The sequence below is a fragment of the Providencia alcalifaciens DSM 30120 genome (genome assembly GCF_000173415.1).
Classification (GTDB): Bacteria; Pseudomonadota; Gammaproteobacteria; order Enterobacterales; family Enterobacteriaceae; genus Providencia; species Providencia alcalifaciens.
The window spans coordinates 1-57671 of sequence record NZ_ABXW01000019.1 but is presented as its reverse complement, the minus strand read 5'-3'; the positions used below and the strand labels follow the sequence as shown (position 1 = coordinate 57671).

Below are 57671 nucleotides of genomic sequence, written 5' to 3'. Positions count from 1 at the left end.
AAAACCGCCAAAGGCATTGGAATTTCAGCCAACCACGTAAAACATGTGGTTATGTCAATAAAAATTGCCTATATTCGAAAAATAATGATGAATATTTGAATTTCAGCCATCACGATTTCGACAAGAACACAACCAATGAGAAATATTCCACTTAATACTATTGATCACGTTCCACGCGATGTTTTAGCACTCGGTACCGACTACCTACCCAATGTGCTATTGAATTCCCACAAGCATCGACGCGCACAGTTTCTATATGGTGCCACTGGATTAATTGAGGTGAGCACTGAGGATGGTGAATGGGTGATCCCTCCCGATAGCGGCGTGTGGATCCCTCAAAATACCGCTCATGAAACGCGTATGCTAAATGTCAGCACCCGCAGTTTATATATCGAGCCTGCTGCCGCGCCCCGTAACAGTAATAAGTGTGAAGTCCTACGCGTCACACCGCTATTGCGTCAATTGCTACTTGAAGCGGTTGATGTTCCACTGGAGTATGACCTCACTGGGCGCGATGGCGTGCTTATACAGTTGATTCTCCATGAAGTGGCTCGGGCGGAACCCTTACCATTTTTCGCACCAATTCCTCGTGATGAAAGCCTCGCGACCTTATGCAAAGCGTTTTTAAAATCACCGCAAATAACCTCACTACCCCAAGATTGGGCAGCAAAATTACATAAAAGTGAGCGCTCGTTTAGCCGATTTTTTGGGGCGCAAACAGGCTTGTCGTTCTCTGACTGGCGACAACAAGCCTGTTTACTCAATGCAATTAGCCGGATCTCAGCGGGTAAGTCGATCACGGAAGTGGCATTCGATCTGGGCTATAGCAATGTAGGATCCTTCTCGACTATGTTCAAAAAATGGTTAGGACAATCTCCCTCAAGCTTTATTCAACGTATTGAGCAATAGCGCTAATCCAGTGTGGCGATTAGCCACGCGGATCCTTGATAATCACCAGCTTGCGCATTTTCTCCCTGCAGGTGACTACTAATTTCAAACTCTTTCATACTGTGAATTTCGGCTTTGATTTCTTTACCAGATTGCCCGGTTTCAAGATCGGTGATCACCAATTCGCTGTAGATCGTATCGTTATCCCCATTCGTCATAGGTAAACGCTTTTGTGGATCGTCATCTTGTGTGTAATCCAAACGTAAACGCACTTTTGTGGAGGATTGAAAGAGACAATGGTAAGTGACTTGACCGCTAGCACGGTTGTCATATTGCAGGCTGTTTAATTGCCCATGGCGTAAATTCAATACACTTTTTTCTCCACTGCTGGTACTGGTAGAACACTTTGCACCAATATTAATTTGCGATGCAGCTAGTCGTAGGGGAACTGAAGATTCATTGAGTGACCAACTATCATAAGGCGGTGCCACTTTTGGGTTCGTAAATGCCCGTACATAGCCTGCTAAGGGCATTTCACTAATCACTAGCTGCCCATCAATAATCTGCTCTTTAATATAAAACGTCATCGTGATAGGAAAATGGTTATCAAACCTTGGAACATCAAATACAGTCTCCTCACTCGCCATTGAACAAACTCCAGAGCTGCGGTTGGTCCATTCCATCATGTCAGCTTCTACTGTCATGACTAAGTTGGCATTTAGCCGATAAGCTTTGAGTCCTCCGAGAGAAAACCCCGTTTCAGGCACATACATAAATAGCCGATGAAAAGCATTTGAAGGCAAAATTTGTGTACTGGTACTTCCCCAACGTCGCCCAATACACTTAACCAAACCTTTAGGTTCAGCACGGTTGCTATCGATGACAAAGGGTTCACCAACTTGGTAGTAGTTTTGACCATCAGAGCCGACGTCAGGGTGATCCGCCAGTGTACTGTTGTTATTCACCCGTATGGTATAACCGCCATTGGGATCAATGATTTGTGCGGCATAATCCGCTTTCGCCATCATTGACAATATAAGCCCACCAACCAAACAACATGCCCATGCTATGAGCCTAATCTTCAACATATTGGTTTTCCCACTAGTTATAAGTGACTGAAATCATCATTGCAGATGTGAATCTCCCTGCAGGGAGCTGGTTTAATGGTCGTGTATTCACCAACTGTGCTTGTAGGTCAATCCGGTGTTCGGTCGTACTTATGGGCTGAGGGGTGAGCGCCTGTAATTGATTTAATTCTAAAGGAATCGCTTGCCCATCAGTGACATCAAGAAAATGGATCCCCAGCCCTTTCGCACTGGTTGACAAAATATGTCTACCGAGATACTCCTCAGTTCCGTAGCCTTTCGGGTTGAGTAACACTGACAGCGTTTTTCTCCCTGAGCATCCACTGATATACACGGGAAAATCTTTGGTTAACGAAACCTCAGGAGCGCCATTGATTTCAACCACACCAAAATTAATTTGCAGAGGAGAGCTGCCATCTTCACTACGAACATGACAAGCCGGATCCACCATCGTCGCAGCGACATTCACTAAAACATCCCCATAAACTATTGGTGAAATGAGTAACAGCAAACCACACCAATAGTTTTTTACTTTATTGATTTGTTTCACTATTCATACTCCACGGAAAAAGTAACCCAACCAGAAAAATTCCCTGCATTGACGTAACCAAATGGGGGCTTACGCGCCACAACGCCAAATAATAGAGACTGCTCATCTTTCACCACTGATACATGCCCCACATCAATGGGTTCATCCCAAATAATCGGTTTACCTGCGCTGTCCACTAGACCGAGCACCACATCGCTATCACCTTGAGTAATAAGGTAACTATGCCCATCAATATCCACTAACTGCGTTCCATGCCACGTCATTTTGATTAACTTCCCCATGTCTGATTGCTGGCAATGGTCAATTTCAATGGAGAACGGTGTTATTTCGCTCACGTCTCCTTGATTGAGAGACTGCATGCGTAACGCCTCAAGCTGAATCTCTTTTTTCACTGAACCCGCACTGACTTTGCAAGACAAATGAACCAATTCACCGCTAAACTCCACATCCAAAAACTGGGCATATCCTCGTCCAGAAAGGCTCCAAAAAAGCGGCGCAAGTAACCACCAAAATAGTGTTAGCTTATTCATAGCTCACCTCCAATCTCAGTAAATGAGCTGGATCGATGGTATTCGGTAGCTGCACTGTATTATTCCCATTCACCAAGTTAACAGAGGAATGAACCACTCTTTTCCCTGTCGCAGCATCCACCACTAACAACATTGCGGGTGTTTTTGCTCCACTGTCGCTTTCACTGAATGCTGAGCCAGCACCGCATTGAGTCAATACGGGCTTCTCCTTTACTGCTAAGCTGCATGGCGCATTAAATAACGTGGCATTAACCAAAAACCACCCCATGTGGGGGGATTCATAATGTGATTCAGTGGGTGGCACACTGCCTAAAAATTTATCGCCTAGCGCCCCCGTCGTCATTGCCATGGTGATAATTGCGCATCCTAGCCGGATCATTTTCATCCGATTTTCCCCCTCAATGTCTTCGTAAAATTACTGTTCTCCAGAGACGGTACAGGTGTCTCCTTTGCAACGAAATGCCAATGTTGGCTTACCACCATAGTCATTGATGTAGGTCAGATACGGTGTTGTGAGTGAATGCGTGGTGATATCAAAAGTGGATTTTGGTGCCACCATGACGACTTCGAATGAGCTCTCTTCCGACTGTTTTTTACTATTACCAATGCCAATCACCGTTAAATTAAAGGGGGTGGTGTTATTCAAACGGTAGCCTTTCGCCGTTTTCAGTAAAGTGATGTTATGAGCCCATTTCGTCTGGGACATCTCTAGAATTTTTTCAGGGCGATAGAACAATTTCACCCGTGACTGGAGCGCAATTTGCAGAGTATTTTCTTCGGTAGATTTTGGTGGAACTTCCCGCAGATTAAAATAGAAAACCGATTCTCTATCATCAGGTAGCTGGCTCAATAAAGGTGTTTTACTCAAGCGTACCAAACTGTGGCTATTGGCTTCCACACGTTGTAATGGTGGAGTCGCAAGAATAGCGCCCTGGGTAAGTTTCTTGCCTTGTAAATCTTCAATCCAACTTTGCGCTAAATACGCCTCCTCAGGGTTATCATTGGAAATACGCACATTAATCGATTTTTCATTTCCCGGAAAAACAATGCGCGTTCGATCCAGTGTCACTGCACCGTAGGAAGCCTGTGACATAACCATTAGCAAGCTTATCAATGCAGCATAAATTGATTTAAAATTAAACATAATCAACCTCATAAGATAGGTACGATGAAATATTCCGTTATTTTTCACATGGCAATAACAGCATTGACGACGTGGTGTTTAACGAGTCAGGCAAAGTTAACTGGCACTGTTTTTGGCTGTGCCAATAGACCCATAAAGGCTCTTTTCTTACGACGCCAGCCAGCCACGTCACGCCATCCTCCCCCACAATTCCTAACTCTTGATTTGCCTCATTACGTACACTGGCACCAAAAGGTGGATTTTTGCCATTTTGTAACGTAATCACTGAGAACAATTTTTCGCCTTTCATAACAGGGAAGCTGCGATAGCCAATAGCACCTTTCGTCAATGTGATATCGCTGGTTGCATTCAATGCTTCAATGTCATCGGGTAATTTGCTGGTGTTGATGGAAGCCGTAGATTTACGGTAACTGTTCATATTTGGGAGCACCGCTAAGCCAAAACGGTTCGTTTTCGTCACCCCTTGATTCAGAGGAACACCACTTATGTCCGAGGTTTCGACCATAAGACGTGTATCCCCATGCGCAGAACGGTGTAACGCAATTCCTTTACCCGTTACCGTTATCCCACTCTTAATGGAGGCGCCAACACTACGATATTGATGCGGTACATAGCTGCCATTAACCGAGACGTTGGCATCTGAGAGGTCACGAGAATAAAAACCACTAAAACTCGTTTGGCTATCCATATCTTGACCATGGTTATATCCCATCGTCAGGCTATAGTTATCCCGCTCCCCATAACCGCTATACCCCACATTATGGTTATATTGGTTCTGTTTATTTGAGCGAGAATACAGCTCGGAGAACGTGAGGCTATGCCCACTGTATAGCGGGATGGTCAAATACAGGTTAATCGCATCATCTTCATAGCCATTACTTCGCTCGGTTCGCGTCGCAGAAAGTGCAATATTGCCGTTGTATTGAGAAAGAGATGGAAAACTGAGGCTGGTATTGGCATATAAACCATATTGAGTTTGAGGATCATCCTGCCAATAAGTGCTGTACTGATAATTTAATGACAGATTAAAATCATCAAAATATTTATTTAAATAAACTTGGTAGTTTTCCTTGGTTGCGCGAGGTGTCTGCCCCGTTCGATCCTCATCCATATACTGCATTAACGTGCGATATTCTTTGTCTGCAAAACGATAACCTGCAAAGGTAATATCTGTTCGTAAATCATCGAATGACTTTGCATAATTAAAACGATAAGAGCGCCCTTGTAAGTGCCCCTTGTCATCATCAGAATAATCAGCAAAGGATTGCGTAATATCTACAGCAACAGCCCCGAAAGAAAACAGATCTCGACCAATCCCTAATGCCGCGCTTTGATAATACGCATTAAGCTGAGTACCACCATAAAGCGACCACGCATTTGATACACCGTATGACAATTCACCACTAATGACGGGATCTCCCGTTAAATGTCGATTGTCATAACGTGTTTTCCCCACCGCAGCTTTATAATTTATCCGTCCAGGACGCGTTAAATAAGGTAATGAAGCCGTACTAAGGCTAAATTTGTTCTCTTCCCCATTTTCTTCACGCACCGTCACATCTAACACACCACGGATCCCACTATCTAAGGTTTGAATACGAAATGGACCCGGTGGTACTGAAGTTTCTGAAATAATTCGGTCCTGACTACGCACAATAACAATGGCATTCGTTTTTGCGACCCCGATAATTTCAGGCGCATACCCCACCAGTTTTGGCGGCAACATGCGATCATCACTTTCAACGGCAATCCCCGTATACTGCCAAGAATCAAATACATCCGAATAAAAATTGTTCTCCCCTAAGGTGAGCAGTGCCGCGGAGTCCTTCAATGAACGAAATGCATATAACCGACTAAAATCAAAATTATGTTTCTCTTGCGAATAGACTCCACCATGCTGTTCTTGATAAGTCCCGCTAAAGTCTCCACGTAAACGCCAAGCACCAATATTGATCCCAGATGTCCCATTGCCAGATAAATAAATACGCTTATCCCCTTCGGTTTCTTTTGTTGCAGACACATTCGCGCTGTAATCCACAAACGCACCATTGATCCCTTCTTCCCAATACTTAGGCGGGATCCAATAAGGATCTCGATACTCCATCCACATCTGTGGGATCGTCATTTTCAGAGACATTGTGGGTAAATCGACTTTAGTTTGAACGCCCGAAAGTGCAGAAAAATTCAAACATTGGTCATCGCGAAACAGTGTGACTTTTTCCTCTGCTGATTTTTTGAGTCCCATTAATCCCAGCAACTGAGGTGCAAGACACACTTGTTGAGATAACGTTTTCTGTGTATTTTTCTCATCAAAAACAGCGATATCTCGAGGTTCCCCTAAGCGTTGACCATTCACAAAGACGGTCAAGATATAGTCACCTGGTGGAACATATCCAGCGACCGAGAATTGGCTCATATCAATGTTACTAATATCTTCAGCATCTAATACATCCGTATTAAATTCAGCAGCATGCGCATTTCCGATCCCCATACTTAACGCTAATAAAATCGCCAGTCTTAGTTTGCTATGTTTGAACATCATGCCCTATACCACCCCAAATGCGACGAGTGTGCCCCTCTCGAAAGGAATTTCGAGATTATGTTTATTTGCAATTTATTGATAATCGATGAAAAAGCGGATTAATCCTTGATAGTTACCCGCTTGAATCGGTTCTCCTGTCAGCTCCAAACGTAAAAAGTACTGTAAAAAGAGCGTTTTCTCTGATTTATCATGCAGTAACACATTGTCTGACAAAGAATAATATTGACCCGGCACCAATGCATTTAAACGATTATCCAGTACCGAAACCCCAAGACCTCGCGAAGCTCCTTGCAAGACAAACCCATTAATGTGTTCCGCGGTTTGTCCCATAAAGCGAATAGACCACGTTTTAACATCAAGCGAAGAATAAAGACTTCCACAATCTCTTAACTCAAGAATGAAAGGTTGGTTATGCTGTTCACGTTGCAATTTAGTCCCGAGCATCGTGATAGCTAGCGGCGAGAAATCAATCGTTTGGAACCTATTTTGCATCACAACCGAACACGGTGTCGCAATCACAATACCTTTGAGAGTTGCGCTTCCATTAAGCTCAATTTTTTTCTTGCTTTCAGCCCCTGAAATGACTGGGTATACCAGAATACTGACCATTATCAATTGTGCTAATTGGCGAGTGACCCATCGATAAACAATCACAGTTTCCTCCCTCAACTCAGTCGTAATACCGCCAGCGAATGCCAGCGGTAGACTCAGATGTTTACTGGTAAGTAATGCGGAAGTTAGTTACGGCACTAAATTTACCTTCAGCGACATCTTTATTCGTATCAATGGCTTTAGCTAATGCTTTGAACGTTAAAGTGTTATCACCCTTCTTATTGATAATACGGGAAAAAATATCTTTGGCTTTACCAAACTCAAAACCATCAATACCAATCCCCACGTTATTTGCATTGCCAGCAGACGTTGAGAGCAAGGTATTACCCGCATCCGCGTAATTTTGCCCTGTAAAAACCAGTTCCATGCTTTTCACTACCGCAGGTGTTCCTGCGGCATCTTTGGTGTAATCTGAAAAATCACATCCCGTTAATTCAATATTAAAATCCACCTCCGCATTGCGACCATTCTCTAAGCCTCGACGAGAAAGCTGACCAAAATCAATGGTTTGTTTCAAAGAAGACTGAGCAATATTGCAGGGCGAAGTCACAACTGTACCGATAAAATTCACCGTACCGGTATTCTCCGCCATAACACCAAAAGAAGTCGCCGATGCTGCCAGCAGCGTCATGGTTGCTAACTGATTAAGTTTCATAGAATGACTTTCCTTTCGTTTAAAGATGAGAGAAATGCAAAACACCATTAAATAATTAATGGAGAGAACAACATGTTAAATATCATTATTGGGTATTAAAGCTCATGTAATGCCCTGAACTTCAATTTATCGTAATATGAATATTTTGATTTTTTATCTTGAAATAAAAAATTATCTTGTAGTTTTATTTCTGCTACTTCATCTGAATAATTGGCTATAACTTTAAAAAAAAAGTCAGACCAATCTTTGCCTAATTTATTTAATATGGCATCAAGAGTTTCAATGCTCACACTCGTAATACCACGTTCATATCGGGATATTTGTTGTTGACTAATATGGAGCATCCGACCTAATTCCTCACCAGTCAGTGAACAATTAAGCCTAGCCTCCCTAATAAATGAACCAACCTCTTCACGTAGTCGATATTTGTTTTTCATAATATTAAAACCAAATTTAAATAGCTTTAATTTCATTTACTCAAAGGTAGCCATATCATTGAGCAAATAGTTAAATAAAAAATGGATATATCCAAAGTGCAGGAAATTAATTGATTAAAATATAGATACAAGAAATAAATCTGTAAATACGTTTATATCGATCGAAATTATATTATTTAATAGTTAATACCTATCAAATTAATTTTATTGATCACCTTCAACCTAGAAAAAATTAAACATACCAATATTTATCAAAAAGTTACATAATTACATATGCATTATATAATTATGTAATAATTTAAATATCTAATAATTAAACATACTAAAAGCTGTAAAAAAACATCAATTATCTTTAATAAAAATAAACTATTTTCATTTTTGAAAATGACACTAAAAAAACGCCCAAAAAAGAACTTTCGTTTTAATTAAAAATATCAAAATTAAAAATACAATATTTAATTAAAAATAAAAAACAACCTAAAATTACACATTATATGCGTTACATAAATTCAACCCATAAGATTTAAAATATAATTTAAAAAAGAGCACTAAAAGGAAATCGAAACCTATCAATCAATAATAAAACCTATTTTATCCATATCATGCTAAAACTATACAAATGATGCATTTTTCATTTTTAAATATTAACTGAAATAAATTAATCCGTTAGGATAATGAAAAAAGGAGCCAATAATGCAAACTCAATTTTATAGCTACCAACCACAACAAGGTCATGGTCTTCCCCACGACCCTATTCCCTCATTGATCGCTCCTCGCCCTATAGGTTGGATTTCCACATGTGATAAGCAAGGTAGAACGAATCTTGCACCTTATAGTTTTTTCAATATCTTTAATTATTCTCCGCCTATTTTGGTCTTTTCCAGTGTTGGAAAAAAAGATTCTGTCACTAACGCAATAGAAACGGGAGAGTTTGTTTATAATCTTGCGACCCTCGAATTAGCTCAGCAGATCAACCTAAGCAGCGCCATGCTACCTCATGGAGAAAGTGAATTTGACCTCACGCAGCTTTCTACTTTGCCATCCACACTGGTGACTCCTCCACGCATCGCCCAAACGCCTGTTTCCATGGAGTGTGTGGTCACTGAATATCAGCAATTAAAGCGTGCAGATGGTAGCCTACTGGATACGTGGATGGTCATGGGAGAAGTCGTGATGGTGCATATCGATGAAGCTACCTTAGAGCAAGGCTTATATAACAGTGCCCGCCAAAAACCTCTGATGCGGGCGGGGGGACCGGCTGATTATTACTGGATTGAAGAGCAACAAAAACTCGAAATGTATCGCCCTAAATAATCAATAGAGGCTAAGACCAGCACATATTACGCTGGTCTTAAAACCCATTATTTGGGTACGCAGGTATACACCCAAGCAGGTGGGAAATTTCGATATACCCGCTCTTTTGTAAATGAAAAATAACGAGAAAATAACCGCTCGCAACCTTGTGTATACTGAAATAGCACCAGCCTACCGTGATTCTTGAGCAAGCTTTGGCGTACCTTTTTCAAGATTCGCATACTGGTTTTTTTATGTAGAGACAAGAAAGGGAGCCCTGAAATAATCAGATCATAATCGCCACGTAAATATTCAGCTGAGCAGGGTTTAACTGTTACTCTGGGATCTTCAATCTGATTTAAAATAGCAATAAAATCACGATTAATTTCATAGAGCTCCAAACTCGATTTCTCAGGAATTTCATTTGCAATGTAACGCGTCATTACACCATTACCCGCACCGATCTCTGCAATTTTTATGCAATTTCTCCAATCTATATTGCTAACTATTGCATAGCATAACCAGCGAGATGATGGCATCACTGTTCCCATCGAGGCGGGTGATGCAATAAAATTTTTAATATAGAGTTGGTAATGATTTTTTTGAGAAAAAAACGATGCAATCATGCTTCCTCCTGAACTCGGAATACCTTTTCTATTTTCCTAAGTTGCCGTTCCACACTCGCTGCAAAATTTCGCATTTAGGCTGACGATACTGCGGCATTGTGGGCAGATTATTCCTTCCGCGTTTTGGCGGTCACCGTATTGATAACCCTCCCCCAGTTTCGCACCATACCCGTGCTTATCTTGGTAATTGTGTTTATCACCGTTATTGTGCTTAGAATCGCTACCATGCCTTGAATTATTTTGATATTGGCCACCGTGTTTAGCGCCGCCGCGATGTTTACTGAGATTAAATAACCAGCTGAAAATTGACATAAAAGATATCCTCTACTGTTATTCTTCACTCGAGTATAAACCTTAGAGCTAACTTCAAACACAACAGCAAAACTCAATAATTACAATAAAAAACCATTGATTACGTAAACTGAATTTCGCTGTTCTATACCAACAAAAATAGACTCAGCAGCCATGATTGAGCTTTACGATTTCAGCAATGATGTGCCATAGGAATTATCAATCACGCATAACCACTTGCCTTCAATCAGTTTAAAAACGTAGGTGGCTTCTCGCGCCGTATTAAATTCGGTGCCATCCTGCATTTGTGCACTTAAAAGAGTCTCAGCGAGCACTAAGGCGCAGTCTTCACCAAAAATGACTTTCACCGCACCTTGGGAAACTTGCAGAGTATGATTAAAAAATTCTGCAATAGTAGAAAAGGCTTTCTGGAGGTTCTCTTTTCCATGGACATGCAAGCCATCTTTCACCACTAATGCGCCATTTTCAGAATAGAAATTCATTAAATAACTGAAATTTTCTTCTGTGATTGCACGATCTGCGCTGGCAATTAAGGCTTCAAGATCTTGGGTATGTTTTTGAGTATTATCGAGAAGATTCATTGATAGTTCCTTGTGGAAAGTTAACCAGACAAGGACAAAAAACCCGCCTTATCTGGCGGGTTGAGGATGTCACAGACTCCCACCAGTTAAGTGATGGTCATCATAATCATTAAATGAGCGGCATGCTGCGACATAGTTTTTTCCTCAATAGAATTAGAAAATACATTATCAGTAATAAAATATATTTCAATGATGATGTAAAAACGGCTTAAGTATCTTAAGCCGTTAGAGTCAACATTTCATGAATCAGTGTTTTGAACTTTTATGGTGATTTAATGTTTCTTCTTTTAAATCAAGTTCATCACGTAAGCGATGATACACTCGTTCGTTGATGTTTTTTCCTTTACGCATTTGGTATAAGGCTTCACGCTTCGCCTTAAGAGCGGAATTAGACATCGAGCGTTCCATTTCGATCATACGGTGTAAGTCAAAGACATCCGATTCAGTTTCATCGGAGTTATCTAAACGACGACCATAGATTTCGAGCAACTGAGCACCGACTTCGGTACGCATCGCAATCTCATCCACATCCTCGGAAGGGTGATTCATTAACTCACGAATATGTGCCATTGCCGCTTCGTTTAGCGCCAAACGAGCACGAATTTCGTCGTTATCGTAGGGTAAATCTTGGACTAACCCTTTGGTTAAAATAGGTAAAGCAATACTCGCAATTAACAGGGAACATAAAATGACTCCCATCGCGAGAAAGATTGCCACATCACGGTTAGGGAATAACGAACCATCTGGCATCAACAGTGGTAAGGTCAAAATACCCGCTAATGTAATTGCACCGCGCACACCCGCTGTTGCCATCACCGCCATCATACGAATACGCACTTCATCCGCTTGTTTTCCACGACGTCGATGATGAAACACCGTCAATGTCATTGATATCCATACCCAAGCAAAACGCAATGCACCTAATGCAATGGTAATCACTGCCACATACACAAATAGCATCCAAGGGTGGCTAGCACCTGCTGCTTCAGCGACCTGTGGCATATTCGTCCACATTCCCGGTAACTGCTCACCCAGTAGGATAAAGATCATGCCGTTAAGACCCGCCTGCACTGTATCCCAAACTGCCTTACTTTGCATACGTGTTGCGGCTTGCATACGCCCAGCAATTTTTTCATAGTGCATCGCAATACCTGCAACGACCGCGGCAAGTATCCCAGAAACATGCAAATGCTCAGCAAGTAAATAGGCTGTAAATGGCATTAATAAGCTAATCATGATTTGGATGGCAGGTTCTTCACCAGTACGCTTAACCAAGAATTGGTTTAACCAACCTATAGCCCATGCCACTAATAAACCAATCGCAATACCGCCAAATGCCACCAGTACAAATTGCCCTGCGGCAGAAGTTAGAGAAAACTCACCTGTCAGTGCCGCGACAACCGCAAAGCTAAAGCATACTAAGCCTGTTGCATCGTTGAGTAAGGACTCCCCTTCTAAAATGTGCGCCATACGCGAAGGTAATGGTGAATTCACTGTCATTGCGGATACAGATACAGGGTCAGTCGGCGAAAGAATCGCCGCCAGCGCAAATGCAACCGCCAGAGAAATCGTTGGAATCAACCAATGAATAAAGAAGCCCATTCCAATCACTGTGACAACAACCAGACCGATCGCCAGAGATATAATTGGTTTAATTTCTTGAAATAACGCCTCTTTTGGAATGCGCCAGCCATCAAGAAACAGTAATGGAGGAATAAATAAAAATAGAAACAGATGAGGTTCAAATTCCACTGTAAACCCATAAAACGATAAGGCAGCACCTAACGCGATTTGGATAATAGGTAATGGAATAATGTCTTTAAGTAATCGTGAAACGAACACGCTCACGACGACTGCAAGTAAAAAAACGAGTACAAGTGTCACTACCGACATTGAGTGCTCCATAATGGTTTATCTTAGTTATCTGATTTGCAGTAAATAGATAAATCAAATCAATGTAAAGTGACAATTTATGCTCTAGAAAAAAAATAAAATAAATCAAAAACTACGATAGCAATCATTGTGTTACAGAATATTACTTAATTTCCAACACATTACATTTATGATGAATATGTTAGTGTTTTATAAGGGTTTAATAATTTTTCGGTCTATAAAATCCTCATACTCATCAAAAACAGATGAATCCTAGTATTTCGATGGAGTTTATCTATTTGATTTCTGGGCTATGTCTATCAATTAATTCTTGTAAAACTTGTTTGAGCATTTTGCTTTTACGAGCGCCTAATGGTGCTAAAACCTGCCTTTCATGCTCTTCTGCGGCAACCAATAATCCTTCCACTAACTCCACTCCACTCGAAGTTACACTGACTAATGTCACGCGTCGGTCACTCCCTGAATGATTATTATGGCGGATTACATGCCCTTGCTGCTCCAATCGCTGTAAAACCCGCGTAATAGTCGGTTGCTTGCTGACTGTTTTTTGCGATAACTCGGTGATCCCCATCGAACCATTATTCGCCAATGTAGAAAGCACCCGCCATTCCAACACGGATAACCCGTTAGCTTCCACAACCGCATGAAATTCAGAAGAAACCAACATCCATGCCTGCCCCAGCAGAGCGGGCAGGTAATTATCAACGAAGACTTTCGATTTAGGCATCAATTCCTCTTTTTTAGCTTCTGGTTTTATCACGTTAGAAGCTAGCAGAGTAGCAGAAGGAAACCGAACTCTTAACATAATTTAACTAAAATCTGCCACTAAGCAGTGAGCCAAAGCCATCAACTCGAGTATCTAATCCCAATTTTTTTAGCATCATATATGTCGTTGCCACGGATGATGACAAGACAGGCAAGCCCACTCTATTTTCTATCAATTGAATTGAAGGCAGCGAAGGCATCTGTACACAAGCTGATGCCACAATGGCGTCCACATTAGTGTTCAGTTTTTTGGTAATTTCAACAGGGGCTAATGGATTTTGTCTACCAACTTCAAGGTTATCAGGTATTTCTAGAGAGATACTGTCCACCACCTCAATACCTTCATGTTCGATGTAATCGATAACCAGCTGTGTTAATGGTTTCATGTATGGGGTCAGAATTGACACTTTTTTGGCACCCATTGCATGTAAACCATCAACTAAAGCCCCTGCACTTGTCACGACCGGCGCTGGATGCCCGTTATCTATCGTGCATTGATGAAGACGTTTTTGCGAAATGCGGTGATAGCCTTTACCCATGCTCATAATGGCAACTAAGCAGGCATACCCCAATACATCTACATCAGCATCGGACAACTCAATAGCACAGCGATCACTGTCAGAATCCATTTTAGCTAATTCGTCTTTGGTCACTTTTTGCATACGCATACGGCTAGAGTGAAATGTAAAGCGTTCGGCAAACATGGCTTCACGGGCACGTAAAATAGCCGGAATTTCAGTTTCCATGGTGGTATTAGACGAAGGCACAATCTGCCCAATACGAAATGTACGCGCTAAGCTCATAGTCCTTTCTCCAAAGAAGAGTCATCCGATTCAGCAAATTGATTAAGTTCATCAATATCTTGCCCACTATGATGGAAACGGGCAGCCGTTAAAGGACGTCGATTAACCTGTAAATCAAAGATATCAAAGCGATTATAATGCCCAGTAATATCATGCATCTGACGAGGTTGAATGCAGCGATTCAAATCAATTTCACCATAAACAATACCTTCTTTATCAATCAAAGGTTCCCCAATAACGCGCCCATCGGGACCGATAATGCCGGAAAATGCACTATTTGGGCGAGCCAGTAATTCACGAGACTCAGGATGGGATGTTGCCATGGCGTCAACGATTTCTTCAGAGACCGTTGAACAAGAAATGATAGTAAATACCTTACCTTCAAAGCAGTGCGCTGAAGCTCGTAAGCGAATGGCATCAGCCATATCGTAATCTTTCGGTGCAACTGGCAGAGCAATATAGCTGGCAATGTGTACCAGCTCACCCTGAGCTAATAATGAGAAACGCGCCAATGTATTGGTATTTTCCCCACATGCCAGTGCGCCTAGAGGACCAATGCTCGTTTGGTGCACTTTTAGAGAAGATGCATCACCGTTCGCCCACGTCAGCTTTTCCGCCCATGTCGGCACTAATTTACGGTGCCGCCCTAAAATTTTGCCTTCATCAGAAATAGTCACCAGCGTGTTATACAGCGTCGCTATGCCGTTCGGATTACGTTCATTCACCCCAACAACAACATTGATATGGTGACGAGCTGCCGCTTGCGCAATTTTTTTAATTTCGGGTCCCGGTACTTCAATCGCTGACTTACACAGTTTTTCAAACCATGGGCTGCCATCAATCGGATTCATCACCCAGCTCCAATACGGGTAGCCAGAAACAAACACTTCAGGGAATGCGACTAATTTAGCGCCATTATCAGCCGCCTCTTCAATAAGCCGACACACTTTGTCCACAGTGGCATCAGTATCAAGAAATACAGGGGCGGCCTGCACTGCCGCCGCCTTAAATTGAGGTAGATTCAACATGTAGTTATCCCCCTTAAGTTATACTGCAACCACTGGATGACGTAACTCACCGATTTTTTCTACATAAGCTTCAATCACATCGCCTGGCCACACCCACTCTTGAGGAGAACGTCCGGCTCCCACCCCTTCAGGCGTTCCTGTCGCGATAATATCCCCGGGTTCTAACGTAATGCCCTTGCTGATGTCTGCAATCAATGCATTCACGTTAAACAACATATGACGCGTATTGGAGTCTTGCTTAGTCACACCATTGACTTTCAGACTCAGATTCAATGAATGTGGATCAGGGATTTCATCCGCAGTGACGATACAAGGACCAAATGGCGCATAGGTGTCTTGTCCTTTCGAGTAAATCCATTGACCAGCTCGACGGCAATCACGAGCGCTCATGTCGATCATCAAGCTATAACCGAACACATAATCCAGGGCATCTTCTTGCGCTACGCCTTTAGCGCGAGTTCCCATAATGACCGCCAATTCGACCTCCCAGTCTAACTGCTGAGTAATTTGGGCATTATGTTCAATGGCATCACCCGGTCCAATCACGGTTGTCGGCGGCTTAGAAAAAATCACAGGTTCTTTTGGTAATTCTTTAGATGTATCCAACATACGGCTAGACTCTGCAACATGCTCAACATAGTTCAAGCCAATACCAAAAATGTTTTTTCTTGGGCGCGGAATTGGCGCTAATATTTTCACATTTTGTACAGGCCACGCCGTTCCTGCTGGGAATTGCCCTTGATAACCATTTAATAACGCCGTTCCCGCACGCACGCCTTGAGGGCCTAAATCAATAAATTCCAGCATGTTATCAGGAAGATATTGACCATTTTCCTCTGCCAATCTCGCTAAATCCACAACTTGCTCATCCACAATCGCGCCTAAGCGAGCTGCTGCGGTAACATCTGAACGGTAAGTAATAAGACGCATAATTTTTCTCCTTGAGTCAGGTCTCAAGACCTCACTGAAATCTTCACGTAATAGTTAGGATCAATAATTAGATCAAATAGTTAACCAATCACTTTTTGGTGACCGTCATTTTCCACCAAAGCCTCTTCATAATAGAGACCAAGGGAGTGCATCACTGGCAAGTCGCTAAAACAGAACAGACAAGCATCTTCACTTTGGGATGTATTAATATGTTCGTGGAACATCCATGACGGTACACAGAAAATGTCGCGCTCTTGCCAATCAAAACGCTGCCCGTTAATAATCGAGTAACCTGACCCTTTCGCCACTTGGTAAATAAAGCTACCCGTATGACGATGAGCTTTACCAACAAAGCCAGGACGTAATAACTGCATGCTTGCCCCAATGGTTGGCATGACAGGACCGCCAGTTAATGGGTTGGTGTAATTCATTAAGACATCATCAAACGGTGATCCTTCCGTCACTTTTGCGGCTCGCTGTAACGCTTCGTAAGTGGGCCCCCACTGGTATTTAAACAATGGCGAATAAGGCTTATCCCATCCCACATGGTGCGGACGTAATGCCGTTGCCCCCCACATCCCAACGGGATAATCAACTGGGCGGGTTTGTGCTTGATGTAAATCTGGGTGAACTTTATAAAAACCAGCCTCCATGGCATTGACGAGTGGAATATCTAATCCGTCCTGCCAAATACACGGTAGCCCACCTTCTTCAACACCATGCTCATGCCAAGTACCATTTGGCGTCAGCACAAAGTCATTGGCTTCTAAAATCATTTTTTGCCCTTCCACGATGGTGTAAGCTCCACGCCCTTCCATAATGAAACGCAAGGCAGATGATGAATGCGCATGAGCGGAAGCCGCTTCTCCGGGATGCATCACCTGTAAACCTGAATACAACCATCCAACCGCAGCAGCAACATCTTGGCGACCTGGGTTATTTAAATAAATCACGCGACGACCCGCCTTTTCTGGCGTCACTAAATCCACTGAACGTAAAACATGCTCGCGTAAATCTTGGTAACGCCATAGCACTGGCACTGACTGAGATTTTGGCTGCCATGGCTCAATTTTATTGGCAACAGTCCAGAGCGCACCTGTTTTTAATTCATCTAACTGCTTGTAATACGCCAACAATTCCGGTGTATCTGCTACATCTGCGCGTCCTGCGATATTCTCTCTGTATTGTTCATGGGACTGAGTAGTCATGGTTTTTCCCCCTTTCGCATTGACGCCATTAGCGGTTTTTCGATTGTTGGACTAATTGTTGGCGACCATATTCATAAGGTGCTGGCCAAGTTACGCTGTTCCACCCAAAGCGCGCACATTCATGTAATAACCACGCAGGATCAGAAAGCAGCGGGCGAGATAATGCACAGAGATCGGCTCGCCCTGATGCGATAATGCTATTAACTTGATCTGCATCGGTGATTGCCCCAACGGCAATCACCGGAACCGATCCTTCATTACGAATTCGATCCGCCATTGGCGTTTGATACATACGCCCATAAACAGGCTGCTGAAGAGGGGAAACCTCACCGGATGAGCAATCGATAATATCGGCTCCAGCTTGATGCAGAGCCTGTCCAATCAGCACTGCTTCATCAACTGTCGTTCCGCCTTCCACCCAATCTGTCGCAGATATTCGCACCGAGAGCGGTTTGTCTTCAGGCCACACTTTCCTCACCGCGCTAACCACTGCTAGCGGGAAACGTAGACGGTTTTCTAATGACCCACCAAATGTATCAGTGCGCTGGTTAGTCAGTGGAGAGATAAAGCTCGATAACAGATAACCATGCCCAGCTTGCAGTTCTAGCCAGTCAAAACCCGCTTGATCTGCACGTTTTGTTGCCGCCACAAATTGGTCAATAATGCTTGCCATCTGAGCTTCGGTCAGCGCAGATGGTGTCTGTGATAGAGACGGTAAATAAGGTAATGGGGAAGCTGAAACTAACGGCCAGTTGCCTTGTTTCAATGGATGGTTTTCTTGTTCCCAACCGCGCTGCGTAGAGCCTCGACGTCCAGCATGCCCCAATTGCATCCCAATTTTCGCATCTGTTTTCTGGTGTACAAATTGCGTCACATTTTTCCATGCCGCCACTTGCGCATCATTCCAAATACCTGGGCAGCCCGTCGTCACTCGCGCTTCTGGAGAAATGGCGGTCATTTCCGTCATAATTAAGCTGGCACCACCTAACGCACGGCTACCGATATGCACGAGGTGAAAGTCACCTACCAGCCCATCTGTTGCGCAATACAACAGTGTTGGAGAAGCAATAACACGGTTCTTCAACTCGACATTACGTAAACGAAATGGCGTCAACATCGGGGCAATTTTCTGACTAGCGAGATGGCTTGGTAAACCTGATTTCTCTGCAAACCAATTTTCATAGTGGGTTAACCAGTGATCATCACGCACACGCAAATTTTCATGGGAAATGCGCTGAGAACGGGTTAATAGAGAGTAAGCAAACTGTTCAGGGTCGAGATTTTCGTAACGTTGAACATTCTCAAACCACTCGGTCGAGTTACGTGCTGCATTTTGGATTTTCAGCACTTCAACACTACGTACTTTTTGATAGTGCTCTAATCCTTTGCGCAAATCACCTTGGGTGGCTTTCAAGCTTTCACATAATTCGATGGCATCTTCCAAAGCCAGCTTGGTGCCCGACCCAATAGAAAAATGCGCGGTGTGCGCTGCATCACCCATCAGAACCACGGGAACATCTTTACCGCTTGTTGGATGTGTCCAATGTACCCAGTTATCACAAATAACTCTCGGGAAGCGGATCCAAATCGCCGCACCGCGTAAGTGAGCAGCATTCGCAATCAACTTTTCACCATCTAACCATGGCGCAAACAGTTTTTCACAGTAAGCTATTCCATCTTCTTGAGACATTTGGTCGATGCCTGCTTTGAGCCATGTCTCTTCCGTCGTTTCAACAATAAATGTAGATAAGCCTTCTTGGAATTGATACGCATGAACTTGGAACCAACCGTGCTCATTTTCAGCAAATATGAAGGTAAATGCGTCGAAAATCTTTTTCGTGCCTAACCAAACAAAGCGGCAACGACGTTGATCGATATCCGGTTTAAAGACGTTTTCATAGCGAGTACGGACTGCGCTGTTGATCCCATCAGATGCAATCACCAGATCTGCATCATATTGGCGTGCGATTTCCTGATCATCGACAACTTGAGTTTCAAAAACCAATTCGACACCGACTTCAAGGCAACGATCTTGCAAAATATTCAGTAATTTCTTACGTCCTATACCGATGAAACCATGACCGCCACTACGGTTACAGCTACCTTTGAAATGAATGTCGATATCATCCCAATGGCTAAATTCGGCGCTGATGGTCTCTGCGGATACAGGGTCAGCTTTGCGCAAATTACTTAATGTGGCATCAGAAAATACGACACCCCAGCCAAAGGTGTCATAAGGACGGTTACGTTCAACCACCACCACCCGATTTTGTGGATTTTGCAGTTTCATCAGCAACCCGAAATAAAGCCCTGCGGGACCGCCGCCGATACAAACGATATTCATGGAATTTCTCCTTTAATTACGTTGTGCCATTACACCGGTTGCTGCTGGGTTAAGGCGCTATACAGTGCTTCAGGGATAGGAATTGCCTGATGCGTGATAAGTGATGTCGTGACATAAGTTTGTGTCACTTCCATGCGCAACTCGCCATCAAGACTGATGCAACGTTGGTGTAAAGTCAGAGACTTACCGCCAATGCGTTTAACGTGCAGCTCAAGCTGAACATCATCCCCCATCCGACTAATTGCTTTGAAATCTGCTTCTAAATGCACCGTGGGTAAACCAAAGCGTTGCTCAAGGATGTACCCTGCGAATCCTTCAGGAATCAACTCATCAAACCAACGTTCAATGAGATTGTTAAACATCACAAAATATTGCGGATAAAATACAATTCCTGCGGGATCGCACTCTGAAAAGTGGATCCGATGGTGTCGAGAAAAGGTCAGTAAACTCATGATGCGGTCCTTATTCCATCGCCAAACGCTGACGGCATTTTTTCAATTCATTACCGTGTTCATCTGCCAAAGCCGCTTCACGCAGTTCACGTAAATTAATGGGGGCTAACTGGCTACCATGACGCTCAACGATTTCCATCAATATTTGGAAATTGCGCAAACCACGGGCATGAGTATCGCTATATCCCTTCACCACTCTCTGGCATTGCGCAATCTCAGTGGCTAGCGCAGGGTTGCTTTTCGCCGCTTGCGTCACCGCATCTAACCATTTTTCAATACGATTATTTTCAAGTTGATAACGCAATGTTGAGCGCCGCCCTCTTCGCCACGCGGCGAGTGCATATAACTGTAAAAAGCCCCAAAGCGAACTGGTAGTGATCGTGCGTCCCTTTTGCGTTAATTTGCGAACGGCTTTGTGAATCCAATGTGGTTTCATTAGCCAGTTTCCTAAACTTTTGGGAAGCGTTTCGCAAATCTCTTCAATTCTTGGATGCATAAATTCATTGATATCGAGCAATTGGTTATCTTTTGCTTGGACTTCACTACGGACTCGCGCAAAACGGCTATCACGAATTTTTAAGTCAGCCACACGGATAGTGTCCTCATAAGACATCCACAGTGCTAAATGGCGAACTAAAGCACGTTGTAAGCGCGGATCATCGCCACCTTTTTGCGCAAATAACGCTTGAAGTCGATTGAGGTACGACTCTGCATAAGCAGGATCTTGGTAATCAATCAAGCGACGAACGCCTTCAATGGCAAGGTAGTGAACATGGTCAGGGAATTGACTCTCGATACGCGCAAGGAGAACGGCAACATGTTTATTTTTTGGTGTTTTTTCAATCAATTGCGAAGATTCCGCTTGATAGGTTTCTTCTGGTTGAGCCGCTTTTTCAGCACCCAACGTAAACGCACGCAAACTGGGTTTCACCCCAACACCACCACGAACAATGGTTTCTTCAAACTGTTCACGGCTAAATGGCAAAACCCCCGAACCAAACAACGCACCAAACAGAACGGCACTGATGACACTACCACTCTCTTGCGCAGCTTGTGCCATATCAAAATGAATAAATTGACGGGCAGCTTGTCCTGCATGACGAATCAACGCTTGGCTATCTACGCGCCCATCCCCCATTGCCGACTTTTCTGCAATCGAATACACCCGATGAGTCGAGCTTATCAACGTAGTACGTTCCGAAGTCACAAAACCACGCTGTACGGCACGTCCTGCCTCCATTAGCTCGGAAGCTAAAACCACATCCACATCTCCCGGCATTGGCATTAGGGCTAATACTGGTGAAGGGGTGTCTGGGTTGTCAGCCCCAGGGAATAATTCAACATAATAAATTGTTGCCCCCGTCCGCTGAGCCACACCTGGTACTGATGTGGTTTGCGCAAAATACCCATTCTCTTCGCCAAGATTAACAATCCAATCGGCGAGTACGCCGCCGCCTTCCCCACCCATTGCAAGGATGGCTATTTTGATAGGCTGTAAGGTCATTAAAGGTTGTGTCATATGCCCCCCTAAAAACTCAGTTGTTCACGGCGGCGTGCATCACGACGCTGCAAAAAGCCAATAAACCAGCCGCGAACACGGTGGCGCAATTTGTCCCAACCATTTGGATTGGTGATAATTTGTGCTTTAAAGAAGGAGGGACACAGCACAGCGGCATGGGAGACTTCACCGCACAGCCCACAGCCTACGCAGCTATCCATCACTGTCGCGACTGGGTCTGTCCGTAAAGGATCTGGGTTAGGTTTGATTGATAACGATGGGCAACCCGATAAACGAATACAGGAGTGGTCTCCCGTGCAAGTGTCTGAATCGACACCAAAACGCTCACGGACAACTCGCTTGCCTGCTGAAACGTCTTCACGAACTTTTTTCTTTTCACGACGCTGTTTGTTCAACATACATTCGCTTTGGGCAATCAATACTTTAGGACCACTTTCTGTCGTCGTCAGAGCTTCACGTAATGTATTTGTCATGGCTTTTAGGTCATAGGTACGGGTGATGGTTTTCACCCAGTTCACCCCAACACCTTTAACGGCTTTTTCAATCTCATGGCCAGTGCTACGTGTTGGATTCAAAGCGGTTGACGATAAAATATCTTGTCCACCCGTTGCCGAGGTATAGCTGTTATCAACTACGATAGTGAGATTATCACTGCGGTTAAACACGCTATTGGCAATTCCACTCGTTAAGCCGTTATGCCAAAAACCACCATCCCCCATTACCGAAATAGCTCGCTTACCTGCTTTCGCATTCAGCGCAGCGGCACCCGCACCACCTAGCCCGTAACCCATTGTGGTATTGCCAAGATTAAATGGCGGTAAAATCGAGAATAAATGACAGCCAATATCGGCACTCACATGGTGCTCACCCAACTCACGCTCAACCAACTTCATTGCAGTAAAAATTGGGCGTTCTGGGCAGCCGGTACAAAATCCTGGCGGGCGCGCATGTACAGTGTCATTTAGGGTAGGCTCTGCCGCATTAACGTAATCCGGCAAGTCATCATCCGCTTTCACTGCCGTGATATTAATGGCTGGGATGCGGATCTGCTTAGCAGCCGCTTTCACTTGAGGTTCGATTTTGCCGTAACGTTCGAAGAATGAACGCAGTCCTGCCAATACAGTTGCCGTATTGTATTCACCTGCCATCGGCAACATGTCTTTACCGTGAAGTGCTATCTCAATATTGCGTTGGCGTAAAATATTCGCCACATTTTGCTCAACGAAGTTCGGCTGCCCTTCTTCCAATACCAAAATCGCTTTTTTGTTGCGACAAAAACGTTCAAATTCATCATCAATTAAGGGGTATGCCACATTCATGACATACAGTGGAATTTTGCTATTACCGAAGACATCGGCTAAGCCAATTTGGTTTAATGCACGAATCAAGGTATTGTAGCAACCGCCCTGTAAAGCAATTCCCACATCCTCTGAATCTTCCGCAAAAAATTCATTCAGTTCACGCTGTTGAATAAATTTGATAGCCGCGGGCCAACGTGCTTCTATTTTTTCTTTTTCATGTAAAAAACTTGCCGGCGGTAAAACGATACGGCTGACATCACGGGTTGGGTTCTCTAATGCATCTTTTACCGTGAATTTCGGATGTTGGTTATCTGAACAGGTAAATTGTCCATGAACATGGCAAGAACGAATACGCATTTGCAGCATAACTGGCGTATTACTAGCTTCGGAGAGATCAAAACCATCTTTGACTGCCTGTACAATGGAAGGCAAGTTAGGACGTGGGTCAAGTAGCCACATTTGGGATTTCATCGCAAAGGCGTGGCTACGCTCTTGCATAATTGAAGAGCCTTCGCCGTAATCCTCACCCACAATGATCAACGCCCCCCCCAATACACCACCAGAGGCTAAATTGGCTAATGCATCAGACGCCACGTTGGTTCCCACTGTCGCTTTAAATGTCACGGCGCCGCGTAAAGGGTAGTTCACCGATGCCGCAAGCGTTGCGGCTGCGGTTGCTTCGCTGGCACTGTTTTCAAAACGGATACCATATTCCGATAAAATATCCTGTGCATCCGCCAGTACATCCATCAGGTGGGAAATCGGTGCACCTTGATAGCCTGCGACATAAGAAACTCCCGATTCCAGTAATGCTTTTGTTACCGCAAGGATCCCTTCACCGCTGAATACTTCACCTTCACCCTGCCGTAATTTTTGAACTTCTTGGACAAACGAACGCTCAGCCATTTTAACCTCACCAGTCAACGTCGGCACGTTATTATCTTTTTTGTGTTTCCTTCTTGTATCTCATTTGTTAATAAATGGTCAATCCATGATTAATCATGCATATTAGATTCTTGCAGAGAGTGGATAAGAGGTGCATAGAGCGGACAAAATCATTGTAAAACAATGAAAAAATGCTGATGAACAGGCTCAAAGGTAAATATTTCAGTCTAGTAAACTATTGGCTAATTACTTTCACTAATCAATCATTAACTCCAATTAATCCTTACTCATAGAAAGGAATTAGAGTATTCATCTGATTAAAATCAATATGGCAATATAGATAACTTTTTGATTAACTAGTAGGCAGCAAAATATAAATAACTATATGAATAATCATATATTTAAAACTAAGAATTAATAAAAATAACTTTATTTTTTAGTTTGTTACCGAAATCACAATCAGCACATTCTTTGCACTTTTTTGCAGTATTTGGATAGTTTTTGCACAAATATGGCTAGGTAAGCAAATTCCTTTATGCTATGTTCGAAGCACAATTGGTTAAAAATTGTTTAATAAAATGTTAACAAAGTCGATTCCTGTGATGGGTCGAAAGTCGTCAAAAAATAACAATAAGATATCTAAATATCCCAACAAAGACCCTCAAAGGACCCACTAGCCAGTGACTTCTATCTGCTAGGAAGCCAATCAGGGTTACAGTGTTTACTTTGGAGGCACCTCCTTATGTTGAGCAACTCATGGCCTTATGCACCTGCACCTCAAATAGAGAATCAACTCTGTTCTTCTGAACGATTGTTGTTCAGTTCAGCCGATCCTGAAGAGATCAAATCCATGGTGGGGCGCGTTATGAAACCTCATCAATTTCAATTGCTTAATCAACATCAGCGCCTTGATGCTCGCATGCATTACATCCCAATGGGCGACATTTCCCTTAGTCGGCTACGTTATGGTGCTGATGTGGCTATCACGCCAGGACAACTCGAAGTATTTTTTTCTGGTGCAGATGCCGCTATCAGGCAGTGCCATCATTGAAAGTGGCGGAAAAACCGTAGAATCGACACCACTGATGGCCTCATTATTGAGTCCTGAAGAGTCTACGGTGATGCGTTGGAACAGTGATAATGACCAATTTATGCTACGCATCTCCCGTTCTTTATTAGAACGTACTTTGGTCGGGCAGCTTGGACACACTTTAGATAAACCATTAGTTTTTGAATTAGGGTTTGCTTGGCAATCATGTATTGCATGGCGTACGTTGATGAACTATCTGATTGAATGCGCAACACGTACGCCAGATTTGCTGCAACATAAGCTTATTACCACTCAAGTAGAACAATTGGTTTCTGTCACACTCTTATCCACACACCAGCATAATTATTTGGAAGATTCCGGTATGCGCCGTGCCACTATTCGTCCGCGCCATGTGCGCCGCGTTCAAGAGTATCTTGAAGCACACGCCCACGAACCCATTACGGTAGAACAACTGGCTCACATTGCCGGAGTCAGTTTACGCAGCCTATATGCCGGTTTTAAAGAGTTTTTGGACATTAGCCCGATGCAGTATTTACGTGATTTACGTATGGAACGCGTGCGAGCTGAATTGATGTCAGGGGAAGCCACCAGCGTCACGGGTGTCGCCTTACGTTGGGGATTTGCTCATATGGGACGTTTTAGCGCCGAATATAAACAACGCTATGGTGAAAGCCCAAGCCAAAGTATGAAAAAAGCGTAACGCGTAACTTAAAGCAGTCCTTGATTAAAATGACCGTATAGCGAAAAAGCCATGCGGTTATTTTTTTCATCGATAATGCTCTCAACCATCACTTGGAAATGAGTCGTCAATAGGGATATCAGCAGCCTTTCGGCTGCCAATATTAATAATGCAGGATCAAAACGGAATGGACGCTTTGAGATAAATTTGGGAACCTTCAGGGCGATTTTTCACCGAGAAATCTTTCTCCCATTTTGCCGTAAATAACCAGCCTTGTGGGTTAGCATAGCGGATTGACGGACCTACTGCGAAAGCTTGAGCCTTACCTTGTGCGGAGTTTGGACCACTGTCATTCGTGGTTTGCATAAACCCATATCCACCAATACCCGCAACCCAACCATTGCCAAAGCCCCAACCGACCGCATAATCGGCATGGAATGCCTGACCTGAACGCGTGTCCGTATCATTGTTGCGGAAATTAAAGTCATACATCATTTTTAAATCCGCATTAACGCCCACTGGGGGGATATAGCTGATTGCCCAAACTGGCTGTAATACCCAGTAATTCTTCCCTAAGCTTGAGGGGTCAGTTTTACTGTATTTTCCGGTTGGGGCATAAGCATCCAAGCCCAGCACATAATGTAAATCTGCTGAAGGATGGAAGCCTAATGCGGGACCAAAAGTGATATCCCCCAATCCACGGCTAGTTTCCTTATTCCCCGCCGCTTTTGCAGTCACATCAAGCAGTGGAAGAATGGTATGGAATGCCAAATCACCACCGAACACTTTTTGATCGGTAACCCAGATAAAACGCGGTGCGAGCACATTCACATTGACACTAAAGCCAGGAATAGGGATTTTATCGCCTTTATCATCACGAACACTGTCATAATGCGCATTACCGCCATATACCAACACATGCACACCTTGCGGTGGCAATGCGCCAGACATAAAGTTTTCGAGCCCATCAGGGTAGATCCCAAGACCTCCCCCCTCGGTTGCAACGGCACCGAACGACAATGCCCCCAAGCATGAACCGACGATTAGCTTATTGACCATTTCTTTATTCATCATTTACCTGCCGCTATAGTTGTTTTTATGGTGGTGATTTTTATATTTGCTGTGTTTATCTTGCCTACGATTTGGTAAAGCCCATTACCGCTTTTTCTTCGCTGCTAATTGCTCAGCAACTAAATACCCAGAGCCCCCGCCAAGACCAGGACCCGGATGTGTTGATGCCCCAATGTGGAACAGATTTTTGACTGCTGTTTGATGTGCCTTAGTTTTTCCTGAAGCGGCAAACGGTCGTAGCCAAAAGAATTGATCTGGAGAACAAGTTCCTGAATAAGGATCTCCCCCCACCAAATTGCAGTTGTAGTTTTCAAGATCTGCCGGAGAAATTGCTTTACGACCAATGATCAGGTTAGTCACTCCTGGCATCACCATTTCCAAACGCTGTTGAATACGATCGGCTACAGCTTCACGCACCGTTTCATTCCAGCAACCATCTTCAGGTACCGTGATTTCGCCCGCCGCGTCCCCTTTCAAATGGCGAGGTAATTCCTGCATTTGAATCCATAAGATCCAGCCACCATCAGGTGCTCGACTTGGATCTAACGCTGTTGGCTGACCAATACCAAAGGTGGGTCTATCTGGTAAATATCCATTATTCGCCTGCGTGACAGACAAACACACTTGCTCCATACTTTCTGTAAAATGCACCAATGGCACATGGCGTAACTCTGGATTACACCACGGTGGCGGCGCACTGAGCGCAAAGTGAATTTGCATGCCCCCGCGACCATAACGATATCCCTTAGCATGTTGCTTCACTTGAGGGGAAACCTCATCAAGTAGACCGCCATACAGCTGAGTTGGTGTCACATTACACACCACACTTTCACTCGCGGGGATAAACTTCCCATCGACCCGAACACCTATCGCACGGCTCGCTTTACCACTGCCTTTCGTGATGATTTTTTCCACATGAGCATGGGTACGCAGCTCACCGCCATGTTGCTCAATGACTTTGGTAAATGCTTCAACAATCCGATAACTTCCCCCTTTCACGACCGGCATTCCCCCCGCCACTACCGCCGCAAAAGTCAGCTTTCCTATCAGCGCTGAGCTGGCTTCATCAGGCCCTAACCCTGTATGCAGCACCCACGGTGCCATCAGTGCTCGGCTAAAGTCATGCTGCAATTCCCGCTCAGACCAGCGCCGAAAACTCTCCACGCCAGACTTGGCAAAATCCAGTAGACCGTCAACGCCACGTTTACGCCATTCCGAAAACAGCAGTTTGAACATGCCGCCGCTGTAGGGGTTCTGCCCCAACAAACCAAAGGTCAGAGCGGCATCTTCACTGAACAATTTTTCTGCCATTTGGCGAAATGCAAAGCCATCACCGGGTGCGATTTCATCCAGCTGTTTGGCGGCAGCACCAATATCTCGTTTTAATGCCACCGATTTACCATCGGGTTGCACCAAACCGGTGGAATAATCGCACTGAGCAAATTCCAAGCCATGCTGTTGCAGTAAAGGAGCGAGTTCTTGATAACCGGGACTGCCCACAAACAGGGAATACCAGCAAGAAAGTAGGTCGTGAGTGTATCCGTCAAATAGCGCTTCAGTACGAATACAACCACCAAGGCGATCGTTGCGTTCTAATACCAATACGGATTTTCCGCGCACCGCCAATAACGCCGCGCACATCAGTGAGTTCATCCCACTGCCGACCACAATCACTTGAGGATTTGATAAGGTCGCCATACCTCACCCCACCAGCGCAAGCACACGCAGTGGGCTACCTGAACCACCCTCAATTTTCAGTGGTGCCGCCACAATGACCACGCCAGTTGCGGGTAATTGATCGAGGTTTTTTAAGCATTGCAGACCATACTTATTATTGCCATGCATTAAGGTATGGCAGGGATAGGGCACTGGCCAGCTATAAGATTGCCCAGCATCGGTATTGATAGTTTCAACCCCGAATCCTTTCACATCACGTTGATAAATAAGCCATTCTACGGCTTCCTGAGAAGGACCAGGGGTATGAGCGCCATCTTCTCGCATATTCACATACGCTTCTGGGTTATCCGATTTTTTTGACCAATCTGTTCGCAGTAAGACCCATGCGGCTTTTGGGATTTTGCCGTATTTTTCTTCCCACTTTTGTAGGAAATCCACGGTTAAGATCCAATCTGGGTTTTTCGCGACTTCTTTGCTGGCATCAACCACCACCGCAGGGGCAATAAAATGGTGAAGTGGGATAGTATCAACAGTATTTTTCGGCTGATCTTTACCACTTATCCAATGGATAGGTGCATCAAAGTGGGTTCCGGTGTGTTCACCACAGCTAAAATTGTTCCAATACCACGCGGGACCATTTTCATCATAACGGGAGATTTGCTCCATTTTAAATGACCAAACTTGCCCAAATTCAGCGGGTAGCTGTAGTGCAGGAAATGAAGGTGATAAGGTTTGCGTCAGGTCGATAATCTGAATATTGCCTTTTTGTAACTCGCTGGCGAATGACATCAAAGTTTGCTGTTCCATACTATCTCCTGCGCCTATTGCGCTTCATGTAAGGCAGTAAATGTGCCACTGTGGAAAACTAACGGCTTACCGGTTTCGCTACCAATGCGACGCACATGCCCCACCATCAGTAAATGATCCCCAATATGATCTTGTTTGTGGTTTTCACACACCAACGTCACGATCGCCCCATGTAAGGCAGGGATCCCTTCAGGTGTCATATGTACCGCTACATCTTCAAACTTGTTTTCAACACGCGGATTGGCAAAACGCATAGCTAGCTCTTGGTGATCTTTTCCCAAGATGTTGATCGTGAAATGCTGGCAATCACGAAACACCGCAAGATTAGTGGAATGATTCACTAGGCTCCACAACACTAAAGGAGGATCTAATGAGAGTGATGCAAATGAGTTGATCGTCAGACCAACATCACGTCCATCAGGCGTTCGCGTGGTGACAACTGCGACCCCTGTGGGGTAGCAGCCTAGTAAATTGCGTAAGGTTTTCGATTCAAACTCGGTATGACCCCATTCGCTCTCGCACATAAGTGTGTCCTCTGCAATCATCGACATACTGATCTCTCCTACGAAGCGCGAACTTCTTCTTGCATCAACGATTGAATATACGTATCGCAGGCATGGGCATCGTGCCACCACGGAGCAAGTACCGGTGGGTAGTTAAAAGCATTCGCGACAGTATGAGCAAGGGTTGGCAACTGCTGAGCAGCGCCTAATACATTCAGGACATGTGGCTCTGGTGGCGCTAACAAGGCGTTAGTCCATTCCACGACATGGCGACCATATTTCCAAAACTGTTCAAAAGTGTCATTCATCCACTCGGCGGTATATGGCTTATCACCACGCGCTAAAATAGCGTCATAGTAAACTTTGCTGGCTTTTGTGGCATTGTTAGAACCTTGTCCGGTCAGTGGGTCATTCGTGACTAATGCATCACCTAAACCAAAGACAATTTTCCCTGACGGCAGGGTGAGTACGGGTTTACGGACCGTTGGAGCAAAGCGCCCAGCCAGAATGCCATTTTCATCGGTCAACTCGATATGACGGCAGCGTTCAGCTTCCCAAGGTAAGTAGGTATCGATGATTTTTTTGCTATAAGCCAGATGCTCTTGCGGCGTGCGGGCTTCTCCCCATTGGTCCATCGGTCCACCAGGCACACCTTCAAATACCATAATGTGGCAATCACCGCTGTTAGTTAGCGATGGGAACACAAAGTACTCCCCCACTCCAGGGATCAGGTTGAAGGAAACTTGTGAAAATTCAGGGGTTGGTAGCATTCCGTGAACATAAGTCAGTGCTAATGCACGTTGTGGTTTGTCATACGGCGAGCGGGATGCATCGCGTTCTAACAGCTTCACAATTTCGCCTTTTCCTCCTGCGAGGATCACTAAATCATGAGTTTCTGCTAAGCGTTCAAGTTCAGCGACACCCACATCTTCAATCAGTAAGTTACCGCCACGAGCAGCAAACAACTCTAGCCAATAGGGCATTTTGATACGCTGATCAACCGCTTGAGCGTAATTATCTAAGCGAGAACGCCAAGTAATAGCTTTCTCTCCCGCTTTTTCTGGGTGTGGCACAGTAAAGCCGATTCCTTCAACGGGTGGGCATTTGTCTTCCCAGAAATTAATGCCAAGATCGCGTTCAAATTGCAGCGAAATATCAAACATACATTGGCTAGACATAACTCTGCCATTTTTCACATCATCTGGGGTACGGTTGGTGGCAACCGTCACATCATAACCTTTGTCTAGCAGCCCTAATGCCAATGGCATACCCGCCTGACCACCACCTACGATTGCGATACGACGCATAGTGAATTCCTCGATAAAATTAAAATAAGGGTGTCTTATTCAGCAAGACGGGGAATGGCGGGTTTCGCCTGTTCAGGTCCCATGGCAGAGTATCCACCATCAACCGAGTAATCTGAGCCAGTCACAAAACTCGCCAGATCAGAAAGTAGGAATGCCACGACCTGAGCCACTTCTTCTGGGTCGCCAACACGTTGTAAAAGATGATAATCCGCAGCGACGCGGTCGGTTTTTTGACGATCGCCGCCAGTCAGTTCATCCATGACCCGTGACCATGTCCAACCAGGGGAAACAGAGTTGACGCGAATACCGTCGGGAGCATAGTCCATTGCTTGACTGCGCGTGACTTCAAGCATGGCAGCTTTGGACGCGGGATAGAGCCAACGACCTGTTTGCGCGACCGAAGAGGAAATACTGGTAAAATTAACAATTGCCCCTTTGTCTGCTTTCGCTAAATAAGGTTTGGCAAATTGTGCTGCCATCACCGCACTCACGACATTGATATTGAGTGCCGTGAGCCAATCTTGGCGAGAAGACGCTTGACCGTCATCCAAATAGGTTGCGGCCAGATTAACCAAAAAATCGAGTTGACCGTACTTTTGCGCAACACGGTCAATACCGTGTTTTAGCTGTTGGTCATCGGTGATATCGATAGGTAGAAAGTCAATATTGGGCTCCGATTGCGCCACACTTTCTCCATTGGTTTTATCAATATCAAAAATGGTCACTTTCACCCCATAAGAACATAAGATTTTCGCCACCGTTGCGCCGATTTTTGTTGCACCACCTGTCACAATGGCAATTTTGTTGTTCAGACCTTTCATCGCTGTGCCCTCTTTGCTCTCATTCGCTCACCATAGGTTCACAAAAGAATATGTTCACAAAATAATGCGTTCACAAAAAATTAACATGACGCATCATTACGCAAAAAAGGCAAAACGCTGTAGCCTATATGCGCAAAGATTATCCGCACAGCGCGGCTATTTGATTAATAACTTAATGATTATATTGAATAAATAGCCACATTTTGCAGTGACTATCCAGATAGTGAAAAGTGTGATTTATGGGCGTTCTAGAATTTGAGCACCCGGACCCTGATTCCCTAAAATATCTTCAGGGTTGCGCAATGGGCAGTCACGCAGTGATAAACAACCGCAACCTATACAATGGTCTAATTCATTACGTAATCGAGTTAACTGTTTGATTCGTCTGTCTAAAGAACTTTTCCACTCTGTGGACATGCTCTTCCATTCTTCTGCAGTCAACGTGCTATTTGCAGGAAATTTACCTAGCGCATCTTGGATCTCTTTTAACGGAATTCCTGTGCTTTGAGCCACTTTAATGATGGCAATATAGCGTAAAACGACAGGTGGAAAACGTCGTTGGTTTCCTTGGGTTCGAGCGCTTTGAATTAACCCTTTTGCTTCATAAAAATGCACGGTTGATACGGGTACACCCGCGCGCTTTGCCACTTCTCCCACGGTAAGTGCTCGTGAAAAATCCCCCTTTTCCGCCGCAATTTCCCGCGTTTTTATCGTCTTCATGGTTTTGCCCACCATTTTTGCCCACCCCCTATTGACCTCAACTTAACTTAAGGTTTTATAGTGCCAGCCTCTTTAATTGTCAATTTAAGATGCCAATGATAATGAATAAAAAAACGCTAACTTTGCTATGCGCTGTACTTATCACCGCAGGTGGGGGAACAGTGATTTACTCGACATACGCCAATTCAAACGATAAACCACAAGCGGCTTATCAGTATCCTCCTGTAAAAGTCGCTTTGGCGCCGGTGACGCTCGCTAATGCCCCCCGAACCTTCTACGGCGTGGGAGAATTAGAAGCTGGCAGCCAAGTATTGGTGGCTGCTGAGACCAGTGGACGCATTACTAAAATCGGTTTTGAATCCGGACAGCCAGTGAAAAAAGGGCAACTGCTAGTCCAACTCAATGATGCCGTAGAAAGAGCCGATTTGGCTCGCTATCAAGCGCAATATCGTAATGCAGCTCGTTTATATGAGAGAACGCGGACTTTATCTGCTCAACATTTGGTGGCTGAAGCTCAAGTAGATAGTACGCGTGCTGAGCGAGATATGGCGCAAGGGTTAATTCAACAAACCCAAGCCTTAATTGCACAAAAAGCCATTCATGCCCCCTTTGATGGCATCATCGGTATCCGGCAAGTTCATGAGGGTCAATACCTTAGCCCTGGGGAAACCATTGCTAGCCTGGTGGATACGCAAACTTTGAAGCTAAATTTCTCATTAGATGAACAAGCCTCCCCTGAATTGCATCAAGGGCAAGTGGTGAACCTTGCTGTTGATGCTTACCCAAACACACCGTTTCCCGCGAAGATAACCGCCATTGATCCGCTGATAGGTAAATCCCGTACGATTGCATTGCAAGCCACATTGGATAACAGCAATGGCAAACTCAAAGCCGGTATGTACGCTAATGTCACGGTAGTTCGCCAAGCCAATAATGCGGTACTGACTGTCCCTGAAACTGCGGTCACTTATACCGCTTATGGGGATACGGTGTTTATCGCTGAAGGTTCAGCTGATGCCATGACCGTTAAACGTGTTTCTGTAAAAACAGGACAGCGTTTTGATGGCAATATCGAAATTGAGCACGGGCTCATGGAAGGTGACCAAGTCGTGAGGTCGGGGCAATTACGCCTGAATAATGGCTCAGCGATTATTCCTGTGGCACAAGATACATTATCTGAAACGCCTCAAGGCTCATAAGGACAGCATCATGAAATTCACGGATTTGTTTGTTCGCCGCCCTGTTTTAGCCTTAGTGGTGAGTGCCTTGATTGTGCTTATTGGGCTCTTCGCACTGAGCAAGTTACCCATTCGCCAATACCCACAGCTAGAAAGTTCAACGATCACCATTACAACTCAGTACCCCGGTGCATCGGCAAAACTCATGCAGGGATTTGTTACCCAGCCCATTGCACAAGCCGTCTCTTCCGTAGAGGGGGTCGATTACTTATCATCATCATCCGTTCAAGGCAGTAGCCTCGTTACCGTACGTATGGAGCTTAATCGCGATTCCACTCAAGCGCTCACCCAAGTGATGGCAAAGGTGAATCAAGTTCGTTATAAGTTACCCAAAGAAGCTTATGACCCCGTTATTGAACTCTCTTCTGGGGAATCTACCGCTGTAGCTTATATTGGTTTTTCCAGTACCGAACTCGCTATCCCTGCTCTGACAGATTATCTTTCCCGCGTGGTGGAACCCATGTATTCGGCGATTGATGGGGTAGCAAAAGTGCAAGTATTTGGCGGGCAGCAGCTCGCAATGCGCCTATGGCTAGACGCGGATAAACTCGCCGGTCGAGGTATTTCTGCGGCTGAAGTTGCGCAAGCCGTACGCCAAAATAACTACCAAGCGGCGCCCGGAAAGGTCAAAGGAGAATTTGTTATCTCCAACGTGTATGTGAACACCGATTTGACCAATGTGGATGAATTTCGAGACTTAGTGATCCGCAATGATGGCAACGGGCTTGTGCGCTTAAAAGATGTGGGCACCATTGAGCTTGGGGCCGCCTCCACGGAAACCAGCGGATTAATGAATGGCGAGCCCGCTATTTATTTAGGTTTATTTGCCACCCCGACGGGTAACCCGCTGGTCATTGTAGATGGCATGAATAAACTCATGCCTGATATCACGAAAACACTGCCGCCAGATGTGAAGGTGGAAATGGCCTTCGAGACGTCACGGTTTATTAAGGCCTCTATCAACCAAGTGGTCAGTACCTTAGTTGAAGCCCTGCTAATCGTTATTGCGGTGATTTACCTGTGTCTTGGGTCTATTCGCAGTGTCATTATCCCTATCCTAGCAATTCCGCTGTCCATGTTGGGTGCCGCTGCATTAATGATGGCGTTCGGTTTTAGTATTAACCTGCTTACCCTGCTAGCAATGGTGTTGGCGATTGGGTTGGTGGTGGACGATGCCATTGTGGTCGTGGAAAACGTCCATCGGCATATTGAAGAGGGGAAATCCCCCGTTCTCGCGGCCTTAATTGGTGCCCGTGAGGTGGCAGGTCCTGTTATCGCCATGACCATTACACTCGCAGCGGTCTATGCGCCTATTGGTTTGATGTCAGGGTTAACTGGCGCGCTATTTAAAGAATTCGCACTCACCTTAGCCGGTGCCGTGATTGTTTCAGGTATCGTGGCATTAACGCTTTCTCCTGTAATGAGCTCATTTATGCTGAATTCAAAACAGAATGAAGGACGTATGGCGAGAATGGCAGAAACCTTCTTCGAAACGCTTGCCCATTATTACACTGCCATTTTGAATTTCTCGTTGAAAAATCGTTGGATGACAGGAATCTTAGCGTTAGGTGTCGTGGTCAGCTTGCCAATGCTGTATCACGCCGCGCCGCGAGAGCTCGCCCCTGTTGAAGACCAATCGAGTGTATTAACCGCGATTAAGTCCCCACAGCATGCGAATCTTGAATATGTGGAGCGATTCTCACGTAAGTTACATGATGTCTTTACAGCGCTTCCCGAAACGGAAAGTACGTGGATTATCAACGGTACTGATGGCCCGTCAGCCAGCTTTGGGGGAACTAACCTCACTAGCTGGGAACAGCGTGAGCGCCCTGCTTCAGCCATTCAATCTGATTTACAAGGACGAGTTGGTGATGTGGAGGGTAACAGTATCTTTGTTTTTCAATTACCTGCACTACCCGGTTCAACAGGCGGATTGCCAATCCAAATGGTGTTAAAAAGCCCGCAGGATTATCCGGTACTGTATCGTACGATGGAAGAAATTAAACAACGCGCTCGTGAAAGCGGTCTGTTTATGGTGGTAGATAGCGATCTCGACTACAACAATCCTGTCGTTGAGGTGCGTATTAACCGCTCAAAAGCCAATAGCCTTGGCATTCGCATGCAGGATATTGGTGAATCACTCACACTGCTCGTCGGCGAGAACTATATCAACCGCTTTGGCATGGATGGTCGCTCCTATGACGTGATCCCGCAGAGCTTACGTAGCCAAAGACTCACACCTGAAGCTTTGTCTCACCATTATGTGAAATCCGAGGATAGCAGCATGATCCCGCTGTCAACCGTCGTGGATATTTCTACGCAAGTTGAACCAAATAAGCTGACCCAATTCAACCAACAGAATGCCGCTATTTTTCAAGCTATCCCCGCTCCCGGAGTAACATTGGGGCAGGCGGTAGCGTATTTAGATGAGATGGCCAGTGAACTACCTGCCGGTTTTAGCCATGATTGGCAATCTGATTCACGCCAATATAAACAAGAAGGAAACACCCTCGCCTTCGCCTTTATGGCGGCGCTGATTATTATCTATTTAGTGCTCGCCGCGCAGTATGAAAGCCTTGTCGATCCTTTGATTATCTTAATTACTGTTCCACTTTCAATCTGTGGCGCCTTGATCCCACTCGCCCTCGGCTATGCCACCCTCAATATTTATACCCAAATTGGGTTAGTCACCTTAATTGGGTTGATCAGTAAACATGGGATCTTAATGGTGGAGTTTGCCAACGAGCTCCAAGCCAATGAAGGCTTAGATAAGCGACACGCCATTTTAAAAGCTGCACAAATTCGTTTACGCCCTATTTTAATGACAACGGCAGCGATGGTTATTGGTTTAGTACCTCTGCTGTTTGCCACAGGAGCAGGTGCAAATAGTCGATTTGGTCTGGGTTTAGTGATTGTCACAGGCATGCTGGTTGGCACGCTATTTACCCTGTTTGTGCTACCGACCATCTATTCCGTACTCGCTCGAAATCATAATGCGACGACATTAACCCCAAGACGTTATGAGCTTGCTGAAGCTAACCGCCTAATTAAACATTCTGAGGAGACGGCGCCATGAATTACTCATCGTTAAACCATCTTTCACTGGTGCCTACACGCAAGGAAAAACGGGCAGCTCATGACAATAAATCAACTGATTTTTCTGCCAACCCGATGAGTAATAGCATCGCGATGATGATGATTTATCATCCTTATCCATTAAGTACCTCACATTCGGACGTCACAGATCCACAGCGTAAATAACCTCTAGATTTAAATAATAAAAAAGAGCCGCATGCATTCGCTTTGCGGCTCTTCTTCAACAGACTATCAGTCGATTTTTATTTACTGACCTTCATAGAAAGCCATCACCAACTTACCTTCTTTAATGATGATAGGCGTCCCCGGTAGCGCATCGATGACCTCATTTTGAGAGGCTTCTACTACGACCGCAACATTACGGTTATTTTGGCTCGCCAGTAAGCTTGGCAACTGTTCTAAACGATAAAAGCGGTTTTCAGCATCCGGATAATTTAGCCCATAACCTAACTCACCAGTTTGATATAACATCGTAATATCATCGCGTTTCAGTACCCAAGCTAATGCGGTACCCAATCCCACATTATTGGTTAATAACACCGCTCGATTTTGCAGTTGATCTTGGTATTTTGCCAACACGCCTTGCGGCGTATTATTGCTCTCGATGTATTTAGGGATCACATGCCCAATACTGAGGCTTAACGCTAAAGTACATGCCGCCGCCCACGACCAATACTTACGGTTGAATGACACGATCCCCATTGCTGCCCAGAAAAGGAATGCACCTGCGGCAATCCACATTTTGTAGCTTTCATCCCCTTGATATAAATTCATTTTAGGGAAGTAAGGTGATGCAATAAATGCCCCTGCCGCCACGACACCCAGTGTTATGTTTATCAACGCATTCAGGCGAATGGTAGCCACTTTATTCTGGGTTAAAACCTGTTGCAAATAGGATGCCATCAAAATCGCGATAGGTGCGATGCACGGCAAAATATACGTGAGTAACTTTCCTTTGGTGATACTAAAAAATAGGAAAGGCAGCACCGCCCACAACAAGAAATAAAGGTTTATACCTTTAGCTCGAATAGCATAGGCAATCGACGAAACTAAGTAGCCTAACCACGGAAGAACCGCCGCCACTAAAATGGGTACATAGAACCAAAATGGGGATTTATTTTGTGCATTATCTGCCATAAAGCGCTGAATATGCTCAACCCAGAAAAAATAACTCCAAAAATCGGGTTCAAGGCTAGCAATCGTTAATGCCCACGGCAGACAAACTAAAATAGCGACAAGAATAGAGACCAGCGCATACAAACAGATTTCTTTTAATTTTTTAAAATAAATCGCGCTGACTGAGCAGACTAACACTGGCAAGACCAAAACTAAAAAGCCTTTGGTCATTACCCCTAACCCACATGCAACACCTATCAGAATATATGCATACAATTTGTGGGCGCGTTGTGTCGTGGTTATCCCCCATTGGAAAAAGAAGATAATCATCGTAATAAAAGCGGTAACAATTGGGTCCAAAATATTATAAGTCCCAATCGTTAAAATCATAAACATCGAGAGGTAGATAAGTACCGCATTAAAGGCAAGGTCTTTATTCTTCCATGCCATCTTAGCGCTCAAATAAACAAATAGTCCGCTAATTAAGGTGCTAAAAACGACACCTAAGCGAACAGAAACATTGTTTTCGCCATATAGCATCTGGAAGAAAGAACCCACCCAATAGCCGAAAATAGGTTTTTCAAAATAACGGATGCCTAACAGTTCAGGTACGCTCCAATGGCTACTCAGTATCAGTTCTCGACTGATTTCGGCATAGCGTAATTCATCAGGTTGCCATAACATGCGCCCATTCAGTGGCAGAAAATAGGTTATGAGTACAAAACCGAATAATAGGCACCACTTTAAGTAGGCTTTTTTATTATTTGCCATCATCATTTAATCTCAACCATTCTTGTCATAAATATTTAATAATTATTATTTGTGCTACTGCATCAAACGCTTTTTATTAATCAAAACAGAGTACTATTATCTTCGAATTGACTAAACCCAGTATAAACCAATAAACATTTTCGTATTCCATTTAACATACTAGCTAAACAATCAATAAATGAATCGTGCATTTAAATGTTAAGATAAAAATGAGCTGCTTGTTCAGACTCGATTAAAAAACAATAGTTCAGCAATTACCATTTATTTTTAACAGAATGATAAATAAATTAAAAAAGGCTTTTTTTACAAATAGTTTTTTATGCTACAAAGGCAGTAACAGCGTGATAATTAATAACGTCAGTAACAGCAAAGACAGTTATTGCATTATATATTTAACAATAACCGCCTTTATTCATGGGGAGTGTTTTAATTGCTTACTTAGCCGCATCCAGCGCTTGAGTTAAGTCCGCAAGGATATCATCAATATGCTCGATTCCTATTGATAAGCGGATCATATCTCGTGATACACCTGCGCGCGCTAGCTCGGCATCATTTAATTGGCGATGCGTTGTGGAGGCAGGATGACACGCTAACGATTTAGCATCACCAATATTGACTAAGCGAACAATCAGGTTCAGAGCATCAATGAAACGAGCCCCAGCTTCCTGTCCCCCCTTGATCCCGAAAGACATAATACTGGCAGGCTTACCTTGCATGTATTTTTGCGCAAGTGCATGTTCCGGATTACTTGGTAACCCCGCATATTTTACCCATGCCACTTGCGGATGATTTTCTAAATATTGTGCGACTTTCAGCGCATTTTCAGTGTGGCGCTCCATTCTTAAGGCTAAAGTTTCCAAACCTTGAAGAATTAAAAAGGCATTAAAGGGTGATAATGCTGCACCCGTTCCACGCAACGGAGCTACACGGCAACGGGCAATAAAGGCAGCAGCCCCAAAATGTTCGGTATAACTCACGCCGTGATAAGCAATATCCGGCTCAACTAATAGAGAGAAGCGCTCAGCATGCTCAGCCCACGGAAATTTTCCAGAATCAACCACCATGCCGCCAATTGAAGTACCGTGACCGCCGATATATTTTGTCAGCGAGTGAACCACAATGTCAGCACCATATTCGAACGGACGACATAAATATGGCGTTGCAACCGTGTTATCAACTATAAGTGGAACACCGTGGCGATGAGCAACATCGGCTAGTGCGGCGAGATCTACAATGAAACCAGCAGGGTTTGAGATAGATTCGCAGAAAACAGCCTTGGTTTTATCATCAATTAAAGCTTCCAGCGCCGCTAAATCATCATGCTCTGCAAAACGAGTTTCAATACCTAGGCGAGGTAAAGTATGTGCGAGTAAGTTATACGTTCCGCCGTACAATTTTGCGACAGAAACAATGTTATCGCCAACTTGGGCGACAGTTTGGATGGCATAAGTGATAGCAGCCATTCCCGAGGCAACTGCCAGTCCTGCAATGCCACCTTCAAGAGCAGCAACGCGCTTTTCTAGCACATCGTTGGTCGGGTTCATAATGCGGGTATAGATATTACCTGCAACTTTTAAGTCGAACAGATCCGCGCCGTGTTGTGTATCGTCAAATGCATAAGAGGTGGTTTGATAAATAGGCACCGCGACAGACTTGGTTGTAGGGTCTGGAGAATAGCCTGCGTGGATTGATAATGTTTCTAATTTCATTGCGTTATCCTTGTTATACCCGCACTGCCAATTGAATGGGTTCTTGTTTTTATTTCACGGTAATCCTTTCCAATATCCCCCAAGTAGATCCCTCACACAACCATCTAGACTTGAAATAATTTCATCTATAGTTATTCACAAAATAAATAAGCCCACTTTAGAAACAAAAAAACCCATATTGCCAAAGCAATATGAACCTGACCATTTCCAAACCCATCAAGTTTGGAAATGGTCCTTTAGGGTTGTAAAATTAACTAGGAAAATCAATTTATTGATTTTCGCCTGATAACACAAAGAGGGAAAAACCACGCTTTTATCCCTCTTTGTTGGCAACCTTCCCCATATTGCCAAAGCAATATGGGTCTCGGTACAACTGAATTTAATTACGCGAACGCGCCATAAATCACAGAGGTAATTGATGCTAAACCGCATAGCAGCGTAAAGATTTGCGCTGGCTTAGAGGTACTGAACGGTTTCATTGCAGGAATGATACGCATCGCCACAACTGGTAGGATGAACAGGATTGCCGCAATCATTGGAGCACCCATGGTTTCAATCATACCTAAGATACTTGGGTTGATAATCGCGACGATCCACGTGGTGATCACGATGAACAGTAAAGAGATTAATTCAATTTTCTTCACAGAAACTGAAGAGCGTGATTTGACTAACCCAACCAGACCTTCGTGCGCACCTAAGAAGTGACCAAAATAGCTAGAAACGATAGCGGCGAATGCCACGATAGGACCTAAGTAAGACAAAATTGGAGATGGGTTAATGTTGGCAATGTGAGATAACACGCTGATGTTTTCTTTCTTCGCAATTTCTAATTCAGCTGGGCTCAATGACAGCACAACAGAGAATACGAAAAACATCACGAAGCCTGTCAGCATAAATGCTGCCCCGCCCGTGATCATGTCTGTTTTAATCACCGCTTTGTCACCAAACTGTTGGCGCTGATCTTTCGCAAACTGGCTGATAATTGGGCTGTGGTTAAAAGAAAACACGATGATAGGAATCGCCATCCATACCACGATAGGCATTGCGCTCCAGTCTGGCGCGACCTCTAGCATCGATGTGTTCCACTCAGGGATCAGGTACAGTGATAATGCTAATAAAATGAAGACTAATGGGTAAACCATCATGGAGGTTAATTTCAGCATTAAATCACGACCAAAAATAACACCGGCGGTCATTGCTGCAATTAACACACCTGACAACAACCAACGTGGTAATGGGTCCATACCAATTTGGTTAATTAAAAATGAGTCGACTGTGTTTGTAATACCGACACCGTAAATTAATACGATAGGATAAATGGCAAAGAAATAAGCAAACGTGATGATGTTGGCACCCGTTTTACCAAAATGTTCTTCCACTGTATCCGTAATATCCGCGTCAGGTTTCTTTGCCGATAATACAAAGCGTGCTAACCCTTTATGTGCTAACCAAATCATTGGCGTAGCAATTAATGCAAGAACAACTAGAGGCCAAAAACCCCCCGCTCCCGCTTTAATTGGCAGGAAAAGGACACCCGCACCAACCGCGGTACCGAAAAGGGATAATACCCAAGTGAAGTCTTTGTAAGTCCATTTACTGGCAGGTTTGTCTATTGTGTTTACTGCTGTTTTTATTGTGCTCATAGCGCCACTTAATTTTGATAAAAGGGATAAAAAAAGATGGGCGAATTCTGCATTAAATGCGTAGGAGCAACTAGCTTATTTTGATTAATCTTTCTGGCTTTTTGGTGTAGATCTCATAACTGAGTTTTAAAAAATGACAATTTGTTAATAATCGCAAATAAATTTTATCGTTTGATTGAAAACACCCAAACAATACCCACCAAAATATCGTGTTTTTTTTCTTTTCAACATACGTTTTATCGAAATAAATATCGATAATAATATGGCCAGAATAATTTCTAGCCATATTATTTGATAATGCCCCTATTTTATTACAAATAAACCGGCACTAGGATCTCAGTGGCAATCACAACAACAATAAGCCCAACTAACACAGGAACTGACGTTCTTTTCACCACTTCAAATGGTGAGATTTTTGCCATCCCCGATACCGCAACCACCACACCAGAAACAGGAGACAATGTACGACCTAAGTTAGACGCCTGTAACATTGGAATCACTAAGTAAGCTGGGTTAACCCCCATTTGTTTCGCTAAGTGCGGGATCAATTCAACGAATGCGTAGAATGGCGCATTCCCTGAACCTGTTGTCATCGCCGCTAACATCGTGATAACCACCAGCGCAATCATCATGACAATGGCGCCAGAGCCAAAAGATTGAGCTAAGTCGATCAATCCTTTAATAAAGCCGATAGTGCTTAAGCCTTGCGCGAAAACACCCGCGGCAACCAACAGCATCACAACGGTAGCAAATGCATCCGCCATCCCTCTATAGCAAACTTCTAAGCCGCCATAGACATGTTTTGCACTAAAACTGCGAATGAATTCAATGACTGCCGCCATAATAATACAGCCAACAATAATCGTGACGATATGCAGCTCTGGAGCCCATTTACCATCAAACACCAAAACACCAATGATTGGGGTGAATGGTAAGATGGCGTAGAAACCTGGGGCATGAGTTTTAATTTCGTTCACATCCAACATTTCTGTTTTAACATGTTCTTTTCTATCAAGAAAACGCTGCCAGAAGAAGTGAGCTACCGACATCGCAATAATCGCTGCGATGGAGATAGGTAGTGTGGTTTTGAAGGCAAAATCAATCAGTGGCATTTCAGCGGCTTTTGCCGCGAGGATAACGTCCCCTGAAGTTGGAGCCAAAATAATTGCTGCAGGTGACGCACAAATAGCCGCCGCTGCACCGCGGCTGATTCCGACATTCACCATGACTGGGAATAGGGTCGCCATTAATAACACCCCTAAGCCCGTTGCAGAAGATACCGCCAGTGACATTAAACACGCCACAATATAAGCTGCAACCATCAGTAAGTAAGGCGAGTTGATCATTTTTAATGGCTTAGAGGCAATTTTAACCACTACGTCATTTGCGCCAATGTGCGTCATATAAGAAGCAAACCCACATAGCACCATGATCATCATACCGAGGTCACCACCTCGGCTCATTAATAAGAATTTAATGTATTCCAGAATATCAGTAACACGCCATCCCGTTGCTTTCACTGATTCTGGTAAAATGCTTTTACCCATCAAAGCGGTAATAATCAGGAGTAAAATACCCCCTGTCATTAATACCCCTGTTGCTGAGTAGCCCTTTATTATATAGCGCCCGACTCCAACGGCGACTATTACGCCTATTAAGAGCTCAATCATGTGTTTCTCCTGCCTGTCTCATTTTGTAATTATTGGTGGTACTCTGCCTAAAAAAAAAGCGAAATACACTGATAATGATCATATTGGGCAATATTTTTAATCTAGAAATAGATAAAAAAACAAGTTAAAAAATAATATTTTTTTATTCTAAGAAAGAAATGAAACTCAGAAGCCTTTATTATTTAAACTAAAGTCAAATAATAGAAATCCAAGTTATATTACAGAGGGTTATTATCAAGAGAATAACAATCTAAACAGAATGGGATTAACTGCAAAAATTAACGCGAAAATAGCTCAAAAATCATGTCACCAAAAAAACCACGGTATTGCAGATAACGAATTTGCTTACTTTTCTCTTTGAAATCCGTTGGAATGTCATCCCCAAATTTTTTACAACGAACGTCTGCGGCTTTTTCGAACCAATCCACATCAAGCTCAGAAAGATGGTGTTCGACCAACGATTCAGTAAATCCTTTTTGGCGCATCTCTTGTTTAATACGCAAAGGTCCGTACCCTTTGCGCGCATACCCTTGCAATAACAATGACACAACACGGTTATCATCCAGAAAATGCTGTTCGCTGAGTTTGTCTACCACCCCTTCAATCAATTGCTCATCAATAATACCGTCATTTTTTTCATACATACGGCGTTTCATGCGAGCAAATAATTCCGCTTTACCATAATCGCGTCGAGAAAGTAGAAATAGGGCGTATTGGTACAGTTCAGGTTGGGTCATTATCACACTTAGCTCATAAAAAAGGGCACTAAATTCAGTGCCCAATCCGCATTAATGAACTTGGGCACCACTAAGAAGTTTGTAGATTGTATCAGGAGTATAGCTGCCGTCCTGATAATATAGGGTCCAATCCGTGATATCTTCACGAGTCAGAGGGTAAACACCCCCTTCTTCCATGGTTTCTACGTAAAACGGCTGGTTAATTAAACGACCTTCAAATTGGTCGCCTTTCCATGTCAGTGGCTCAAACCACATATGTTCATGACCTTCATCACCCTCTTCATCTTGGTAACTAATGCCACATTTGACTAAAAAGCGCCATTCTGACTCTTCCTCTTCTTCCGATTTTCCGAGCAGCTTCGCAAACAAACCTTTTTTAGGTACAACCGGCTTTGGACCATAATTATCTAGCATGTGCGTGAAATATTCCCAACGTAGTCTCGCCTTGCTAGACATATCCGCGGTCTCTTCATCAGTGCGCATAAACATCATCGCGCGCTGATCTTCATACCCTTCAAAGAAACTTTCCAAGGTTGGATTTTCTTGGGTTACGCGGAATAACATCACCGAAGGGTGTTGATGAGATTCGTCACGATCGTGCCAATCCCCCATAAAACGCTCAGAGTCGGCATCACCGAATTCAAAATTCATCTCTTCCAGTGGTTTTAAATTATCAATCGGTGTGGATTCACCCACATGTCGCAGCCCCTCTTCAAAAGGTACCGCCACGAGATATTCATAACCCGTTTGCGTTTGCCCAATAAAGATTGGCTCATTAAAGTCGATTTTTCCGTTGGTAATACTGTTATTGACAAAGCTCCAGAATAACTCAGGGATCCCGTAATAGGATGCAATAGGGTGCGGAATAATGATTTCAGCTTCTGATAAACCACAACGTGCTAAACCATGTGTATGGAACCAATATTTGGTTGGTGCTGAATCTTCTGAGTTTTCATCATGATCGTAAATTGCGTGTACCACATATAAAGAATCAATACTCGGCATTAAATCATCAACTAATTGAAAATTAAGCCATTCGCGAGTAAAGACTTTACCTGCTGCGGAGATATCCAAGCCCAATAATAAATCCGGTACTAAAATTTGGATAATTTTCAGTTGTTGGAGGTAGCTCACTAAGGGTTTTTCTTGGAATAAGCATTCAACCACCACCGCCTGTGGTGCAGAACTCGCTTGCGCATACAGCTCTTGGCTAATAGGGTCTGTCGCAAAATAAGGGTTAATGGTGTATTCCGGATCACTTTCGACTAAAGAGATATAAAAGCGTAAATCCTCTTCTCCACGTTTACAGGTAAAGAAAAAGCCGCCGCCATCTTCATCAGGAAGATAATCAATTTCACCGTCAGTAAAATAAGTTTGTTCTTCAAGACGCTGTTCAATTTGTAGGGAGGTTAACTCTGACGCAGGAATAGCCACCATCATCGAGGCTTCTTTTTCTCCATTGCCAGCAGCAATATCAAGGTATTGTTGTTTATTGTTCACTATTTTTTCCCTGTTATTTATTATCTCACCGGAGGATATCAGCTTATATTATGTAAGAATATTGTGATTATTCTTAACCCAATCAGATAGGTATTTAATTTCTTATATTTGAACTAAACACACCAATCATCATTATTTGATGCCACGTAATTCCACTTTTCATCCTGTATTCACTGAGGCACAATGAGAATCAACATAGCCAACATCGTTGGTCCCTTTCTTGTATAGGTTTTGAAACTAGAGGTTTTAAGCATGGCTGATTTATCTGAGAAACAAAAAGAATATATTGATGACCTCGCAATGAAGCGCGTTTTTGATATGAACAATGATGATGTTTTAATTAATGCGCTGGAACAAAAAATTCACAGCATGGAAGCGCATTTAAAAGACTACTTCCATGAGCGTGTTCAATTTCATCAGAAAAACAGCAAATAATACCTTTCTTTCATGGTGCTGAAGTACACTCAATTTCGGCACCATCACTAGCGCCTCAGTCACATTTACCCACTATTTCAATCACACCTAGCGTATTGATAATCTCCATTTTTGGCAGCAAAATATCATAAAAAAAGCACCATGAGCCATATGATCAATTGCCATATATGCTAAACTTTTGTCGATAACTGTAAATTAATTAACTTAAGATAATTTTTTATTTTCTTCATTCTATTCTACTAATCATTGAGTCCATTATGACACGCATTCAATACAGCGTAGCGCTGCTTTTTTCATCTTGTCTGGCAATTCCTGCCAGTTTTGCCGATAGTGACACACCACTATTTTCATTAAGTATGAGTGAATCCGGTGTCCCTAAAAATAATAGCGAAGGTGGTATTACTCGTTCGTCAACAACTGAGTCCCGCATTTTACCATTTTGGGGAGATGAGGCACGCGCTCGTGGTTATGATTTGCCACAACCTTTTGGTGCTAGCTATGGGTATATGAATCTGCGCCAAGATGTCGTAGTGGACAAAATTGGTTTCAAATCTGATTCAATAATAAAGTTTGGAAAGCTTGTCGAGTTTGATATCAATAAAGATTTAGATATCAAAACAGGGCACACTCGCAGTAAAAGCGAATCCCAAATGTTGAAATTAGACGCCTGGGTATTGCCATTTATGAATGTCTACGGTGTTTATGGTAAAACCAAAGGTACTTCCAAGACTAATTTAACCAATATTGATGCAAACGTAAAAATACTGGGTAAATACCAAAAAATGCATATTGGTAGCAACCTGCCTTTTGAGCTCAAATATGACGGGAAGTCTTATGGTGGTGGTGTCACTTTTGCTGGGGCTTATAACCAATTTTTCTCAACATTAGATCTTAACTACACCAGAACCAATTTAGATATTATTGACGGTGATATAAAAGCATTAGTCATTACTCCTCGCATTGGTTATGAATTTGTTTTTGAGCCGCTCATTTCTGGTCAAGGTAATACTAAAGTGCAAATCTGGACGGGTGCCATGTACCAAGATATTACCCAACGCTTTAAGGGTAATATTAGTAATTTGGACTTACCACCAGAGCTACAAGGTATGATGGCTTTAGCGCCTGCCGATACTAAATTCGATGTTGAACAGCACCTTGCGCATAAATGGAACAATACCGTTGGGGCTCGCGTTGAGTTAACCCGTAACTTTAACGTTCTGACCGAAGTGGGCTTTAACAACCGTAATAGCTTCTTTATTTCAGGCGAGTTCCGTTTTTAATGTTGCCACAGAAACACGGGTATAGGCTGACACTGCTCAGCCTTCTTGTTGCGTTCTCCTCACAAGCTCAAATACTGCCTGAACGGGAACAAATTGATGGCTGGCTCAGTGAGCTTGGGGGAGAAAATAGCTTTGATGAGTCTAAAACCATCGATTGGGGCGTTTTACCCGGTCCCTTTTATACTCCTGAAATGGGATTAGGCGTCGGCACAGCCTTGGTTGGACTTTATCGTCTCGATAAACAAGATACTGAAACTCAGCCCTCCTCTATCGGTTTAAGTGGTTTTGCCTCATCCACCGGCGCATTTGGTTTGAACTTCACCAACTATAACTTTGTGGATCACGACCAGTGGCGACTATTTTTGTCTGGTACCATCAACAATGTTCCAACTTATTACTGGGGCAAAGGTTACGCGGCGGGTAAAAATGACGGTAATAAAGAAAAATATCACTCTCAAGAGTTTAAAATCACCCCAAGAGCTTTATATAAGCTAACTGATGCTACCTATGTCGGGTTGGGTTGGAATTTTTCGTCAATCAATGCCAGTGATCCGGACGAAGGCGCGAAAACCTATTTTTCACAATCTGTAGGGGGACGCTCGGTGATTAGTTCAGGGGTCAGCGCTTATTACAGCTACGATACCCGTGATTTTTTGCCCAATGCGCACCATGGGCAAACACTCGAAGTCATCTATACCTATTTTTCACCGAACCTTGGCAGTGATACCCGTTTTCAAGCCACTCAATTACAGTATGCCTATTACCATGAGCTCACAGAGAAAACCGTCGTCGCTATGGATAACTATGCCCGTTTTACGACTGGGGATGTTCCATGGAACCAGCTTTCTTTATTAGGTAACAGTAATCGTATGCGGGGCTACTATGAAGGTCGCTATCGGGACAATAATATTTTTACCAGCCAAGTAGAGTTACGCCATAAATTGGACTGGCGGCATGGGATTGTGGGTTGGTTAGGTACGGGAACGATGAGCGATTCCCCTTCTGAATTAGGTTCAGGTCACTGGTTACCAAGCGCAGGTATAGGTTATCGTTTTGAATTTAAACCACGAATGAATGTTCGGCTGGATTTTGGTGTCGGTCGTAACAGTACTGGGGTCTATTTCCAAGTCGGTGAGTCTTTCTAATGATTAAGCTGCTAATCACTTCATCTATATTATTGATGCTCGTCGCGTGTCAAACTCGCGAAGAGCTGAACTTGCCTGCCGCTCGTATTAATCTAGAGACAGTTTCCCATGAGGAAGCCGTGCAAGCTTGGCCAGTACTACAAAACTTAGACGCGCCTCAAGGACTGCGAGCCTGTTGCGCATTTGGTTATGATCTGCAAGCTGAAGTGGCTGGCATTCCTGTTCCTTTCTATACCATTGATAATGTGGTTGAAGCCGATAATCTGGGTCAACATCATTATAATGATAGCTATTTTTCTGCCGCCGCTGATTTATTAGGGATCAGTAAAGAAAAAGTGGGATTGATTTATACCACTGAAGGTGGATTTATTGATATTGCCCATGTCAGAGATACCGCCGATTATACGCTCTATCTCTTTAGCCAAATTTACCCAAAGCTGGGGGAGGAATGGACGCTAACGCTGAATCATGAGCTCGCGAGCCGGCAGATTCATTTCTCAGCCTTTACACCACCCGCCTCACCCGCTGAACGCTATACGTTAAGTACTTACTTAGCCGCAAAGCTTGCTTTCCAGTTAGCGGCTTGGCATGAGATTGCACAATGGTATGGGTATCAGTCAGTCCCCGGATTTTCCGAAGGCATCTCTGCGTTTTCACCTGAAGACTTATATTCAAACCTAGTAGGAGCAAGGCTGGCAAGCTCACTGATTTTACAAGGTCGTGCTGAATCGCTTGCGATATTCTCACAATCTTTAGAATCTCTCATTCCTATCGCCTTGAAGCAACTCGGCGCTCAAGAGCGATCTCAAACTCGCCATGCATTCGATAAAGTCGATGGACTTTGGTGGAATAGTGCAAAGCGCGTTCCAGATAAGTTTTTAGTGCTCACTCGTAATTATGACGTCACGGACAGCCGATATCCCTTTTTACCCACTCAAGCGATACCAAGCTTAGGGTTAAAACTCAGCTTACCATCAGAATATGCAGGATTTGTATTATCAGATCTCGCGCAATTTCGCTTAGCGCCAACGACGAACATGGCTCAACTCCCTGTTCCTGAAACTTATTGGACTGTAAGTGATTTTGAGGCGCTTGCCGAGAAAGCCAAAATAGAAGATCAAAAACAACAAACGTTATTATTGAGTGAATAAAAAACAGGTAAAGCATTCTTCTTGATAGGGAGACCAATAGCCAAAAAAGGGGGCTTTTTTTGACTATTTTAGACTCTTAACTTTCATTTTGATATTGTCTTTTTAATACTCAACACTGCTCATAAAATGCGAAACAGGGCTTTTTGGTTAAAATTTAAACCACTGAATGGTTACTTTTTAACCACAATAACCCTACTACATACCTGCCAATTGCTTGAATTATAATCAAATTTAACTTAAATTAGATAGTTCTGGTTTGAAATAAAAAACAAAAATTGATAAATACAGCATTGAAAATATAAATAAAGTAAATATACAAACCATAAAATCATTGAGTTGCAATAAATCAACACTTAATGACAAATAAATACAGAAATTTTGCTAATGCGAGTCGGATAAAGGTAGCTCGTGAAAAATTATTCTGCTACCATTCGCTCGATTTTTGTTCAGAGAAACATAGGAGAAGCAAATGCCCTCTCGAACGATGAGGACAAACGCCGTCTTCGCTTTCTTATTTTTACTTTTATTTTCGGGCCTCAGTTTTGGCTCTACCAGTACCAGTACGATGCTTAAAAAAGACTTCACTCTGAAGTCGGCACAAAACTCAAATCAAGCAGAAACACCTCTGCCTGATATGCGTAAATACCCGTCTGGTACTCCACGTAAGAAAGCGTTTTTGAAAACGATTGTCCCTGTGATTGAAAAAGTCAATCAACAGATTATGGAAGAGCGTAACTGGCTGCTTTCCGTGCGCGCAAACACCAAATGGAGCGCCCAAGAGCTACGTCGCCTAACCCAGATCTGCGATAGTTATGGCATCAGTTGTAGCAACCCAAAACGTATTAATTGGGATAAACTGTTAAGCCGTGTAGACATCATGCCAACGCATTTAGTTGCGACACAAGCGGCAACAGAGTCCGGTTGGGGTACTTCTCAACTTGCTCTAAAAAACGGAAATTTATTTGGTATGCGCTGTGGTAGCGGCTGCCAAGTTAACAAAGGAAAGATCAAAGGCTACTCAACGTATGCTTCTGTTGAAGCAACAGTGACAGCCTATATGAAGAACATGAATACCCATAACGCGTATGAGTCTTTACGTCACTCGCGTGCAAAGCAGCGTCAATCACAAGATGAATTAGACTCCATCAAACTGATTAACGATATGAAAGGGTACTCAGAGTTAGGTTCATCATATAACCGCTATTTGAAAGAGATGTACGCGAGCAACGAAGAACTGATTACACAAGCTCAACAAAGAGCAGCGACTCGCAGTTAATTTTTAGTATCTACACACCGGGTACACGATATAAAAATCCACTTTCTCGAAAGTGGATTTTTTTTGCACTTTTTCCGATCCGCTCGAAATATGACAACCCACCCCACTGCGGCTATACTTCTTAGACTTTGAGTCTTACATAACTCATTTTTCCCTATCCCCGATTTACTCTAAATAATTTGGATTTTAGGTAGGCGGCAAGAGAAGATATCCCTAGGAGCATACATAAGTATGTGACTAGGGTAGCTGAGCGTAGCCAACACCCCTAAAATTCGAAGTATGACGAGTAAATTGAAATATGACGAAATTCCGATTGCATAGGGAAAAAGAATAAATATTATGGTCACCCATAACAAATAACACTTGAGTCTAATATGAATTTCTTCTCATTTGAGTTTCTTGGCTCTTTCTTAGTTTTCTTTCTTATTTATTGGGGCTGCCAACCCAGCTCAAAATTACAGAATGGGTTGCTCATTACAGCAAGTTATTTCTTCGTCTATTCTTTTAGTCCTGATTTTGCTTATATTCTGTTCGGCTACACTCTATTTATTTATCTCCTCACCAACTGGGCAACGGTATGGTTATCTAACCGATGGATTTATACGTTATTAGCCGCTGGGATCATTGGGTGCTTCACCGCATTTAAGTACTATTCCTTCTTCCAAGAAACTATCCAACAAACATTGGATAAATTTGGATTCAGTGTGGGGCTTCCTATATTGGAACTCCTTGCACCTTTAGGGCTCTCGTTCTATGCCTTCCATTCCGTCAGTTATACTGTCTCGGTCTGTCGCAAGGAAATTGAAAAAGCGGACTTTTTTGACGTCGTATTATATTTGGCTTTTTTCCCAAGTATTGTGGCAGGTCCAATTAACCGCGCGAAAAACTTTTTACCGCAAATCCAAGCAGAAAGCCGTGTAATTCTCGATTCACGACGCGCCCTATTGCTCATTAGCTTAGCACTGGTAAAACTGTTTCTCTTCAGCTCTTACCTTGCTGAAAACTATGTTAATCCCGTGTTTGATGCCCCTGCTGGCTACAGTGCAGGCGAAATTTTAATTGCCACCTATGCTTATGCGTGGAATATCTATTTTAACTTCTCCGGTTATACCAACTTAGTCACGGGGATTGCGCTACTTTTAGGATTTAGAGTTCCTGTAAACTTTAATGCGCCGTATTTAGCCACTAACTTACAAGACTTTTGGAAACGCTGGCATATCAGCTTATCCACTTTCATCATGGACTATATCTACATTCCATTAGGTGGCAGTAGAAAAGGTTTTGTCCGCAAGAATATCAACGTTCTCACCGCGATGCTGATATCAGGTCTATGGCATGGCGCCGCGATGACGTTTGTGATTTGGGGCGCAATTCATGGTCTCGGTACGGTGATTTTCAATATCAAAACCGAGCTGATGAAAAAAATGGGTAGAACCCACTTAATTCCGAATGCGCATATTTCTAAATTACTTGCACGTATTCTGACTTTCCATTTTGTCTGCTTTGCTTGGATTTTCTTCCGTAGCTCTTCGTTTGATGATGCACTGGTGATGCTCAATCAATTTATTGAACCTGGGTTTATTGCATCGATTAGCGCTAACCTCGGCTTGTTGATTGCATTCTGGCTCTTGTTCCTTGCTTATCCTTATTTTGTTCAAGGCTATCAATACATCGCCAAGAAATATCAGGATATCGCTTGGTACTACTACCCTATTCCATTAGCCATTGTATTAACGATTATGTTTATGCTTTCACCTTCGGGAATGCCAGGATTTATCTATGCTAACTTCTGAGTTTAAAAAGAACCTGAAAAAAACCGGGCAAGTGCTGTTAATCGTCATCATTACCGGATTATTACTGATTTGGTTAAACCAAAGCTCCTTAGAACGATTCTGGCAACAAAAATATCACCAAGATACGCCATGGGCGAAAATAAGCGGAAACCCTGTGTGGGATTACGGAAGCGCATTACATGATGGCGTCCAAGAAGCGGGCTCAACGTTTGTCTATCATGCTTCGGGGCAAAAAGCGGCGGAAGATAAACCCGCCGCTCAACGGGCTAACAATCAAGAAAAACGCGTATTTCCACAAGATTTCCGTGTCGGGCTACACTTTGTCAATGGGTATATTTACCCTGCTGAGAGTTTGTCGGTCACTTTCCCTGAGTTATTAAAGCGCCCGCAAGCCCGCTCGAAAATGCAGGGGCGTACCTTTGCGGGTGTGACGATTGCAGAACCGGAAGGGCCAGTTGTTCAAAAACAGGTCGCGAATATCGCCGCAGGGGATCAAGTTCTGTTTGCAGGGGACTCCATGATGCAAGGCGTCGCTCCCCATGTTAAAAATATGCTGTTGAAAAAGTATAATATTGAGAGTATTAACTTAAGTAAGCAGAGCACTGGGCTTGCATACCCTAAGTTTTTTAACTGGCCAGATACCATTGCCAAAGCATTGAACGATAACCCTAATATCAAAGTATTAGTGGTATTTTTAGGTCCAAATGATCCGTGGGATATGCCACCACAATCCGGCTATAAGTATGTGAAATTTAAGAGTGAAGAATGGGAACAAACCTATCGCTCGCGTATCAGTGAAATTCTTACCACCGCGCGCCAACATCAGGTGGATGTGATTTGGGTGGGTCCACCGAATATGCGCAAGAATACCCTTTCTGACGGTATGAAATTCCTACGTGGTCTCTACCAAACCGAAGTGGCAAAGTATGGCGAGATGTACATCTCCGCCAATGACGTCTTTAAATATAAAAATGACGACTATTCCGACTATATTGGTGATGGTAGCAATGCTATAAAATTGCGCAGTGGTGATGGGATCCATTTCAGTGGCAAAGGGCAACAAATGATTGCCGAAAGCGTATTTTCACTGATCCATTTCGAAGAGGAAGACAAGGAGCCTCATGAAGCTGAACAACCAGAATCAGGTCAAGAGCAAGCTACTCACAGCTAGTGTTATAACACTGCTGTCATTCAGCTTAGTCTCTTGTCAGACACCGGATACTAAACGCGGTAAAACATCGCAACCCAACTGGTCTGCACCGACAGAGCAAGGGCAGTTGGTCAATAACAGTGAACCCAATTTAAGTCAGTTCGCCACTAAGTTGCGTCAAGGCAACCAACAAGTCCATATCGTCCAGATAGGGGACTCTCATACGGCTGCCGATTTTTTTACTGGTGAGCTGAGAAACTTATTCCAAAAACGTTATGGCGATGCAGGACCAGGGTTTGTACCGCCAATTTCGGTACCAGGTCAACGCACCGCTACGATTAATCGCATGAGCGATAAATCCGACTGGTCTCTCTCCAGTAGCCGCAAAGATGAGCGTGTTGATTACCCATTAGGTGGATTGATCGCCGAGCCACAAAGCGGGAAAAGCAGTGTATTACTGAAACCGTTACAACCCGTCCAAAATGGTTACCGCTTACAAGCGTTATACCAAAGTTCAACGGGTAGCCAGATGCAAGTTTCACCATCATCTTCTCCAACGGTTGCACTCCCAGCAACGGGAAATAGCTGGCAATTCTCTGCCCCTGTGAATACTCAATTGCCGTCAACCGTCTCTGTGGGGTCAACAAGTCGTCTAAAAGTGGGTGGCTGGTTAGTCCGTTCAAATAAACCTGGTGTCATGTTATCTGCAATCGGTTTGAACGGGGCAACGATCAATATGTTGGATAAATGGCAGCCTCAATGGAGCGCGACGTTAGCTCAGATGTCACCGGATATGGTTATTTTAGCTTTTGGGACCAACGAAGCCTTTAATGACACATTGAACCTCGCGGCATATGAGCAAAATCTGCGAGATAAAATTCAGCAAATTCGTCAGCAATCTCCTAATGCTGTCATTATGTTAGTGGGACCAAGCGATTCCATTAAATTCAGTAACGCTGCTGGGTGTCATGCTCAAATGCCCGTCAATTTGATGGATGTGATCCGTATTCAAAAGAATATTGCAGCTCAAGAGCACACCTTATTTTGGGATTGGCAAGCGAATATGGGAGGGCCCTGCTCTATCCGTGCTTGGGCATCTCAAGGCTTAGCTCGCCCAGACAATGTTCACTTCTCTGCGGATGGTTATAAGAAAAGCGCTCAAGCCCTGTATAGCCAATTTAATCAGATGCTGAAATAAATGTATCGCGATGAGGGGCATTTTTCCCTCATCGCGAGTCTCGTTAATTTCCCTATCCGCTTTTAATGAAAAATCGTATTTCTAAATATATTTATCATTATTTCTGTTATTCTGTAATACTGAATTTAAAATATAAAAAATAACGTCGATAATTAACACACCTTTCTCTCAAAAAAAAATCTTTAATAACATACCATTAGCACTCTTCAATACAAAAAGTAAATCACTATTTGTAAAAATAAAAATTTACGACTACGAGTTAAATATACAAAAAAAATTCCAATTAAGATGTCTCTATCAATAAAAACGTTTATTTTAAATACTCCCGAAATAGATCCCCCTATTTAAAATAAGTTACTATGACCCTTACTCTTTAGGTTTGACTTATGTCGATTGTTTTTTGCGAAGAAACATTAATTAATTACATCAAAGCAGCACCCAGTGAAATAAAAAATCATTTTTACCTCCCTAATGCGATTTTATTAAAAGTAAAGCAAGGTGGTATCTGTTTGCGGATTGAGAATGGGGAGTGGTGTAACCTATCGACCAACAACATCTGTTTTTTGCCTAAAGGTAAGGTCATTGAATTCATCAAAAAAGCCGTCTCTGAAAAGATAGCGCTCGATATTATGCCTGTATCCGCTGAAATGCTAAATTATTTTTATAAACAAAATAGCGCATTATTTATAGAAAAGAAAAAAACACATTATCACAGCCAAGTTTGTACTACTGATATTTCGAATACCCCAATATTAGGGGAAGTTTTTTATTCAGCAATTCAAGAGATTCGCCATTTAGAAATGAATACAGATACAAAAATAAAGAATGTAGACAATAAAATGGCGATTCATTTGAATTTTGTTTTGTCTTTTTTCTTACTTGAAAATACGTTTTATCCTACCTTACAAACTTCCATGAATGTTTTAACTAAAGACAAAGTTTATGATTATATTTATCACAACTCAGGAAAACAAAATTGTACTTTAGAGCTCATCGCTAAACAGCTACACATGAGCACATCAACATTAAAACGTCGTTTAGCAAGTGAAGACACTAATTTCTCAACCATCAGCCTAACATCGCGGATGAATAAAGCGATGATGCTGTCAAAAGTCGACAATATGCCAATGCCTCGTATTGCACAAGAAGTAGGTTATGACGATATTCCGCATTTTATTCAAGCCTTTAAGAATTTCTATCAACAAAGTCAACCTCTCAATGTAACGATAAGTTGATTTTGCCCTTAATACACCCTCCATTGTTTTCCGAGTATAAAGTTGTCCATCATTTTAGCTTGTTGGTGGACAATTTTTTTCCTACATACACACTATTATCAATAATGCCTAATCATTAAATTAGGCATTATCCTGAGGGTAAACTGGTAATTAAAAATAATTGTCTTGCTCTTCAGGCATACTCACCATATCTAATGGGATAGCATCCATTACATGGTCCTTTGCCGGAGGCTGATTGACTCCGGAGGGAGTTTTCTGGGTATCAACCGTCAATGATCCGGGCTGCTCAGTGTGATTCCCCGCCGCATCCGCCACCGTTAATTTATAATCGTGCTTCCCGTCGCTGAGCGCGTCTCCCACCTGAATTTGCCATTTACCGTGCTGATCCGCAGTGCTGTGGTACTGTTTGCCCTCAATCTCCAGCGTCACCTTCAACCCTGCTTCGGTCTCCCCGCTGAACCTTGGCTGAGCCAGATTAGTGAGTGTCAGTGGCGTGTCTTCCGCTAAAG

The 57671-nt window shown here is 43.5% G+C and carries 52 protein-coding genes; 16 read left to right on the top strand and 36 right to left on the bottom strand.

Annotated features, from left to right (window positions below; genetic code table 11):
- Positions 1-135: 135 nt before the first annotated feature.
- Entirely contained in the window at positions 136-909 is a 774-nt protein-coding gene (locus PROVALCAL_RS06165) for an AraC family transcriptional regulator (RefSeq protein ID WP_006658280.1), read from the top strand.
- 2 nt (positions 910-911) lie between these two features.
- On the opposite strand, the gene PROVALCAL_RS06160 is transcribed toward PROVALCAL_RS06165, so the two are convergent.
- From PROVALCAL_RS06160 to PROVALCAL_RS06120, 9 genes are all read right to left on the bottom strand, one after another.
- Positions 912-1976 carry a hypothetical protein gene (locus PROVALCAL_RS06160; RefSeq protein WP_006658279.1) on the bottom strand — a complete coding sequence of 355 codons (1065 nt, stop codon included), beginning with the start codon at positions 1974-1976 and terminating at the stop codon, positions 912-914.
- Between the two features lie 13 nt (positions 1977-1989).
- Complete coding sequence (locus PROVALCAL_RS06155; RefSeq protein ID WP_006658278.1) at positions 1990-2523, bottom strand: fimbrial protein; 534 nt, start codon at positions 2521-2523, stop codon at positions 1990-1992.
- On the bottom strand, positions 2523-3053 hold the full coding sequence (locus PROVALCAL_RS06150; protein WP_006658277.1) for a fimbrial protein: 531 nt from the start codon (positions 3051-3053) through the stop codon (positions 2523-2525). Before PROVALCAL_RS06150 ends, PROVALCAL_RS06155 begins: the two co-directional genes overlap by 1 nt.
- Complete coding sequence (locus tag PROVALCAL_RS06145; protein WP_006658276.1) at positions 3046-3438, bottom strand: hypothetical protein; 393 nt, start codon at positions 3436-3438, stop codon at positions 3046-3048. The genes PROVALCAL_RS06150 and PROVALCAL_RS06145 overlap by 8 nt, the downstream gene beginning before the upstream one ends.
- A 30-nt stretch (positions 3439-3468) precedes the next feature.
- A complete protein-coding gene (locus tag PROVALCAL_RS06140; RefSeq protein WP_039861686.1) occupies positions 3469-4197 on the bottom strand; it encodes a fimbrial biogenesis chaperone in 729 nt (242 codons plus the stop codon).
- Positions 4198-4234: 37 nt separating this feature from the next.
- Positions 4235-6739: a fimbria/pilus outer membrane usher protein gene (locus PROVALCAL_RS06135; RefSeq protein WP_006658274.1), complete on the bottom strand. Its 2505-nt coding sequence runs from the start codon at positions 6737-6739 to the stop codon at positions 4235-4237.
- Positions 6740-6811: 72 nt separating this feature from the next.
- Positions 6812-7393 (bottom strand): fimbrial protein, encoded by a 582-nt coding sequence (locus PROVALCAL_RS06130; RefSeq protein WP_006663324.1) that lies wholly within the window; start codon positions 7391-7393, stop codon positions 6812-6814.
- A gap of 61 nt (positions 7394-7454) precedes the next feature.
- Entirely contained in the window at positions 7455-8006 is a 552-nt protein-coding gene (locus PROVALCAL_RS06125) for a fimbrial protein (RefSeq protein ID WP_006658272.1), read from the bottom strand.
- A 95-nt stretch (positions 8007-8101) separates the two neighbouring features.
- A complete protein-coding gene (locus tag PROVALCAL_RS06120; protein WP_006658271.1) occupies positions 8102-8479 on the bottom strand; it encodes a helix-turn-helix domain-containing protein in 378 nt (125 codons plus the stop codon).
- 657 nt (positions 8480-9136) lie between these two features.
- Between PROVALCAL_RS06120 and PROVALCAL_RS06115 the strand changes: the two genes are divergently transcribed.
- Complete coding sequence (locus tag PROVALCAL_RS06115; RefSeq protein WP_006658270.1) at positions 9137-9757, top strand: flavin reductase family protein; 621 nt, start codon at positions 9137-9139, stop codon at positions 9755-9757.
- Positions 9758-9804: 47 nt separating this feature from the next.
- Here PROVALCAL_RS06115 and PROVALCAL_RS06110 read toward each other — a convergent pair whose 3' ends face one another.
- From PROVALCAL_RS06110 to PROVALCAL_RS06050, 13 genes are all read right to left on the bottom strand, one after another.
- Positions 9805-10362, bottom strand: coding sequence for a class I SAM-dependent methyltransferase (locus PROVALCAL_RS06110; RefSeq protein ID WP_006658269.1), 558 nt, complete (start codon positions 10360-10362; stop codon positions 9805-9807).
- 36 nt (positions 10363-10398) lie between these two features.
- On the bottom strand, positions 10399-10674 hold the full coding sequence (locus PROVALCAL_RS06105) for a zinc-ribbon domain-containing protein (protein WP_006658268.1): 276 nt from the start codon (positions 10672-10674) through the stop codon (positions 10399-10401).
- 164 nt (positions 10675-10838) lie between these two features.
- Positions 10839-11255, bottom strand: coding sequence for a YybH family protein (locus tag PROVALCAL_RS06100; protein ID WP_006658267.1), 417 nt, complete (start codon positions 11253-11255; stop codon positions 10839-10841).
- Between the two features lie 246 nt (positions 11256-11501).
- Positions 11502-13148, bottom strand: a complete 1647-nt coding sequence (locus tag PROVALCAL_RS06095) for a Na+/H+ antiporter (protein WP_039861685.1) — start codon at positions 13146-13148, stop codon at positions 11502-11504.
- 274 nt (positions 13149-13422) lie between these two features.
- Positions 13423-13875: a MarR family winged helix-turn-helix transcriptional regulator gene (locus PROVALCAL_RS06090; RefSeq protein WP_006663331.1), complete on the bottom strand. Its 453-nt coding sequence runs from the start codon at positions 13873-13875 to the stop codon at positions 13423-13425.
- Between the two features lie 85 nt (positions 13876-13960).
- Positions 13961-14716 (bottom strand): maleate cis-trans isomerase family protein, encoded by a 756-nt coding sequence (locus PROVALCAL_RS06085; protein WP_006658264.1) that lies wholly within the window; start codon positions 14714-14716, stop codon positions 13961-13963.
- Positions 14713-15744, bottom strand: coding sequence for a carbon-nitrogen hydrolase family protein (locus tag PROVALCAL_RS06080; protein WP_006658263.1), 1032 nt, complete (start codon positions 15742-15744; stop codon positions 14713-14715). The genes PROVALCAL_RS06085 and PROVALCAL_RS06080 overlap by 4 nt, the downstream gene beginning before the upstream one ends.
- An 18-nt stretch (positions 15745-15762) precedes the next feature.
- Positions 15763-16674, bottom strand: a complete 912-nt coding sequence (locus tag PROVALCAL_RS06075; protein ID WP_006658262.1) for a fumarylacetoacetate hydrolase family protein — start codon at positions 16672-16674, stop codon at positions 15763-15765.
- Positions 16675-16754: 80 nt separating this feature from the next.
- Positions 16755-17882 carry a cupin domain-containing protein gene (locus tag PROVALCAL_RS06070; protein ID WP_006658261.1) on the bottom strand — a complete coding sequence of 376 codons (1128 nt, stop codon included), beginning with the start codon at positions 17880-17882 and terminating at the stop codon, positions 16755-16757.
- A 28-nt stretch (positions 17883-17910) separates the two neighbouring features.
- Positions 17911-20226 (bottom strand): bifunctional salicylyl-CoA 5-hydroxylase/oxidoreductase, encoded by a 2316-nt coding sequence (locus tag PROVALCAL_RS06065; protein ID WP_006658260.1) that lies wholly within the window; start codon positions 20224-20226, stop codon positions 17911-17913.
- A gap of 29 nt (positions 20227-20255) precedes the next feature.
- A complete protein-coding gene (locus tag PROVALCAL_RS06060) occupies positions 20256-20678 on the bottom strand; it encodes an acyl-CoA thioesterase (RefSeq protein ID WP_036968503.1) in 423 nt (140 codons plus the stop codon).
- Positions 20679-20688: 10 nt separating this feature from the next.
- A complete protein-coding gene (locus tag PROVALCAL_RS06055; RefSeq protein WP_006658258.1) occupies positions 20689-22197 on the bottom strand; it encodes an indolepyruvate oxidoreductase subunit beta family protein in 1509 nt (502 codons plus the stop codon).
- Positions 22198-22205: 8 nt separating this feature from the next.
- The gene (locus PROVALCAL_RS06050; protein WP_039861690.1) at positions 22206-24404 is read right to left on the bottom strand and encodes a thiamine pyrophosphate-dependent enzyme; all 2199 of its coding nucleotides are present in this window, start codon (positions 24402-24404) and stop codon (positions 22206-22208) included.
- A gap of 721 nt (positions 24405-25125) precedes the next feature.
- Between PROVALCAL_RS06050 and PROVALCAL_RS19980 the strand changes: the two genes are divergently transcribed.
- The gene (locus PROVALCAL_RS19980; protein WP_243441092.1) at positions 25126-25434 is read left to right on the top strand and encodes an AraC-like ligand-binding domain-containing protein; all 309 of its coding nucleotides are present in this window, start codon (positions 25126-25128) and stop codon (positions 25432-25434) included.
- Entirely contained in the window at positions 25406-26134 is a 729-nt protein-coding gene (locus tag PROVALCAL_RS06045; RefSeq protein ID WP_243441091.1) for a helix-turn-helix transcriptional regulator, read from the top strand. Before PROVALCAL_RS19980 ends, PROVALCAL_RS06045 begins: the two co-directional genes overlap by 29 nt.
- Before the next feature lie 156 nt (positions 26135-26290).
- Here PROVALCAL_RS06045 and PROVALCAL_RS06040 read toward each other — a convergent pair whose 3' ends face one another.
- The 7 genes from PROVALCAL_RS06040 to soxR all read right to left on the bottom strand — a co-directional run bounded on the left by PROVALCAL_RS06040 (position 26291) and on the right by soxR (position 33034).
- Positions 26291-27187, bottom strand: coding sequence for a SphA family protein (locus PROVALCAL_RS06040; RefSeq protein ID WP_006658254.1), 897 nt, complete (start codon positions 27185-27187; stop codon positions 26291-26293).
- Positions 27188-27268: 81 nt separating this feature from the next.
- Complete coding sequence (locus PROVALCAL_RS06035) at positions 27269-28882, bottom strand: phytoene desaturase family protein (RefSeq protein WP_006658253.1); 1614 nt, start codon at positions 28880-28882, stop codon at positions 27269-27271.
- 3 nt (positions 28883-28885) lie between these two features.
- Entirely contained in the window at positions 28886-29668 is a 783-nt protein-coding gene (locus PROVALCAL_RS06030; protein ID WP_006658252.1) for a cyclase family protein, read from the bottom strand.
- Between the two features lie 14 nt (positions 29669-29682).
- Positions 29683-30219, bottom strand: coding sequence for a flavin reductase family protein (locus tag PROVALCAL_RS06025; protein WP_226890334.1), 537 nt, complete (start codon positions 30217-30219; stop codon positions 29683-29685).
- A gap of 11 nt (positions 30220-30230) precedes the next feature.
- On the bottom strand, positions 30231-31478 hold the full coding sequence (locus PROVALCAL_RS06020; protein WP_006658250.1) for a styrene monooxygenase/indole monooxygenase family protein: 1248 nt from the start codon (positions 31476-31478) through the stop codon (positions 30231-30233).
- A 35-nt stretch (positions 31479-31513) separates the two neighbouring features.
- On the bottom strand, positions 31514-32299 hold the full coding sequence (locus PROVALCAL_RS06015) for an SDR family oxidoreductase (protein WP_006658249.1): 786 nt from the start codon (positions 32297-32299) through the stop codon (positions 31514-31516).
- A 237-nt stretch (positions 32300-32536) separates the two neighbouring features.
- Positions 32537-33034: a redox-sensitive transcriptional activator SoxR gene (gene soxR / locus PROVALCAL_RS06010; protein WP_006658247.1), complete on the bottom strand. Its 498-nt coding sequence runs from the start codon at positions 33032-33034 to the stop codon at positions 32537-32539.
- Between the two features lie 86 nt (positions 33035-33120).
- On the opposite strand from soxR, the gene PROVALCAL_RS06005 reads away from it, so the two are divergent.
- From PROVALCAL_RS06005 to PROVALCAL_RS05995, 3 genes are read left to right on the top strand one after another with little or no spacing between them, the layout of a single operon-like run.
- On the top strand, positions 33121-34218 hold the full coding sequence (locus PROVALCAL_RS06005) for an efflux RND transporter periplasmic adaptor subunit (RefSeq protein ID WP_039861684.1): 1098 nt from the start codon (positions 33121-33123) through the stop codon (positions 34216-34218).
- Positions 34219-34228: 10 nt separating this feature from the next.
- Positions 34229-37333, top strand: coding sequence for a MexW/MexI family multidrug efflux RND transporter permease subunit (locus tag PROVALCAL_RS06000; protein ID WP_006658245.1), 3105 nt, complete (start codon positions 34229-34231; stop codon positions 37331-37333).
- Entirely contained in the window at positions 37330-37518 is a 189-nt protein-coding gene (locus tag PROVALCAL_RS05995; protein WP_006658244.1) for a hypothetical protein, read from the top strand. The genes PROVALCAL_RS06000 and PROVALCAL_RS05995 overlap by 4 nt, the downstream gene beginning before the upstream one ends.
- Before the next feature lie 81 nt (positions 37519-37599).
- On the opposite strand, the gene arnT is transcribed toward PROVALCAL_RS05995, so the two are convergent.
- The 6 genes from arnT to PROVALCAL_RS05960 form a co-directional block, all read right to left on the bottom strand.
- Positions 37600-39246: a lipid IV(A) 4-amino-4-deoxy-L-arabinosyltransferase gene (arnT, locus tag PROVALCAL_RS05990; protein ID WP_006658243.1), complete on the bottom strand. Its 1647-nt coding sequence runs from the start codon at positions 39244-39246 to the stop codon at positions 37600-37602.
- Positions 39247-39674: 428 nt separating this feature from the next.
- Entirely contained in the window at positions 39675-40949 is a 1275-nt protein-coding gene (locus tag PROVALCAL_RS05985) for a bifunctional O-acetylhomoserine aminocarboxypropyltransferase/cysteine synthase (RefSeq protein WP_006658242.1), read from the bottom strand.
- Positions 40950-41332: 383 nt separating this feature from the next.
- Complete coding sequence (locus PROVALCAL_RS05980; RefSeq protein WP_006658241.1) at positions 41333-42592, bottom strand: aromatic amino acid transport family protein; 1260 nt, start codon at positions 42590-42592, stop codon at positions 41333-41335.
- Between the two features lie 311 nt (positions 42593-42903).
- A complete protein-coding gene (dcuC, locus tag PROVALCAL_RS05970; protein ID WP_006658239.1) occupies positions 42904-44262 on the bottom strand; it encodes an anaerobic C4-dicarboxylate transporter DcuC in 1359 nt (452 codons plus the stop codon).
- A 278-nt stretch (positions 44263-44540) separates the two neighbouring features.
- The gene (locus tag PROVALCAL_RS05965; protein WP_006658238.1) at positions 44541-44999 is read right to left on the bottom strand and encodes a regulatory protein RecX; all 459 of its coding nucleotides are present in this window, start codon (positions 44997-44999) and stop codon (positions 44541-44543) included.
- A gap of 51 nt (positions 45000-45050) precedes the next feature.
- Positions 45051-46499 carry a DUF4026 domain-containing protein gene (locus PROVALCAL_RS05960; RefSeq protein WP_006658237.1) on the bottom strand — a complete coding sequence of 483 codons (1449 nt, stop codon included), beginning with the start codon at positions 46497-46499 and terminating at the stop codon, positions 45051-45053.
- 252 nt (positions 46500-46751) lie between these two features.
- Between PROVALCAL_RS05960 and PROVALCAL_RS05955 the strand changes: the two genes are divergently transcribed.
- The 9 genes from PROVALCAL_RS05955 (at position 46752) to PROVALCAL_RS05915 (ending at position 57162) form a co-directional block, all read left to right on the top strand.
- Positions 46752-46934: a hypothetical protein gene (locus PROVALCAL_RS05955; protein WP_006658236.1), complete on the top strand. Its 183-nt coding sequence runs from the start codon at positions 46752-46754 to the stop codon at positions 46932-46934.
- Positions 46935-47191: 257 nt separating this feature from the next.
- Positions 47192-48214: a hypothetical protein gene (locus tag PROVALCAL_RS05950; RefSeq protein WP_006663352.1), complete on the top strand. Its 1023-nt coding sequence runs from the start codon at positions 47192-47194 to the stop codon at positions 48212-48214.
- Positions 48214-49359, top strand: a complete 1146-nt coding sequence (locus PROVALCAL_RS05945; protein WP_006658234.1) for a BamA/TamA family outer membrane protein — start codon at positions 48214-48216, stop codon at positions 49357-49359. The genes PROVALCAL_RS05950 and PROVALCAL_RS05945 overlap by 1 nt, the downstream gene beginning before the upstream one ends.
- Positions 49359-50510, top strand: coding sequence for a DUF4056 domain-containing protein (locus PROVALCAL_RS05940; RefSeq protein ID WP_006658233.1), 1152 nt, complete (start codon positions 49359-49361; stop codon positions 50508-50510). Before PROVALCAL_RS05945 ends, PROVALCAL_RS05940 begins: the two co-directional genes overlap by 1 nt.
- 469 nt (positions 50511-50979) lie before the next feature.
- Complete coding sequence (locus tag PROVALCAL_RS05935) at positions 50980-51786, top strand: protein bax (protein WP_006663355.1); 807 nt, start codon at positions 50980-50982, stop codon at positions 51784-51786.
- A gap of 374 nt (positions 51787-52160) precedes the next feature.
- A complete protein-coding gene (locus tag PROVALCAL_RS05930; RefSeq protein ID WP_006658230.1) occupies positions 52161-53579 on the top strand; it encodes an MBOAT family O-acyltransferase in 1419 nt (472 codons plus the stop codon).
- Positions 53566-54750, top strand: a complete 1185-nt coding sequence (locus PROVALCAL_RS05925) for an SGNH/GDSL hydrolase family protein (protein WP_006658229.1) — start codon at positions 53566-53568, stop codon at positions 54748-54750. Before PROVALCAL_RS05930 ends, PROVALCAL_RS05925 begins: the two co-directional genes overlap by 14 nt.
- The gene (locus PROVALCAL_RS05920) at positions 54701-55927 is read left to right on the top strand and encodes an SGNH/GDSL hydrolase family protein (RefSeq protein ID WP_006658228.1); all 1227 of its coding nucleotides are present in this window, start codon (positions 54701-54703) and stop codon (positions 55925-55927) included. The genes PROVALCAL_RS05925 and PROVALCAL_RS05920 overlap by 50 nt, the downstream gene beginning before the upstream one ends.
- Before the next feature lie 386 nt (positions 55928-56313).
- Complete coding sequence (locus tag PROVALCAL_RS05915) at positions 56314-57162, top strand: helix-turn-helix domain-containing protein (protein ID WP_006658227.1); 849 nt, start codon at positions 56314-56316, stop codon at positions 57160-57162.
- A 150-nt stretch (positions 57163-57312) separates the two neighbouring features.
- On the opposite strand, the gene PROVALCAL_RS19855 is transcribed toward PROVALCAL_RS05915, so the two are convergent.
- Positions 57313-57671, bottom strand: a 359-nt coding sequence (locus tag PROVALCAL_RS19855; RefSeq protein ID WP_006658226.1) for an Ig-like domain-containing protein, incomplete at its 5' end; no start/stop codon positions are given.

What these genes read in the sequence shown, in the direction of transcription:
- PROVALCAL_RS06165 (WP_006658280.1), top strand. Translation starts at nt 136, where the DNA reads ATGAGAAATATTCCACTTAATACTATTGATCACGTTCCACGCGATGTT.
- PROVALCAL_RS06160 (WP_006658279.1), bottom strand. Translation starts at nt 1,976, where the DNA reads ATGTTGAAGATTAGGCTCATAGCATGGGCATGTTGTTTGGTTGGTGGG.
- PROVALCAL_RS06150 (WP_006658277.1), bottom strand. Translation starts at nt 3,053, where the DNA reads ATGAATAAGCTAACACTATTTTGGTGGTTACTTGCGCCGCTTTTTTGG.
- PROVALCAL_RS06145 (WP_006658276.1), bottom strand. Translation starts at nt 3,438, where the DNA reads ATGAAAATGATCCGGCTAGGATGCGCAATTATCACCATGGCAATGACG.
- PROVALCAL_RS06140 (WP_039861686.1), bottom strand. Translation starts at nt 4,197, where the DNA reads ATGTTTAATTTTAAATCAATTTATGCTGCATTGATAAGCTTGCTAATG.
- PROVALCAL_RS06135 (WP_006658274.1), bottom strand. Translation starts at nt 6,739, where the DNA reads ATGATGTTCAAACATAGCAAACTAAGACTGGCGATTTTATTAGCGTTA.
- PROVALCAL_RS06125 (WP_006658272.1), bottom strand. Translation starts at nt 8,006, where the DNA reads ATGAAACTTAATCAGTTAGCAACCATGACGCTGCTGGCAGCATCGGCG.
- PROVALCAL_RS06120 (WP_006658271.1), bottom strand. Translation starts at nt 8,479, where the DNA reads ATGAAATTAAAGCTATTTAAATTTGGTTTTAATATTATGAAAAACAAA.
- PROVALCAL_RS06115 (WP_006658270.1), top strand. Translation starts at nt 9,137, where the DNA reads ATGCAAACTCAATTTTATAGCTACCAACCACAACAAGGTCATGGTCTT.
- PROVALCAL_RS06110 (WP_006658269.1), bottom strand. Translation starts at nt 10,362, where the DNA reads ATGATTGCATCGTTTTTTTCTCAAAAAAATCATTACCAACTCTATATT.
- PROVALCAL_RS06105 (WP_006658268.1), bottom strand. Translation starts at nt 10,674, where the DNA reads ATGTCAATTTTCAGCTGGTTATTTAATCTCAGTAAACATCGCGGCGGC.
- PROVALCAL_RS06100 (WP_006658267.1), bottom strand. Translation starts at nt 11,255, where the DNA reads ATGAATCTTCTCGATAATACTCAAAAACATACCCAAGATCTTGAAGCC.
- PROVALCAL_RS06095 (WP_039861685.1), bottom strand. Translation starts at nt 13,148, where the DNA reads ATGTCGGTAGTGACACTTGTACTCGTTTTTTTACTTGCAGTCGTCGTG.
- PROVALCAL_RS06090 (WP_006663331.1), bottom strand. Translation starts at nt 13,875, where the DNA reads ATGCCTAAATCGAAAGTCTTCGTTGATAATTACCTGCCCGCTCTGCTG.
- PROVALCAL_RS06085 (WP_006658264.1), bottom strand. Translation starts at nt 14,716, where the DNA reads ATGAGCTTAGCGCGTACATTTCGTATTGGGCAGATTGTGCCTTCGTCT.
- PROVALCAL_RS06080 (WP_006658263.1), bottom strand. Translation starts at nt 15,744, where the DNA reads ATGTTGAATCTACCTCAATTTAAGGCGGCGGCAGTGCAGGCCGCCCCT.
- PROVALCAL_RS06075 (WP_006658262.1), bottom strand. Translation starts at nt 16,674, where the DNA reads ATGCGTCTTATTACTTACCGTTCAGATGTTACCGCAGCAGCTCGCTTA.
- PROVALCAL_RS06070 (WP_006658261.1), bottom strand. Translation starts at nt 17,882, where the DNA reads ATGACTACTCAGTCCCATGAACAATACAGAGAGAATATCGCAGGACGC.
- PROVALCAL_RS06065 (WP_006658260.1), bottom strand. Translation starts at nt 20,226, where the DNA reads ATGAATATCGTTTGTATCGGCGGCGGTCCCGCAGGGCTTTATTTCGGG.
- PROVALCAL_RS06060 (WP_036968503.1), bottom strand. Translation starts at nt 20,678, where the DNA reads ATGAGTTTACTGACCTTTTCTCGACACCATCGGATCCACTTTTCAGAG.
- PROVALCAL_RS06055 (WP_006658258.1), bottom strand. Translation starts at nt 22,197, where the DNA reads ATGACACAACCTTTAATGACCTTACAGCCTATCAAAATAGCCATCCTT.
- PROVALCAL_RS06050 (WP_039861690.1), bottom strand. Translation starts at nt 24,404, where the DNA reads ATGGCTGAGCGTTCGTTTGTCCAAGAAGTTCAAAAATTACGGCAGGGT.
- PROVALCAL_RS19980 (WP_243441092.1), top strand. Translation starts at nt 25,126, where the DNA reads ATGTTGAGCAACTCATGGCCTTATGCACCTGCACCTCAAATAGAGAAT.
- PROVALCAL_RS06045 (WP_243441091.1), top strand. Translation starts at nt 25,406, where the DNA reads ATGCCGCTATCAGGCAGTGCCATCATTGAAAGTGGCGGAAAAACCGTA.
- PROVALCAL_RS06040 (WP_006658254.1), bottom strand. Translation starts at nt 27,187, where the DNA reads ATGATGAATAAAGAAATGGTCAATAAGCTAATCGTCGGTTCATGCTTG.
- PROVALCAL_RS06035 (WP_006658253.1), bottom strand. Translation starts at nt 28,882, where the DNA reads ATGGCGACCTTATCAAATCCTCAAGTGATTGTGGTCGGCAGTGGGATG.
- PROVALCAL_RS06030 (WP_006658252.1), bottom strand. Translation starts at nt 29,668, where the DNA reads ATGGAACAGCAAACTTTGATGTCATTCGCCAGCGAGTTACAAAAAGGC.
- PROVALCAL_RS06025 (WP_226890334.1), bottom strand. Translation starts at nt 30,219, where the DNA reads ATGTCGATGATTGCAGAGGACACACTTATGTGCGAGAGCGAATGGGGT.
- PROVALCAL_RS06020 (WP_006658250.1), bottom strand. Translation starts at nt 31,478, where the DNA reads ATGCGTCGTATCGCAATCGTAGGTGGTGGTCAGGCGGGTATGCCATTG.
- PROVALCAL_RS06015 (WP_006658249.1), bottom strand. Translation starts at nt 32,299, where the DNA reads ATGAAAGGTCTGAACAACAAAATTGCCATTGTGACAGGTGGTGCAACA.
- soxR (WP_006658247.1), bottom strand. Translation starts at nt 33,034, where the DNA reads ATGGTGGGCAAAACCATGAAGACGATAAAAACGCGGGAAATTGCGGCG.
- PROVALCAL_RS06005 (WP_039861684.1), top strand. Translation starts at nt 33,121, where the DNA reads ATGAATAAAAAAACGCTAACTTTGCTATGCGCTGTACTTATCACCGCA.
- PROVALCAL_RS06000 (WP_006658245.1), top strand. Translation starts at nt 34,229, where the DNA reads ATGAAATTCACGGATTTGTTTGTTCGCCGCCCTGTTTTAGCCTTAGTG.
- PROVALCAL_RS05995 (WP_006658244.1), top strand. Translation starts at nt 37,330, where the DNA reads ATGAATTACTCATCGTTAAACCATCTTTCACTGGTGCCTACACGCAAG.
- arnT (WP_006658243.1), bottom strand. Translation starts at nt 39,246, where the DNA reads ATGATGATGGCAAATAATAAAAAAGCCTACTTAAAGTGGTGCCTATTA.
- PROVALCAL_RS05985 (WP_006658242.1), bottom strand. Translation starts at nt 40,949, where the DNA reads ATGAAATTAGAAACATTATCAATCCACGCAGGCTATTCTCCAGACCCT.
- PROVALCAL_RS05980 (WP_006658241.1), bottom strand. Translation starts at nt 42,592, where the DNA reads ATGAGCACAATAAAAACAGCAGTAAACACAATAGACAAACCTGCCAGT.
- dcuC (WP_006658239.1), bottom strand. Translation starts at nt 44,262, where the DNA reads ATGATTGAGCTCTTAATAGGCGTAATAGTCGCCGTTGGAGTCGGGCGC.
- PROVALCAL_RS05965 (WP_006658238.1), bottom strand. Translation starts at nt 44,999, where the DNA reads ATGACCCAACCTGAACTGTACCAATACGCCCTATTTCTACTTTCTCGA.
- PROVALCAL_RS05955 (WP_006658236.1), top strand. Translation starts at nt 46,752, where the DNA reads ATGGCTGATTTATCTGAGAAACAAAAAGAATATATTGATGACCTCGCA.
- PROVALCAL_RS05950 (WP_006663352.1), top strand. Translation starts at nt 47,192, where the DNA reads ATGACACGCATTCAATACAGCGTAGCGCTGCTTTTTTCATCTTGTCTG.
- PROVALCAL_RS05945 (WP_006658234.1), top strand. Translation starts at nt 48,214, where the DNA reads ATGTTGCCACAGAAACACGGGTATAGGCTGACACTGCTCAGCCTTCTT.
- PROVALCAL_RS05940 (WP_006658233.1), top strand. Translation starts at nt 49,359, where the DNA reads ATGATTAAGCTGCTAATCACTTCATCTATATTATTGATGCTCGTCGCG.
- PROVALCAL_RS05935 (WP_006663355.1), top strand. Translation starts at nt 50,980, where the DNA reads ATGCCCTCTCGAACGATGAGGACAAACGCCGTCTTCGCTTTCTTATTT.
- PROVALCAL_RS05930 (WP_006658230.1), top strand. Translation starts at nt 52,161, where the DNA reads ATGAATTTCTTCTCATTTGAGTTTCTTGGCTCTTTCTTAGTTTTCTTT.
- PROVALCAL_RS05925 (WP_006658229.1), top strand. Translation starts at nt 53,566, where the DNA reads ATGCTAACTTCTGAGTTTAAAAAGAACCTGAAAAAAACCGGGCAAGTG.
- PROVALCAL_RS05920 (WP_006658228.1), top strand. Translation starts at nt 54,701, where the DNA reads ATGAAGCTGAACAACCAGAATCAGGTCAAGAGCAAGCTACTCACAGCT.
- PROVALCAL_RS05915 (WP_006658227.1), top strand. Translation starts at nt 56,314, where the DNA reads ATGTCGATTGTTTTTTGCGAAGAAACATTAATTAATTACATCAAAGCA.